Annotated in this window: 41 protein-coding genes, 7 tRNA genes and 1 rRNA gene (2 of these 49 running past the window's edge); 11 read left to right on the top strand and 38 right to left on the bottom strand. The window is 46.9% G+C overall.

The features are described 5' to 3' along the window. The 13 genes from ETP43_RS17525 to ETP43_RS04335 all read right to left on the bottom strand — a co-directional run. Positions 1 to 1,249: the 5' portion of a S1C family serine protease gene (locus tag ETP43_RS17525; protein WP_243114189.1), read on the bottom strand. 878 nt of this gene lie to the left of the window's left edge; 1,249 of the gene's 2,127 nt are visible here — the first part of the coding sequence; the start codon lies at positions 1,247 to 1,249; its stop codon lies beyond the left edge, outside the window. A 102-nt stretch (positions 1,250 to 1,351) separates the two neighbouring features. After that, a complete protein-coding gene (locus ETP43_RS04390) occupies positions 1,352 to 2,299 on the bottom strand; it encodes a glycosyltransferase family 2 protein (RefSeq protein WP_243114188.1) in 948 nt (315 codons plus the stop codon). A gap of 57 nt (positions 2,300 to 2,356) precedes the next feature. Continuing rightward, positions 2,357 to 3,514 carry an LCP family protein gene (locus ETP43_RS04385; protein ID WP_129257155.1) on the bottom strand — a complete coding sequence of 386 codons (1,158 nt, stop codon included), beginning with the start codon at positions 3,512 to 3,514 and terminating at the stop codon, positions 2,357 to 2,359. A 34-nt stretch (positions 3,515 to 3,548) separates the two neighbouring features. Then, positions 3,549 to 4,814: an LCP family protein gene (locus ETP43_RS04380; RefSeq protein WP_129257154.1), complete on the bottom strand. Its 1,266-nt coding sequence runs from the start codon at positions 4,812 to 4,814 to the stop codon at positions 3,549 to 3,551. Between the two features lie 51 nt (positions 4,815 to 4,865). After that, positions 4,866 to 6,272 (bottom strand): undecaprenyl-phosphate glucose phosphotransferase, encoded by a 1,407-nt coding sequence (locus ETP43_RS04375; protein ID WP_129257153.1) that lies wholly within the window; start codon positions 6,270 to 6,272, stop codon positions 4,866 to 4,868. 173 nt (positions 6,273 to 6,445) lie between these two features. Next, a complete protein-coding gene (locus tag ETP43_RS04370) occupies positions 6,446 to 7,399 on the bottom strand; it encodes a glycosyltransferase family 2 protein (protein ID WP_022400308.1) in 954 nt (317 codons plus the stop codon). A gap of 13 nt (positions 7,400 to 7,412) precedes the next feature. Next, positions 7,413 to 9,230 carry a glycosyltransferase family 2 protein gene (locus ETP43_RS04365; protein WP_243114187.1) on the bottom strand — a complete coding sequence of 606 codons (1,818 nt, stop codon included), beginning with the start codon at positions 9,228 to 9,230 and terminating at the stop codon, positions 7,413 to 7,415. A gap of 33 nt (positions 9,231 to 9,263) precedes the next feature. Further along, on the bottom strand, positions 9,264 to 10,418 hold the full coding sequence (rffA, locus tag ETP43_RS04360; RefSeq protein ID WP_243114186.1) for a dTDP-4-amino-4,6-dideoxygalactose transaminase: 1,155 nt from the start codon (positions 10,416 to 10,418) through the stop codon (positions 9,264 to 9,266). 66 nt (positions 10,419 to 10,484) lie between these two features. Then, the gene (locus ETP43_RS04355; RefSeq protein ID WP_022400305.1) at positions 10,485 to 10,823 is read right to left on the bottom strand and encodes an EamA family transporter; all 339 of its coding nucleotides are present in this window, start codon (positions 10,821 to 10,823) and stop codon (positions 10,485 to 10,487) included. Next, positions 10,816 to 11,166, bottom strand: coding sequence for a hypothetical protein (locus tag ETP43_RS04350; protein ID WP_022400304.1), 351 nt, complete (start codon positions 11,164 to 11,166; stop codon positions 10,816 to 10,818). Before ETP43_RS04350 ends, ETP43_RS04355 begins: the two co-directional genes overlap by 8 nt. A 135-nt stretch (positions 11,167 to 11,301) precedes the next feature. Beyond that, positions 11,302 to 12,549 (bottom strand): lipopolysaccharide biosynthesis protein, encoded by a 1,248-nt coding sequence (locus tag ETP43_RS04345; protein WP_022400303.1) that lies wholly within the window; start codon positions 12,547 to 12,549, stop codon positions 11,302 to 11,304. Positions 12,550 to 12,565: 16 nt separating this feature from the next. Further along, a complete protein-coding gene (locus ETP43_RS04340) occupies positions 12,566 to 13,567 on the bottom strand; it encodes a glycosyltransferase family 2 protein (protein WP_129257152.1) in 1,002 nt (333 codons plus the stop codon). Beyond that, positions 13,557 to 14,429, bottom strand: coding sequence for a LicD family protein (locus tag ETP43_RS04335; protein WP_164979594.1), 873 nt, complete (start codon positions 14,427 to 14,429; stop codon positions 13,557 to 13,559). The genes ETP43_RS04340 and ETP43_RS04335 overlap by 11 nt, the downstream gene beginning before the upstream one ends. A gap of 167 nt (positions 14,430 to 14,596) precedes the next feature. Between ETP43_RS04335 and ETP43_RS04330 the strand changes: the two genes are divergently transcribed. From ETP43_RS04330 to ETP43_RS04315, 4 genes are read left to right on the top strand one after another with little or no spacing between them, the layout of a single operon-like run. Continuing rightward, positions 14,597 to 15,526 (top strand): glycosyltransferase family 2 protein, encoded by a 930-nt coding sequence (locus tag ETP43_RS04330; RefSeq protein ID WP_022400300.1) that lies wholly within the window; start codon positions 14,597 to 14,599, stop codon positions 15,524 to 15,526. Between the two features lie 12 nt (positions 15,527 to 15,538). Further along, complete coding sequence (locus ETP43_RS04325; RefSeq protein ID WP_129257150.1) at positions 15,539 to 16,501, top strand: aspartate aminotransferase family protein; 963 nt, start codon at positions 15,539 to 15,541, stop codon at positions 16,499 to 16,501. Between the two features lie 14 nt (positions 16,502 to 16,515). Further along, entirely contained in the window at positions 16,516 to 17,808 is a 1,293-nt protein-coding gene (locus ETP43_RS04320) for an ATP-grasp domain-containing protein (RefSeq protein ID WP_022400298.1), read from the top strand. After that, positions 17,805 to 19,688 carry a DUF6077 domain-containing protein gene (locus ETP43_RS04315; RefSeq protein WP_129257149.1) on the top strand — a complete coding sequence of 628 codons (1,884 nt, stop codon included), beginning with the start codon at positions 17,805 to 17,807 and terminating at the stop codon, positions 19,686 to 19,688. The genes ETP43_RS04320 and ETP43_RS04315 overlap by 4 nt, the downstream gene beginning before the upstream one ends. 93 nt (positions 19,689 to 19,781) lie before the next feature. Here ETP43_RS04315 and ETP43_RS04310 read toward each other — a convergent pair whose 3' ends face one another. The 8 genes from ETP43_RS04310 to ETP43_RS04275 form a co-directional block, all read right to left on the bottom strand. Beyond that, a complete protein-coding gene (locus ETP43_RS04310; RefSeq protein WP_129257148.1) occupies positions 19,782 to 21,212 on the bottom strand; it encodes an ArnT family glycosyltransferase in 1,431 nt (476 codons plus the stop codon). A gap of 4 nt (positions 21,213 to 21,216) precedes the next feature. After that, positions 21,217 to 21,630 carry a GtrA family protein gene (locus ETP43_RS04305; protein ID WP_129257147.1) on the bottom strand — a complete coding sequence of 138 codons (414 nt, stop codon included), beginning with the start codon at positions 21,628 to 21,630 and terminating at the stop codon, positions 21,217 to 21,219. A 70-nt stretch (positions 21,631 to 21,700) separates the two neighbouring features. Further along, the gene (locus ETP43_RS04300) at positions 21,701 to 24,151 is read right to left on the bottom strand and encodes a glycosyltransferase family 2 protein (RefSeq protein WP_129257146.1); all 2,451 of its coding nucleotides are present in this window, start codon (positions 24,149 to 24,151) and stop codon (positions 21,701 to 21,703) included. After that, on the bottom strand, positions 24,130 to 29,802 hold the full coding sequence (locus ETP43_RS04295) for a glycosyltransferase (protein ID WP_129257145.1): 5,673 nt from the start codon (positions 29,800 to 29,802) through the stop codon (positions 24,130 to 24,132). The genes ETP43_RS04300 and ETP43_RS04295 overlap by 22 nt, the downstream gene beginning before the upstream one ends. A 15-nt stretch (positions 29,803 to 29,817) precedes the next feature. Continuing rightward, complete coding sequence (locus ETP43_RS04290; protein ID WP_129257144.1) at positions 29,818 to 31,095, bottom strand: ABC transporter ATP-binding protein; 1,278 nt, start codon at positions 31,093 to 31,095, stop codon at positions 29,818 to 29,820. A 24-nt stretch (positions 31,096 to 31,119) separates the two neighbouring features. Continuing rightward, positions 31,120 to 32,502 (bottom strand): ABC transporter permease, encoded by a 1,383-nt coding sequence (locus ETP43_RS18885; protein ID WP_243114185.1) that lies wholly within the window; start codon positions 32,500 to 32,502, stop codon positions 31,120 to 31,122. Positions 32,503 to 32,514: 12 nt separating this feature from the next. Next, complete coding sequence (gene rfbC / locus ETP43_RS04280; RefSeq protein ID WP_129257143.1) at positions 32,515 to 33,078, bottom strand: dTDP-4-dehydrorhamnose 3,5-epimerase; 564 nt, start codon at positions 33,076 to 33,078, stop codon at positions 32,515 to 32,517. Between the two features lie 261 nt (positions 33,079 to 33,339). After that, positions 33,340 to 35,310 carry a DUF2142 domain-containing protein gene (locus ETP43_RS04275; RefSeq protein ID WP_129257142.1) on the bottom strand — a complete coding sequence of 657 codons (1,971 nt, stop codon included), beginning with the start codon at positions 35,308 to 35,310 and terminating at the stop codon, positions 33,340 to 33,342. 178 nt (positions 35,311 to 35,488) lie between these two features. Here ETP43_RS04275 and ETP43_RS04270 point away from each other — a divergent pair, with 178 nt between their 5' ends. Continuing rightward, positions 35,489 to 38,440 carry a Cna B-type domain-containing protein gene (locus ETP43_RS04270; RefSeq protein ID WP_129257141.1) on the top strand — a complete coding sequence of 984 codons (2,952 nt, stop codon included), beginning with the start codon at positions 35,489 to 35,491 and terminating at the stop codon, positions 38,438 to 38,440. 65 nt (positions 38,441 to 38,505) lie between these two features. Here ETP43_RS04270 and ETP43_RS04265 read toward each other — a convergent pair whose 3' ends face one another. After that, on the bottom strand, positions 38,506 to 39,522 hold the full coding sequence (locus tag ETP43_RS04265; RefSeq protein ID WP_129257140.1) for an acyltransferase family protein: 1,017 nt from the start codon (positions 39,520 to 39,522) through the stop codon (positions 38,506 to 38,508). A gap of 183 nt (positions 39,523 to 39,705) precedes the next feature. Next, a complete protein-coding gene (locus ETP43_RS04260) occupies positions 39,706 to 40,986 on the bottom strand; it encodes a D-alanyl-D-alanine carboxypeptidase family protein (protein ID WP_129257139.1) in 1,281 nt (426 codons plus the stop codon). A 197-nt stretch (positions 40,987 to 41,183) separates the two neighbouring features. Between ETP43_RS04260 and ETP43_RS04255 the strand changes: the two genes are divergently transcribed. The 5 genes from ETP43_RS04255 (at position 41,184) to ETP43_RS04235 (ending at position 46,730) form a co-directional block, all read left to right on the top strand. Then, positions 41,184 to 42,911 (top strand): LTA synthase family protein, encoded by a 1,728-nt coding sequence (locus ETP43_RS04255; protein ID WP_164979593.1) that lies wholly within the window; start codon positions 41,184 to 41,186, stop codon positions 42,909 to 42,911. Positions 42,912 to 43,142: 231 nt separating this feature from the next. Next, on the top strand, positions 43,143 to 44,813 hold the full coding sequence (locus ETP43_RS04250; RefSeq protein ID WP_129257137.1) for an InlB B-repeat-containing protein: 1,671 nt from the start codon (positions 43,143 to 43,145) through the stop codon (positions 44,811 to 44,813). 46 nt (positions 44,814 to 44,859) lie between these two features. Continuing rightward, positions 44,860 to 45,666, top strand: a complete 807-nt coding sequence (locus ETP43_RS04245) for a glycosyltransferase (RefSeq protein ID WP_243114184.1) — start codon at positions 44,860 to 44,862, stop codon at positions 45,664 to 45,666. Next, on the top strand, positions 45,663 to 46,349 hold the full coding sequence (locus ETP43_RS04240) for a glycosyltransferase family 2 protein (protein WP_129257135.1): 687 nt from the start codon (positions 45,663 to 45,665) through the stop codon (positions 46,347 to 46,349). Before ETP43_RS04245 ends, ETP43_RS04240 begins: the two co-directional genes overlap by 4 nt. Before the next feature lie 24 nt (positions 46,350 to 46,373). Next, on the top strand, positions 46,374 to 46,730 hold the full coding sequence (locus ETP43_RS04235) for a DUF2304 domain-containing protein (RefSeq protein WP_022400281.1): 357 nt from the start codon (positions 46,374 to 46,376) through the stop codon (positions 46,728 to 46,730). An 11-nt stretch (positions 46,731 to 46,741) separates the two neighbouring features. Here ETP43_RS04235 and ETP43_RS04230 read toward each other — a convergent pair whose 3' ends face one another. The 7 genes from ETP43_RS04230 to ETP43_RS18025 all read right to left on the bottom strand — a co-directional run bounded on the left by ETP43_RS04230 (position 46,742) and on the right by ETP43_RS18025 (position 54,093). Then, a complete protein-coding gene (locus ETP43_RS04230; protein ID WP_129257133.1) occupies positions 46,742 to 47,986 on the bottom strand; it encodes a CDP-glycerol glycerophosphotransferase family protein in 1,245 nt (414 codons plus the stop codon). A gap of 47 nt (positions 47,987 to 48,033) precedes the next feature. Then, complete coding sequence (locus ETP43_RS04225) at positions 48,034 to 48,765, bottom strand: ABC transporter ATP-binding protein (RefSeq protein ID WP_129257132.1); 732 nt, start codon at positions 48,763 to 48,765, stop codon at positions 48,034 to 48,036. 65 nt (positions 48,766 to 48,830) lie between these two features. Then, positions 48,831 to 49,613 carry an ABC transporter permease gene (locus ETP43_RS04220; protein WP_022400278.1) on the bottom strand — a complete coding sequence of 261 codons (783 nt, stop codon included), beginning with the start codon at positions 49,611 to 49,613 and terminating at the stop codon, positions 48,831 to 48,833. An 8-nt stretch (positions 49,614 to 49,621) separates the two neighbouring features. Next, on the bottom strand, positions 49,622 to 50,935 hold the full coding sequence (locus ETP43_RS04215) for a CDP-glycerol glycerophosphotransferase family protein (RefSeq protein WP_129257131.1): 1,314 nt from the start codon (positions 50,933 to 50,935) through the stop codon (positions 49,622 to 49,624). 10 nt (positions 50,936 to 50,945) lie between these two features. Next, on the bottom strand, positions 50,946 to 51,338 hold the full coding sequence (tagD, locus tag ETP43_RS04210) for a glycerol-3-phosphate cytidylyltransferase (protein ID WP_022171159.1): 393 nt from the start codon (positions 51,336 to 51,338) through the stop codon (positions 50,946 to 50,948). 27 nt (positions 51,339 to 51,365) lie between these two features. After that, complete coding sequence (locus ETP43_RS04205) at positions 51,366 to 52,559, bottom strand: CDP-glycerol glycerophosphotransferase family protein (RefSeq protein ID WP_129257130.1); 1,194 nt, start codon at positions 52,557 to 52,559, stop codon at positions 51,366 to 51,368. A gap of 13 nt (positions 52,560 to 52,572) precedes the next feature. Further along, positions 52,573 to 54,093: a sugar transferase gene (locus ETP43_RS18025; protein ID WP_164979591.1), complete on the bottom strand. Its 1,521-nt coding sequence runs from the start codon at positions 54,091 to 54,093 to the stop codon at positions 52,573 to 52,575. 277 nt (positions 54,094 to 54,370) lie between these two features. Here ETP43_RS18025 and ETP43_RS04195 point away from each other — a divergent pair, with 277 nt between their 5' ends. Continuing rightward, entirely contained in the window at positions 54,371 to 54,724 is a 354-nt protein-coding gene (locus tag ETP43_RS04195; protein WP_129257129.1) for a sporulation initiation factor Spo0A C-terminal domain-containing protein, read from the top strand. A gap of 361 nt (positions 54,725 to 55,085) precedes the next feature. On the opposite strand, the gene ETP43_RS04190 is transcribed toward ETP43_RS04195, so the two are convergent. The 8 genes from ETP43_RS04190 to ETP43_RS04155 form a co-directional block, all read right to left on the bottom strand. After that, positions 55,086 to 55,171 (bottom strand) — tRNA-Leu (locus tag ETP43_RS04190). A gap of 31 nt (positions 55,172 to 55,202) precedes the next feature. Then, positions 55,203 to 55,275 (bottom strand) — tRNA-Val (locus ETP43_RS04185). A 53-nt stretch (positions 55,276 to 55,328) separates the two neighbouring features. Beyond that, positions 55,329 to 55,402: transfer RNA gene (locus ETP43_RS04180), tRNA-Asp, on the bottom strand. Positions 55,403 to 55,428: 26 nt separating this feature from the next. Then, a tRNA-Ile gene (locus tag ETP43_RS04175) sits at positions 55,429 to 55,502 on the bottom strand. Between the two features lie 29 nt (positions 55,503 to 55,531). Continuing rightward, a tRNA-Thr gene (locus ETP43_RS04170) sits at positions 55,532 to 55,604 on the bottom strand. Between the two features lie 32 nt (positions 55,605 to 55,636). Continuing rightward, positions 55,637 to 55,708, bottom strand: a tRNA-Glu gene (locus ETP43_RS04165). Between the two features lie 4 nt (positions 55,709 to 55,712). After that, positions 55,713 to 55,785 (bottom strand) — tRNA-Asn (locus ETP43_RS04160). Between the two features lie 99 nt (positions 55,786 to 55,884). Next, positions 55,885 to 57,671: ribosomal RNA gene (locus ETP43_RS04155) — 23S ribosomal RNA — on the bottom strand; it runs 1,107 nt beyond the window's last position.

The raw sequence follows: 57,671 nt of genomic DNA, 5'->3' as shown, positions 1-57,671 counted from the left end.
TCTGTCCTACAATGATACCGGAACCGGAACTCTCACTCGGGTACTGCTGCACGCCGCCAAAGAAATCCTGTACCATTTTTACAGACGCATTCGTAATAGATACAACAGACGGCATACAACTTTTTGCCACCTGTGCAACGGTGTATTCTCCCGTTGTGCCTGCGCTTACTTCCTCCGTTGCATCACTTCCGCTTCCTGCTGCACTGTTACTGTCCCCGTCAGCATTCTCCTGCTGCGGCAGTTCCGTGGTCGGAAGCTGATACTCTGTTTTCTGCTCATTTTTAATTTCTTTATGCACGATCATACTGGATCCGATGATGATACCGCCTGCAACTACACCAAAAAGTACCGCCAGACCAAGCGTTACTAATACTTTTTTTCCTGTTCCGCCCGGTTTTCTGTGATCCTGTGGTTGATTCGGATCCTGCTGTGGCTGGTAATACGTATAATTTCCATACTTTCTCTGACCGGTCACCGGACCGTTCTGCGTACTCTGTTCCCGGCTCGTCCAGGAATTTCCGTTCTGATATGCTCCGCCATTCTGCGTATTCTGGCTGTTCTGACCGTTTCCCGCACAGCCCCAGTTGCCATTCTGATAGCCCCCGGTTGCCTGTCCGGAAGAATGGTTACTCTCTGTCTCTTTTGTTGTCTGGTTTCCACCTACCGGCTGTCCCCAGCCTCCGTTATTCGGTTCATTGGCTGTTGTCTCTGTCCGGTTCTGCGTATCTGCGGTTCCACTGACATCTTCCCGGTAATTCTGATTCTCATACGTGTTCTGACTGGTACGTTCCTCGCCGTCCGTTCCGTTCTGGCGTTTCTGATACTCCGGATTCACCCAGTGATAGGAACCTGCTGCCTGTGGATCTGTCGTCTGTGCATCACTCTGCGGTGCTGCCTGTTCCTGTGGCTGTACCGGTGTCTCCGGCGCAGACTGTTCTACCTGCTCCTGATCAGCTTCTTTTCTTTCTTCTTTTCCAAGCACCGCTTCCCATGGATACCGTGTTTTCACTTCTCCGGTCTCCCCAGCCTGTGCATCTGCGTCCGGTCTCACTTCTTCCGCCGTTTCTGTCACCTCTGCCTGTTCCGGTGTTACATCCTGCTCTGTAGATTCTGTCGTTTCTGCTGTTTCCTCTGCTGCAGCTTCCTCATTCTCTTTTCCATCTGTCACTTCAGCAGTCTCCGTTTCCTCAACGACTGTCTGCTGATTTTCTTCCGGTTCCGTTCCCGGCACTTTCCATTCATCACTCATCGTTTTTCTCCCTGTCCTTTATCTGTATTTCTATTCTTTTTCGCGTCTTGTGTATCTGTTTATCATATCCGAAAATTGTGTTGAAATTGTGAACTTTCCCGCTTATTCCCAATATTTCGGATTCATCGTGCAGCGATCGATCACCCAGCGTGGAAGCTTTCGGTATTTTTTCCCCAGAAGATAGCCCAGATACTTCCAGCCGCTTTGCCATACCAGCTGGATCACCAGCCACGGTTTTCCCTGGCGGCAGAGCCAGCCCGCCGTCTTTTTCACCAGACGGATCCCCTCTCCTTCCGATCGGATCCCGTCAAAAACTTCCGGGTGATCCGCCTGTGAAACTGCCAGATCAAAGTTCCGGTGAAACTGCTGGATTGCCGAATGATTATGGGAATGTACCACCTTTGCCTCTGCCGCATAAGCCACTCCATATCCCTTCTGGATCAGCCCGCCGGCAAAGATCATATCCTCATTAAAAATCGTTTTCTTCACAAAGCCACCCAGTTGCAAATACAGCTCCCGCTTATACATCGCGCACACATTGGAACAGAAATACGTCTTGATACCGAGTTCCGGCAGGTCTGCCAGCCATTTCACCCGACTTTTTTCCGGATAGTTAAACTGCCTCGTATACTGTTCCATCAGCCGGCAGTCCTCCCGCGGCAGCTGTCTCGCATACGCCGCGCCGATCTTTTCTTCCTGTTCAATCGCCTCCACCAGTTTTTCAATCAGATGGCGGTCTTCCGGCAGCGCATCCTGTGTCATAAACAGCAGATAATCTGCCTGACTCATTCGTGCCGCCTGATCTCTTGTCTTCCCATGATCGAATTCCTCTCTGGTCAGATGATGCACTTCCATCGGAATCGTCGTTTTCTCATAAGCCGCTTCCCAGTTTTCCTCTCCTGTATTCATCACGATCAGGCGGTGTACCGGCCAGGTCTGTCCTTCCAGTCCCCGCAGCAGCAGCTTCCACCCTTCCCCCGGACGGTATGCCGGGATGATCACATCTACCGTTTTCTTTTCCATGCTCTGCTCCATTCCTTTTTTATACATGCGAAAAGAACTGCCGCATGACTTACACGACAGTTCTTTATTATTTTATTTTTTCTCTTACTCCGTACCACCCGTACGATAAGCGGCAAGAGATCCATCCTCTGAATGATCCAGTCGGGACTCATCTCCGAAACCACTCTTATCCACGATTCTCTGACTGTATGCTTTTACCTCATCGGAAGGAGTATAACTGTCTTCCGGATACAGGAACTCATGCAGTTTGATTACATTGGATTCCAGCGTAACCGGGAGTACCACATCCAGACCACCCATCGCATCTTTTACCCGTTCTCCATACAGATGATCAAACGGGAAACCGGTCTGATCTTCGATGTCATATGACATCATGCTCATTCCCATCTGCAGGATTTCTGCTTTTGTAAAGGAAGTATATACCTTTGGAAATACCTTATCCAGAATCTTGCTCAGGGTGGCAATATCCGAGTTCTTTGCTTTCTCTACAATTTTGTAGATTACCTCTCGCTGTCTTGCCGCACGGCGGAAATCATTTCCGGATGTATAACGGATTCGTGCATAAGATACCGTCTGTACACCGTTCAGATGATGGACACCTGCTTTTTCCTCCAGCGGTGTATAATCCATGCCGGTAACTTTTGAGGTCCCCACACAGTAATTGTTCAGATGAACCACTTCTTCTTCTTTCAGTTCCACATCAATTCCACCAAGCAGTTCCACGGCTTCCGCAACTGCCTGGAAGTCTACACTCACAAAATCTGTCACATTCAGATCCAGATTGGTATTCAGCATACTCAGAAACTGTTCCGGACCACCTTCTGCATAGGCAGCATTCGCTTTATTATACTGACCGTTTCCCTCAGAATCTTCCCCGATCCGCAGATAGGTATCACGATATACCGACACCAGTTTCACCTTTTTGGTGTCATTGTTGATACTTGCTATGATCATCGTATCACTGCGGGCGCCCGATTTCAGTTCTCCGTCACGACCATCCAGACCGATCAGTCCGATCGTCGTATATCCCTTCATCACGTTATTGTCACTGACACCGGTATTCACACCAATCTTACTGAAATCAAGATCGGTAAAATTCATCTTGCCCAGTTTTGCATAGATAAATACTCCGCCAATCAGAATCAGCAGAAGAAAAATCTCTATTCCGAACAGGATTCTTCTGCGTCTTCTTCTCTGTAAGATTCTCTTTTGTTTTTTGGTCAGTGGTTTCTTCTTAGCCATAGACTTCCCCTCCCTCTTTTGTATCCCCTAAGGTTTACTGTGCCAGGGAAGACTCATCATATCCCTGTGTGTCACCGGTTGTATCTGCCGTACTCTCTTCCTGTGTATCCGCAGTATTTTCTGTCGTATCAGCGGATTCTGTATCCGTTTCCCGATAAGCTGCCAGCGATCCGTCTTCCGAGTGTTCCAGTCTGGATTCTTCACCAAATCCACTCTTATCGATAATTTCCTGACTGTATGTCTTCACCTCGTTTGACGGTACATAACTGTCTTCCGGGTACAGGAATTCATGAAGTTTGATTACATTCGACTCCAGGGTGATCGGCAGTACGCAGTCCACACCATCCATCGCCTCTTTCACCGTATCGCCATACAGATGATCAAACGGAAAACCGGTCTGATCTTCAATATCATATGACAGCATATTCATTCCCATCGATAAAATCTCTTTTTCCGTTAATGAGGTATAGATCATAGGGAAAATTTTATCCAGTACCGTATTTAACGTGGCAATACTTGAATTCTTCGCTTTTTCTACAATTCTGTAGATCACTTCCCTCTGTCTTGCCGCACGGCGGAAATCGTTTCCGGATGTTTTTCGGATTCGTGCATAAGCTACTGCCTGTACACCGTTCAGATGATGCACACCCTCGATTTCCTCCAGCGGGGTGTAATCCATCCCTGTCACTTCCGAGGTTTCCACACAATAATTGTTCAGATGAACAACCTCTTCTTTTTTCATCTCCACATCAATTCCACCAAGCAGTTCCACCGTCTCTGCCACTGCCTGAAAATTCACGGTAACAAAATCGGAAATGTTCATATCCAGATTTTTGTTCAGCATGTTGATCATTTTCTTGGCACCGCCGGTACAATACGCCGAATTGGCAAGTCCATAGGAATTATTTTCATCTTCATCTTCTCCCAGACACAGATAGGTATCCCGGTATACCGACACCAGTTTTACTTTCTTGGTGTCGTTATTGATGCTTGCTATGATCATCGTATCACTGTTCCAGTCACTCTTCAGCTTGTCATCCCGGCTGTCGATTCCTACCAGTGCGATCGTGGTATATCCTTTCATGACCTGGTTTTCCGTCACGCTCTCATTCACATCAAGTTCTTCTTCATTGATCGTCTCGTGATTCAGCTTTCCAAGTTTCGCATATACAAACAGTCCGCCCATCAGGACTACCAGAACGATAATTTCCAGTGCGAACATCACTCTGCTCAACGTACTTCTCCGACGTCTGCGTCGGACTCTTTTCTGTCTGTCCGTCAGGTTTTTCTTCTTCGCCATGTATCTACTCCTTATGATTCCTTTTCGTTTCCTATCTTGCGGACCTTTTGCCTAATACGCATTCTTGTTGATAAAGCCTTTTAAAAATGTCAGCAAAATAATCTTTATATCCAGTCCGATCGACCAGTTTTCGATGTAATACAGGTCGTATTCGATTCGTTTCCGGATCGAGGTATTGCCCCTGTATCCGTTCACCTGTGCCCAGCCGGTAAGACCCGGACGTACCTGATGTTTCACCATATATCTCGGAATTTCTTCCCTGAATTTTTCCACGAAAAACGGACGCTCCGGTCTTGGTCCCACCAAACTCATATCCCCTTTCAGGATGTTGAACAGCTGTGGCAGTTCATCGATACTCGTCCTTCGCATCAGTTTTCCGATTCCGGTCACTCTTGGATCGTTTTTCACGGTCCATGCCTTCTTTTCACTTTCCTTTGACTGTACTTCCATCGAACGGAACTTGTACATCATAAACGTATGATTGTGAAGTCCCACCCGCTCCTGTTTATAGATCAACGGTCCCGGAGACGTCAGTTTGATCATGATCACGGCAAACAGCATCACCGGAGAAAACAGGATGATTGCAACCAGCGATCCGAAGATATCCATCAGCCGTTTCACCACCGCGTTGAACGTATTGGTCAGTGGCACATACCGGATATTGATGACCGGAAGTCCCAGTAAATCTTCCGTATACGGTTTTGTCGGAATGATATTGTTATAATCAGGAATAAACTTCGTATGAACTCCTGACTTTTCACACATTGCCACAATTTCCTGCAGCCGGTAATACTCACTCAGTCCCAAAGTGATCGCGATCTCATCCAGCCGGTTTTCCGGTAAGATCACCATCAGATTAGCAATTCTTCCAAGTACTTTAATTCCGCGGTACGTAGTTCCCGCTTCCACATTGTCATCGAGGATTCCCCGAATCTGATAACCCCACTGCGGATTTTCCAGGATCCGGTCGATATATCCTTCCGCTGCCTTGCTGTAACCAACCAGTAAGATATGCTTCTGATTCAGTCCTCTCTTGCGGATATCCCGCAACAGATAGCGGATCGCCATACGAACCAGTTCTTCCAGACACATGTTGATAAAATAAAAGTAAAACAACATGTCACGGGAAAAGTTGATCTCTTTGAGCAACACATAGATGCCGCCGATCAACAACAGGAGTCCCACTGTATTCGCTTTTACAATGTTGGAAAATTCCAGCCTGCGTCCCTGTACCCGTTTGGGTGTATACAAATTAAATGCATAATACAGAATCAGATAAACAGGGACAATTCCAAACAGTGCTGTCATATACCACTCAAAAGACAAGCTCCTGACCGCATCGCCGGAAAACGGACCCACGAATTTTAATAACCATGCCGCCAGATAGGAAATGATGATCACAACGGCATCTATCACTACGTGCATACGATTAAAGTACTTCTGATTATCTTTAATCAATATTTTTCACCTTTTAATCGTTTTCGGTATCCCTTTCTGTTTACCATATTACTATAATACGGAACCCCAAAAAGCTCAACCAAACATTTTATTAATTAACTTACACTTTTCTTACATATTATAGTCAGGAAGCATTTTCCTGTCAACAAAACTTACGTTCCCGTATGCCTCCCCTATCCAAATCTCCGGATCACATTGATCCATAATTGCAACTGGATCTTTGCGTAATTTGGCAGATGTTTCCAGGAAAACGGTACTTTTTTTTCTTTCTTGCACAGGGAAAATCCATTCTTGATTCCCGCGGCATATTCCCGTCCGTACTTTTTCGTGGCAAAGAACACCAGTTTCGTGCCAAATCCCAGGATCAGAAACGGCAGGTTCAGAAGGATCTGCAAAAGGGGCATGTTTTTATAAAGCATATAGATATTATTTCTCGAAGAATATCGGATCTTGAATTGATTGTAGCGGGAGCCGGAAGTTCCGCTTCCCACATGGTACACCCCTGCTTTCGGCAGATACCAGTTTTTGTACCCGGCGATCTGCGCCCGGTATCCGAGATCGATGTCTTCGAGATAAGCAAAATGCTCCTCGTCAAATCCGCCGAGTTTCTTTACCAGTTCCGTCCGGTAAATCGCCGCTCCCCCGCAGGAGGCAAATATTTTCCGCTCTTTCAGATAATTTTCTTCCGGTTTTCCTTTTCCCAGAGCAAATGCCCAGCCAAGGCAGTTATAATAATTCCCGGCGTCATCCATCTTTCCCCGGTCATGAAACTGCAGCATCCGCGCTGCCCCGGAAAAAGCGTTCTTTTTTCTTTCAATTCCAAGATACAGCTCTTTCAGAAAATCCGGTTCCGCCTCGGTATCATTGTTTAACAACACCACATACGGTGTCTGTGTCGCCTCGATTCCGAGATTTACCGCCTTACAGAACCCGGTGTTTTCCGCCAGCGCGATCACCTTCACCCATGGGTATTTTTCTTCGGTCAGTTCTCTGCTTCCATCCACGGAACCATTGTCCACAAAAATCACATCAAAATCGGAAAATGTCTGTCTCTCCAGACTGTCCAGACAACGTTCCACATACTGCATCCCGTTAAAGTTGGGAATCACAACGGTTATCTTTTTCATCGTATCTCCTTCCTTACGCCCGCAGGGAATAATTCCATTTGCTCAGAGTAAGGTTTTTATTGTAATAGGGATCTCCCTGTTTTAGCAGATCGATCCATCGGGTCCGCATAAATTCGGTCTCCTGCTGGAACCGGCGCACCTTTTCTTCGCTGTCCTCCGATCCTCTGGATTTGGATTCGTAATGATACAGTTCCACTTTCGGATTGTAAACCACCAGATAGCCGGCTTTCACACAGCGCAAACACAGATCCACATCGTTAAAAGCCACCGCAAGTTTTTCTTCAAATCCACCCAGGCTTTCAAATACAGACCGTTTCATCATCATGCATGCCGCTGTCACCGCACTCAAATCCATCTGCAAAGATGCCTTGTGCAGGTAACCGCTTCGCGAACGCGGCATATTTAAAAAGGCATGACCGGCGATCCCGCCGATTCCGATGATCGTTCCCGCATGCTGGATCGTATCGTCTGGGTAATACAATTTTGCTCCCACGATCCCCACTTCTTTTCGCTGGCAGTTTCCCAGCAGTTCTTCCATCCAATGCGGATTGATCACTTCCACATCATTATTTAAAAACAGCAGATACTCTCCGGAGGCCGATTTTTCTCCGAAATTATTGATCGCCGAATAGTTAAATCCGGATTCCCAGGTCACGATCTTTACGTTGTCCCGCTGCTTCAGTTCTTCATAGTATTCCCAGGTTTCTTTCTCCTGGCTGTTATTCTCTATGATGATCACTTCATAATTGGCATATGCAGTCTTAGAAAATACGGAGTCCAGACACTGTTTCAACGTATCTTTCTGATCTTTGTTCGGAATCAGGATGGACACCAGCGGATTTCCCTGTACCGGATATTCCACCTGATAGAAACCAAGGTCTTTCGTATGGCTCACGGTTCCCTCCACACCCTGTCGTTTCAGATGCGCTTCGATGGCACGTTTTCCCGCGTCAAACGCATACATCTTGCTTGCCGGATTGTCCGCCGTAGATGCCTGATGCGTCCGCCAGTGATACAGCACTTCCGGGATGTGGCAGATGTGTTTCGCCGCCTCCGTACACCGGAAGATGAAATCATAATCCTGCGCACCGTCATACTCTCTGCGGAACCCGCCAACCTGACGGATCAGATTCGTTCTCACCACAAAGAAATGTGTAATATAATTATTGGATCTTAACAGATCGATATTAAAATCCGGTTTGAAATGCGGCTGAAAATGTTCGCTCAGATCCGTTGTCACCTTATCCTCATCCGAATAAAAAACGTCCGGCTCTTCTGAACTTTGATTCAACGCCTCCACGATCCGGTAGAGTGCCTGCGGTGCCAGCAGATCGTCATGATCGAGCAGCCCGGTAAATTCCCCGACTGCCATCTCCATCGCGGCATTCGTATTTTCCGCGATTCCGAGATTTTCTTTCAGATCTTCCACTTTTACTCTGGCATCTTTCCCGGTGTACTCCCGGAGCACTTCCGCCATCGCTGTGTCTTCCGGACTTGCATTGGCGATACACAGTTCCCAGTTTGTGTAGGTCTGCGCCTCCAGAGATTTGATCATTTCCCGCAGGAATTTTTCAGGCGTTTTATATGCCGGGACAACCACACTGATCAGCGGCTGTTTTTTCCACTGTTTCTTTCTCTGTGCTTCCAGTTCTTTTTCCGTTGGTTTATGGCTTTCAAACCATGGTCCGTAAGGCACTTCTTCCGGTTCCATCCGCTCGCACAGGCGCACCCAGAACTCCTTCGGTCCGTAATGTTTCAGATAACGAAACCCCTTTTTGATCGTATACGGTTTTATCTTTTTCAGATAACGCATCCAGTTTCCTGAACTCATCGATACTCCTTTCTGTTGCCGTTTATCTGCCTTTTATCTTCCTTCTATTGTCTCATACTCCGTAAATTCCTTCAGTGCTTTTACCACTTCCGCCGCTTCTTCCAGAGACAGGCTGTAATACATCGGCAGACGGCACAGCCGTTCGCTCTCTTTTGTCGTGTAGACATCCTCGCCGTGGAATCTTCCAAATTTCTTTCCTGCAGTTGCCGTGTGAAGCGGTACATAATGAAAGACGCTCAGGATCCCGCGCTGTTTCAGATATGCCAGAAGTTTTGTCCGCACCTTCAGATCTTTTACTTTGATGTAATACATATGGGCATTGTGTGTTGCATATTCCGGGATATACGGGCGTTCCAGCACTCCTCTGTCTTCCAGTTCTTTCAGTTCTTCGTGATAGAAGTTCCAGATAGACAGTCTCTTGTCATTGATCTTATCTGCCACTTCCAGCTGCGCCCACAGATAGGCGGCATTCATATCGCTTGGCAGGTAAGAAGAACCATAGCCCACCCAGGTATATTTGTCGATCTGTCCACGGAAATACTGGCTGCGGTTCGTTCCCTTTTCCCGTAAAATTTCCGCCGGTTCCAGATATTTGTCATCCTGAAAGAGAATCGCACCACCCTCTCCCATGGAATAATTCTTGGTCTCATGGAAACTGTAGCATCCGAAATCACCGATCGTTCCCAGTGCTTTTCCCTTATAAAAAGCATTCACTCCCTGCGCGGCATCTTCCACCACTTTCAGATTGTATTTTTTCGCGATTGCCATGATCTCATCCATCGCACAGCTGACACCGGCATAATGCACCGGCACGATTGCTTTCGTCTTCTCTGTGATCGCTTCCTCGATTTTTGTCTCATCGATATTCATCGTATCCGGGCGGATATCCACAAACACACAGGTAGCGCCCCGCAAAACGAAAGCATCCGCGGTGGATACAAACGTATACGACGGCATGATCACTTCATCTCCTGGCTGGATATCCGCCAGAAATGCCGCCATCTCCAGTGCATGCGTACAGGAAGTTGTCAGCAATACGTTTTTCGTCTGAAACCTGTCCTTCATCCACTCGGAACATTTTTTTGTAAACGGACCGTCTCCGCAGATCATACCGTTTTTTTCTACGGCTTCTTTAATATACTCTGTTTCTTTTCCCACAAACGGTGGGCGGTTAAAACTGATTCTCACTCTTCTCACTCCTGTTTATTGTTTTTCTTTGATACCGGATTGTTCCGTACTTCTGCCTCTGGTATCTCACATCGTATAAATCAAAATTCCTGCTATGATCAGCAGATTTCCGACAAGTTTTCCTTTTGTGATCTTCTCGTTCAGAATCAATCTTGAAAAGATCAGTACAAATACATACGCCGCAGTATCGATCACCGGCCCGAAACGCATATCCACTTTCGTATAACACCAGGTGTTCAGAAGCAATACGCCGAAAAAGATCCCGTACGCCACGATCACCCGCCAGTTCAGATATTCCAGCAGCGGATTGCTGTATTTTTTATTGGCACTCTGTTTTAAGAGTACCTGGGAGATGGCAGTAAAAAATGTGCCTGCCAGCATCAGTAACATAAACATTCTATTCATAGCGCTGCACCACCCATACGCCGGCGAGTACTACCAGGATTCCGATAATATTCTGCGCCGACAGATTTTCATGAAAGATCACCACTGCCCAGATCTGCGACCATAACAGGTACACACTCTTGTTTGCATACGCTGTGGACAGGGAGAACTTCTTTATCACCTGCTGCCATGCAATGGCATAGATCCCGCAGTTTCCGATCATCAGTGCCAGAAACACATAAAGCCAGATACTTCCCAGCCCGTGCTTATTATACTGAACGGACGCCATCTTGGAAAATACACTGGTCAGCGAAAACAGCAGAATATTCAGGTGAAGCTGTATGTAATTCTTTACTTTTTCCATCGTTTTTTCCTTTTGTTCTTTTTGTATATCCTCTTTACAGACGATACCATATCATCTTATTATACCATTCTTATACTTTCGCTTCAAGAATACTTTTCTTACGATCAAAAAAGTGCCGAAAACAGGCACTTTTTCTTATTTTTCCATATGTTGTTTCTCCCTCTGTCTGACTTTCCGTAACAGCCAGATCCAGAGTGCGACGATCTCGATCAGATAACTCACCGCCAGGGAAATACTTCCTCCCTGCATCCCAAACTGGCGGATCAGCGGATAGGCGCCGAAATAGCTGACCGGAAGTATGATCACATTGCAGATCACCAGTCCTTTGATCTCTCTTACTACCGTAAGCAGCGCACATAAAAACCACACGATGGCGGTCAGAATCGTACAGCCGATGAGAGGAAGCAACAGATCTTCATGCGCTGCCACCTCATCCCCGTACAGAAGTTCCAGCCCCCAGTGTCCGAGGATCTTTCCGCCACCAAGGGCGACAACGCTGATCAGTGCGATCGCTGCCATGCATTTGCGAAAAGTTTTCCAGAAATCCCGGATATTTCCACTGCTGTACTGTTCGGCAAACAGCGTGATAAACGGGTTAAATACATAAGACGCTCCCATCTGGACGATCATCGTCGGTGCGGAAACCGATCCGTAGATACCGAGTGCCGCACCTCCCAGAAGTTTTTCCATCACAAGACGCGGGATCGTCGGAATAACGGATGCCATGGTCTGGTAACATAACAGCGGAAAACATTCCGCCATCAACGTTATATTTTTTTTCTCTTTCAGATGAATCTTTATGGTATCCAGCTTCTTTGCCCGTGGAATATCATAGAAAAAGATCACCAGCCAGGAGACCAGCGCCATGGCAAGAATAGCTGCCAGCAGACTCTGCGTCACTGCCAGTACCACCACAAATCCCGCAAAAGAAAGAAGTCCTTTCACCAGCCAGGATTTTCCGATCCAGTCCATCCGCCATTTTTTCTGACAAATTCCGGCATAGACATCGTAGAACGCCTCCGCCATCTTAAACAGGCAGTAGGCAACGATACACAGACTCGATCCGTAGCTGTATCCGGCGATCAGTGCATAACCCCCACACGCCAGGAACGAGAGGATACAGATAATCAGACGGCTGCTCACATAGATACCGGAAGTGTATTTTTCTTTCATGTCCGATACCTGATAATTGCGGATCCCCTGCATGGCGATGCTGTAAAATACGTTATTGACCGACATGGCAAGGGTCAGGACTCCCGCCGTTTCCACACCGGAGAGCCGGACTACCAGTACACTGATCAGCCACTGCGTGATCAGATATACCATACTTCCCGCCGAGTTCCAGATAATGCTCTTTTGTATTGATACTTTTTTTTCTTCCATATTTTTTCCTTTTTGTTCAGCCTATCAGTTTCGCCAGAAGTTTCAGTCCGTGTACCCGGAGTGCACACACAAAAATCCACGGTCCGATCTTTTGTACCGCCGGAAGTTGGTGAAAATATCCCACTTTTATATAAGGATTTTTATAGCATTTCGGGAAACAGTTCTTCATAATCTCCTGTACTTCCCGGCACATTCCGTCTTTCACCTCTTTGCGGCATCCTCTTCCCGTGTCAAACAACAGGCTTGTCATGATCCGGCAGATAAAAAATTCCAGTTTTAACGGATCCATCGGATGCTCTTTATCTGTACAAAATGTGATGGCATCCCGCAGCTCTCCGAAAGGCAGCTGCCGCATCTCCAGTTTCCGGTTTTTGATCGTCGAGGTTGTCGACTGGGGATTCGCACGGTAATAATATTCTCCGTCCCCGATGGTCTGAATGTTTGCGGCAACAGCTTCCAGTTTTAAGATCAGCGGAATATCTTCGCAGATCACGCCTTCCCGGAAGCGGATCTTCCAGGTGTCAAACAGTTGTCTTCGAACCAGACGGTTACAGCAAAGATACGACGGGATCCGGATCCCGTTTTCCTGATAATTGATCTCATACTTCTGAATGATCTCGCCCTGCTCCGTCACCTTGGTATAATTGCACATCACCATGTCCGACTTCTGTTCTATGGCGGTGTCATACATTTTCTTCAGAAAATCTTTTCCTATGTAATCGTCGCTGTCCACAAACGCCACGAACTCTCCGGACGCCATCGCCAGTGCATGGTTTCGCGCCACTGACTGCCCCTGGTTTTCCTGATAGATCGCATGGATCGTATCCGGATAGTTTTTTTCATATTCTCTCAGTATCTCCGCTGAGTGATCTTTGCTTCCGTCATCTACCGCAAGGATTTCAATATCCTCAAGTGTCTGCTGTAAAATCGAATCCAGGCATGTGCGAAGATAGCTTTCCGCGTTATAGACCGGAACGATCACCGATACTCTGATAGGTGCTTTCTTTTCATTTTCCAAATGTCATTACCTCTTCTCCCGGAAACTGGATCTCTACAGGCATATGGTTTACCCTGTCTTTTTCATCCGGAAGTTTCATATAATCTCCGTAACATCTGGTAAGAATGGCATCGTATCCGCCTGGAATCTTCACGGTGATATCCTCAAACGGCACATCCACCAGCTGTTCGATCTCTTTTTTCTCAATGATCCATTTTTTTGCATCTGCGGCAAAGGTTGTCATCCGGGAACTTCCCTTCTCCGGTTTCTGCATAAATGCCTGGTTGCACTTTTTCCAGACCGTCTTTGCAGAGATCCCGCAAAGATGCATCCCCCCGTGCAGAATATGCCAGATGGAGCGCATCACAAAATCTTTTGCCGGTCCGTACTGACCGATCTGCGGCTCTTTAACCTTATAGATACTCAGGATCATCCCCCAGCGCACCGCCCGGTTCAGCTGTTTTTCCATCTCTGCCTCATCATCCGAGATCTCATCATAAGGAAAGATATCAATATAGAATCCGGTAACGCTTCCCGCCTTTTGCAGACTGTTTTCCACAAAACGGGTGTGATTCATACGCAACTTTGCAAAATACAGATGATACTCCGGATCCGTATCGACAGTCTGAAGAAAATACTCTTCCCCGCATTCTTTCTGTGCGATCTGAAGGAATTTTTCATAATCTTCTCTCGGCATTCCCACATCAATATCATCGTCCCAGGGAATAAATCCCTTATGCCGCACCGTTCCGAGCAGCGTTCCGAACGCCACGAAATAGCGCAGATGATATTTTTCACAGATTTCGATATATTTGCATAAAATCTGTTTTTCCACATCCTTGATTCGATTCAATATTTCCGTATCGTATTCTCTGTACTGCAAAACTGTTCCTCCCCGCCTTTTACGTGCTTTGATCTTGCACCATTATATCTGTTGTAAAATCCCTTGTCAAGGTGAGCCGTTTCCCCGGAAAACCTTGAAATAAGGGATTGAAAATGATATGATGAAGCACAGAAAACAACCCTTTAAGAAAGGAAACACAAGATACTATGAGTTTATATTCTGTTGTTGTTCCGGTGTATAATTCGGAACATACCTTAACGGAACTTTATACACGTCTCGAGAAAGTCTTCCGCGAAACCGTGCAGGAACCGTTTGAACTGATCCTTGTGGATGACGGTTCCAAAGACCGTTCCTACCAGATCATGGAAGAACTGCGGCAGAAGGATTCCCGCGTAAAGATCATCCAGATGGCGAGAAACTTCGGACAGCATCCAGCTCTCCTGTGTGGATTTTCCCATGCGGAGGGAGATTTCATCATCACCATGGATGACGATCTTCAGCATCCGCCGGAAGAGATCCCGAAACTGATCAACACCATCAAAGAACGGGACGATGTGGATGTCATCATCGCAAGTTACGAGGGAAGAAAGCACGGACCGATCCGCCGGCTCGGAACCAAAGTCTCTGTCTGGGCTACCTCCAAGATGCTCGGAAAAGACCCGGATCTGCAGATCACCAGTTTCCGTCTGATCCGCCGGTTCCTCGTGGAAGCCATGTTGCAGACAAACACCTATCTTCCACAGATCGGCAACCTTCTGGTGTTAAGTTCCAACCGGATCATCAATGTACCGGTGCACCATGATGCGAGAGCCTACGGAAAAAGCGGTTATTCTTTCCGCCGCCTGGTCAAAGATCTGCTCTACGATATCACTTCCCACTCAGCCTTCCCGCTGCTTCTGGTTCGTGATTTCGGTATCTGCAGTTTTCTGGTCAGTGTGGGACTCGGAATTTTCTTCCTGATCCGGTATTTCCTCTACGGTGTCTCCGTGGAAGGCTGGACTTCCCTGATGCTCGTACTGCTGGCATTCTTCGGTATCACTCTGCTTTCCATCGGAATCATGGGGATTTATCTGATGAATATTCTGAACGAATCCAAGAAAATGCCGCATTATGTCATCCGAAGAAAAGATGTCTGACAGGAGGATTGTATGAAACAGGAAATTGGTGGATATCTGGAACTGGAAGTTTTCCACGGGAAAGAATATTATCCTGATCTTGTAAAAGTGAATCTTGGCCGTACAGCCCTCTGCTGGCTGCTGGAATCCCGTAAGATTGAGACACTCTATCTTCCGTTTTTCCTCTGTGACTCCGTGATCGATGCCTGTGAAAGACAGGGAACCCATGTGATCTTCTATCCGCTGGATAAAGATCTTGCACCGGTTCTCCCCCCTGACCTTTCCCTGCATACCGGGGAGTACCTCTATCTGGTCAATTATTACGGACAGCTGACGGATGAAAAGATTCTGTATTATAAAAAACACTATGAAAATATCATCGTGGATCACACCCACGCTTTTTACCAGCGTCCGCTTCCCGGTGTGGATACTCTGTATTCCTGCCGGAAATTTTTCGGGCTGAGTGACGGCGCCTATCTTTCCACAGATGCCACGCTCACTGCCGAAAAGGAGCAGGACGTCTCCGCAAAACGTATGGGACATATTCTCGGCCGCTTCGAAAAAGATGCCGGAACGTATTATCAGAAAATGTTAGACAACGCAGCGACCTATCACCAGATGGAGATCCGCACAATGTCCCGCCTGACGCAGAACCTGTTAAAAGCGATCGACTACGAACAGATCCGTCAGAAACGAAATGAAAATTACGCTTTTCTGAAAGAACTGCTCCCCTCCGAGTCACCGTTTACCCGCGTGATACCGGACGGACCTTTCGCCTATCCGTATTATCATAAAAACGGGATTGCGCTGCGAAAAGCGCTGGCGAAAGAAAAAATCTTTGTTCCAACCAACTGGTCCAACGTGATCCGGGACTGTGCGCCCGACTCTTACGAATATCAGTGGGCGGCAGATATTCTCCCGCTCCCCTGTGACCAGCGTTACGGGAAAGAAGAGATGCAGCGGATCGCCGATGTGATCCATGCACTGGAACCTTAGAAGAAAGGATTATTATGAACAAACGCTTACTGATTCTTGGAACCCTCGGGGAATTTGAACAGCTGGTGCAGAAAGCCAGAGCCCGGGGTATCTATACCATCGTCTGCGACGGCTACCCGGACGGTCCGGCACGTGCCTTTGCCGACGAATCTTATGTGATCCCGGTCACCGATACGGACCGGATCGCCGCTCTCTGCAAAGAAAAACAGGTGGATGGCATCCTCACCTCGTTTTCCGATCTTCTGCTGGAATGTATGGTGAAGATTTCCGCGAAAGCCGGTCTTCCCTGCTATCTGAACCCGGAACAGCTTCCCTGGTATCGCGACAAATCCGCCACCCGGGGACTGCTCGAAGAACTCGGTCTTCCCTCTCCCGGTTTTGCGAAGATCCCAACCACTGGATTTGCTCCGGAGCTGATCTCTCACCTGCATTTTCCGCTGGTGACAAAACCACTGGATAAATACGGATCCCGCGGCATCTATGTGGTACACAATCTCGAAGAACTGAAACAGGCGATCACAGAAACCGCTTCCTTTACCGATCTTCCGGAGATTCTTGTGGAAGAGTACAACGACGGGTACGAATTCAATATGATGACCTGGGTACATAAAGGAAACGTCCATGTGATCAGCATCGCAGACCGCGAAAAAACCGACATCGGACCGGGTGAGATCCCGATCAGCACCAGAAATGTCTATCCATCCTGCCTCTACGAGCAGGTGGTTTCTCCGGCAGCCGATCTTTTACAGCGCTACGCCGACCGAACCGGTCAGAAAGAAGGCGCTTTATCCATGCAGTTTTTCTGGAAACCAGAAAGCGGTATCCAGGTCTGTGAGATTGCCGCCCGTTTCTTCGGATACGAACATGAACTCACCGATATGGTATACGGATTCTCCATCGAAGATCTGCTGTTAAATTATCTGTATGATGTTCCTGCGCTGGAACAGATGCTGGCTCAGCACGATCCACGAAAGCCGGTCTGCCACGGCGCAGTCCTGTATTTTCAGGGGCGTCTGTTACCGATTCGTGATCTTTCCGTTCCGCAGAAACTGGCATCTCATCCGGCAGTGAAAAAGCCATGGATTTTTTATCATGAAGGAGAATCTGTCATCGCCCACGGACCGAATCCTTATGTGGCGCTGTACTATATCTCCTGTCCGTCCAGGAAAGAACTGGATCAGGTGACAGAGGAATTTTTTACCACCATGATCATACCGGATGACGATGGAAATGAAGTTCTTTATCGCAACCAGATGCCGGTATATCCGGCGGATACGGATCTTTCCGGGTCCGGGGAGGGCTTATGATCGCTATTGTTGCCATTCCCCTGCTGCTATGGTGCATCTGCCTTGTACTGGGAATTACGTTTCGAAACCTTTCCGGGAAGCCCTCGGATCGTCACCTGTTCGTCACTGGACTCATTGTTTTCTTTGCGTCCTTTTATCTGTTTGCCACCCCGTTTATGCTGTTGGGATGGAATATCCGGTATCTGCTCCTTGCACTGACCGTTTTCTACGGCATCTGCTTTTGTTTTGCTGTTCCGGTCACTCTGAAGTATCTCAGAAAAAACAAAAAACGGATTACCGGACAGTTACGGACCTTCGCAGCTGACCGGTATCATCTTCTACTGTTTCTGCTCTTCCTTGTAATGATTGTCTGGCAGATCAGTTACGTTGTTTTGTTCCAGCATACGGATATTGATGACAGCTATTATCTGGCACAGGCAAATACCTTTGCTTTCACCGGCTCCGTCGGAACCGTGGAACCATCTTCCGGTCTTGCCGGTTTTTCTGCTTCCAATCAGTACGCACTGGTGAGTTTTGAGATCCTTTATGCACTGATCCACAACGTTTTCGGTGTAAATATCGCCTTTCTGGCTCATACGGTCTGGCCGGTCTTTGCCATCGTATGCCACTATGCGGTCATCCGCGCAATTGCCAGAAAAGTCAGCCGTTCGCTCCACCTGGAGTTCTGCCTTCTTTACAGCATCATCAACCTGTATGGCGGATCTACGATCTATGGAAGCGGATCGTTCCTGTTACAGCGGATCTGGCAGGGAAAATCATTTTTCGTAGCCATCTTCCTTCCGATTATGATTCTGGCGTTCCTGGAACTTTCCGAAAAGATATCATTTCGTGAGGTTGTGTTCCTCTGGCTGATTCTCTTAGCCGGTTTTGGCACAACGACAGTTGCCGTATATCTCTACCCGATCCTGTATTTCTGCCTCTGGGCGGGAAAAAGTATTTCGGAACGGAAGTTTCGTTCTTCCGCCATGCTTTGCCTGCCCATTCTGGGCGTTCTCCCATGGGTACTGACGAAACTGGTGCTGATCTACACCGGAAGTGCGGATACCGTTTCGGTACAGGAGCAGGTGACCGAGGGCGTGGATACCCTCTCTTATTTTGATCAGCTGTTTACACGTTTTCTGAACAGCCGGGGGATCTTTCTGATCGGCTTTATAGCCGCTCTGCTCATTGTCCTGCTTTTTTCCATGAAACGGATCCGACAGGTCATTGTCTATCCGACACTGATCCTGTTTCTTACCTTTGCCAATCCCGCTGCCATCACTCCCGTTGCGCAGCTGGTCACCGGAACAGCGGTATACTGGAGAATCTTCTGGTTACTTCACATTCCCCTGACTATGGTGATCGCGATGATCCTCCTGGCAGAAAAATGTGTCAGTAACCGGGAACGGGTCCTTGCCGTATCGGTTGCCGCCACGCTTATTTTCTCCTGTGGCAGTTCTGTTTTTGAAAACGGAACCTGGGAGCTTCGTGAAAATCCATACAAGCTGGATTCCCGGAGCGTACAGATTGCCGATGCCATCCATGCGGATGTCGGCACAGATTCTTCCAAAACATTATTTCTTCCGGAAGAAATTTCCTATGGAATCCGGGAATACTGCGGCGATATCGCCACATTCATCAACCGCTATTCCAGCGGTACGTTTGAAGTAAACAAAAAAGCCGCGGAGTACAGCAGCCTGCAGACACAGCTCTATACGCCACTGTACGAGGACTGTCACTGGGATGCAGCACAGATTGAACAGCAGATGCAATCGTCCGGTATTGACTATCTTGTCTTATATACCCGAACACTTCCGGAGAACACACTGCCGGAAAGCTTTACCTGTATCTGGCAGAATGATGAATTTTCACTGTTTCGGTGCAGTCAGTCCCAGGACTGATTTTTGCTTCAACCAATAGCAAAAAACGGAGGTTACAGAACCAAAAATAATGTTCTGTAACCTCCGTTTTTCAGTAGTTACTTCGAGCGTACATCAGTAAGCAGCCCGATATACCAGAAAGTATGTCAACAATGCGGAGAGCACGGCTATCGCCTGTCCGCCTCTACTGATCCACATTTTGATCTTTTCTTTTCCTGTCAGCTTCTCCAGCCAGTTCTCATAGCCAAGTGTCACAAAATACAAAAACGGAAATACCATCGGCATCATATACCGCCCCTGTGCCTGAAAATCACTGGCATACGCATAATATACCAGCAGACCGGCAGGTATCACCATCGCGACCGCCATACAGATATGCATCCAGTTTCGCACATTCCATTTTTTATTTTTTCTCCAAACCTCTGTGACCGTCACTCCATCCCCATCGGCTTTTTTCGCTTTTCTGATAAATTCGGTTGCCACATCAAAGTCCCAGCGCAGTTTCCAGAGGTTTCCGAGGATTCCCACAGTAAACACAAGCAGATACAGTTTACTCCACAGATACGGCATGAAGATATCCAGATGCCCGAACGTTCCGACAAAACTTACCAGTACCGTAACCAGCCAGTTGTGCTGCCAGCTTCCCGGCACCCAGAGCATCATATCCAGAACACTCATGTCCATATTGACCGGAAGCACCCGGTTCGAAGGTTTTAACTCATCGATCGCGTATTTTTCCGCATAGATCGAGGAAGTTTTCATTCCCAGAAAATCTCCGTCATACAGGATCCCGCTGCGAATAAACCACCATCCTGCCACCAGAAAGACGATTCCCAGCATCAGACAGCCTTTCTTCATCATCTGTTTCCAGTCCCATTTCTGTTCCTGGCATTTCATCATACAGCCGACAAAAAATACCGCACTCATCAGCAGATATCCATAGGCATTGTAATACGACAGCATGCACAGTCCCATCGCAATTCCCATTTGGATACAGACCGAAAGACTCCATCCTTCCTTACACGCCCTGCACCAGCCGTACAGGATCCAAGCTGTGGTAAACAGTGCCAGCCCGTCCGTATTGATATACGAGAACAGAAAGCACGTGCCCGGAAGAAAACATACCAGAACCGCAAAAAATCTTCCCGCTTCTTTCCGCCGAAACATCAGTTCCCCGATTTTCCAGGTAAACCATGCCATTCCGCCTCCCAAAAGAACATTCACCATACGCGCAGCGATCACAGTTGCCCGGAAACTTGCTGTAAACAGCTGTACGATTTTTACCAGGACTGCCCCCGCCATGTACGGAAGGATCGGGTTAAACGCATAGGAGATGCCCCAGTTGGCATTGCGGATTTCCGGATCTCTGCCGTCCGGCAGACTTCCGTGCTTTGCAATAAACTCCACGATCTGGTAACGCATACTCTCATCCGGTGATGCATCAAACGGTGCCGCCAGCGCCCAGGCAAGGTAAAACACAAAAACCGCAAACACAAAGATCCATACCGCATATTCTTTTTTTCCTACATTTCCTGCTTTTTTCATTCATTCACCCTTTATGCCTGAAAATAACCAGTTTACTTGTCACATAATTCAGCACGATCACAAGCACATTTGCCACACACTTGATCAGCACATCATTCCATCCACACAGATCCACAAAGACAAACATGCACACCCAGTCCAGTACCCCGGTAGCCAGCCGGCAGGAGAAGAAAGAAACGATCTCTTTCCCCACTTCTTTTCCTGTCCGCGCCTCACTGTGAAAAACCCATTTCCGGTTGGTCAGATAGGCAAACAGTACCGATGCGATCCATGCCAGAACCGTACTGACCATCACCGAACCTCCCACCGGATGGGCAAAGAACCAGTAGGTTCCAATATTGACAATCGTTGTTAGGACACCGAAGACACCATAGGGAAGAATGTCTCTGTATTTGTCCCATAAATTTTTTATATTCATTTTTCCACCTATTTTGTTTTTTCAAAAAAGCAGGTACATTTCCACCATGCACCCGCTTTTCTTTTGCTCCTTATAACCGTTTCAGTGAGAAATCCTGGCTGTCCAGGGTCAGGTTCGGATTGTAGAACGGATCGCCGTTCTTTAAAATCTCCGGCCAGCGTTTCTCGAAAGTGGCGATCTCCTGATTGAATCTTGCCACTTTTTCCGGTGTATCTTCAAGTCCTCTGGATTTGGATTCGTAATGGTACAGTTCCGCATATGGATTATACACGATCAGATATCCTGCCTGTCGAAGTTTCATACAGAAATCAATATCGTTAAATGCCACCTGCAGTTCTTCGCTCAAACCACCGACTTCCTCAAACGCTTTCCGTTTTACCATCATACACGCCGCCGTTACCGCACTGTAATCCTGTGCACAGATGATCCGGTGACAGTATCCGGTAAATCCACGCTTCTGCTGTACGAAACAGTGTCCGGCGATTCCACCGAAACCGATGACCACACCGGCGTGCTGGATCGTATCATCTTCATAATACAGCCGCGCACCCACAGCACCCACATCTTCTCTGGTACAGTAGCCAAGCAGCTCCTCCAGACAGTCCTCATTGATAATTTCCGTATCGTTATTTAACAGCAGGAAATACTCTCCTTTTGCATACTGCACACCGAAATTGTTGATCGCAGAGTAGTTAAAGTGCCCTTTATAATACACCACATGTACTTTCGAATTGACTGCCTCAAGCTGCTGGTAATACGCAAAGGTTTCTTTCTCTTCACTGTTGTTCTCTACGATAATATACTCGTAGTTTTTATACGTGGACTTCTCCTCGATCGAATCGATACACCGTTTCAGATCATCGATATGATCTTTGTTCGGGATAATGATGGAAATCAGCGGATCATAATCCCGCAGGAATTTTGTCCGGTAGAGTCCCAGGAACTCTCCCTTGCTCACTTCCACTTTCACACCAATCCGGTCGTAGTGCGCCTGCACCGCCCGCTGTCCCGCATCAAACGCATACAGCTTGCTCTCCGGATTCTCTGATGTGGAATCTTCATGGCAGCGCCAGTGATACAGGATCTTCGGAACATGATGGATCTTTTCCGCTCCCGCATGTTCCACACAGCGGAAGATAAAGTCATAATCCTGCGCTCCGTCGAATTCTCTGCGTAACATTCCAACCTCGTCGATCAGTGTTTTCTTTGCCACAAACAGATGGCAGATATAATTGACCGTACACAGCAGATCTACGTTATAATCCGGTTTGAAATGCGGCTGGAAGAACTTGTGTCCGTCCATCGTCATCTTATCTTCATCCGAATACAGCACCTCTGTCTCCGGTTTCTCATTCAGTGCTTTCACACACTCATACAGCGCATGTGCCGTCAGTTCGTCGTCGTGATCGGCAAATACCACAAACTCACCCGTTGCCGCCTCGATCGCAGCATTCGTATTTTCTGAGATCTGTAACTGTTCCTGATGATCGATGACTCTGATTCTGCCCTCTTCCTTCTGTAACTGTTTTAACAGTTCCCGGATCGGAGAATCTGCACCGCTTCCGTCAGACAGGCAGAGTTCCCATTTGCCGTAGGTCTGCGCCTGCAGGGATTCCACCAGTGCACGGAGATATTTTTCCGGTGTTTTATAGAGCGGTACAACCACACTGAAGGTCGGTTCCCAGGAAAAACGTTCCTGCCGCTGGCGTTCGAGTTCTGCTTTGCTCGGCAGATGTTTCGGAAGCCATTTCTGATAGATCACAGCGGCTTTGTTTTTATTTTTCACTTTTCCGACCACTTTTTCCGCAAGTGCCACCGGTCCGTGCAGTTTCAGATAGCGGCTGCCCTTTTTGCAGTATTCATTCATCTTTTCCGCGGCAAGCTGTACCGGCTGCAGATGGATCTGTCTTCTCACCTGTACCGAACCCGCCTCAAAAACAATATAAAATTCTTTCAGCTGCTGGTAATGCAGTTCAAAAAAGAACCCGCATTTTTCTTCTACCTCTGCCTCCGGATACTGATTCTGCACATCGACACGTTTCAGATACTGGATCTCACATGGAATTCTGTTTCCACGGGAATTCTCCAGGTATACTTTCAACGGTTCCGTATAAGCTGCCCATCCACGCACCCGGCAGATACCGAGTTTCCGGTCAACTTCAGAACTCTCAATAAAATACTGCGGCATGCCCTGTCTTCGGATCAGCTGTTTTACCGGAATCGAAAACCAGACATCTTTTTTTCCACCCTGTACCGCATAAACCACCAGCTTCTTATACTGTTCCAGCTTTTCCGGAAACCGAATTTCCATCTGGATGCGGACTGCATCCACCAGATCCAGATCCTGAAAACGCTCCAGGGCACTGATGCGCTCCTGCTGCTTCAGATTTACCTCCAGCGGTTTCCCGTCCAGCTCCGCTGCTGCGGTATGTTCCTTTGGCCAGGTACCCTGCAGATGATAGATTCTATCATCTGCAAGGTCAAATCTTTCCTTTTCTACTACGAATACTTCTCGCTGCATAGTAATTCCTCTCTTGCATCTTTTCCTGTATTCTGAGTTACATACTGACGCATCGCTTTTTCATGAGCCTTTTCGCCCATCTGCACTCTGGCTGTTTTCACTTCGATCAATGTGGTGAGTGCTTTTTTCCACTCTTCTTTGTCGCTACAAAGCCAGCCATCCACACCGTTTTCGATCACGCCTTCCATCTCCCGGTTTCTGCTCATCACAGACGGCACTTTCACCAGTGCGGCTTCCATCCATTTATTCTCGGATTTGCTGCAATGGAAGATACTGTCCTCCAGAGGCATCAGGTTGATATCGATACCTGCCATGACAGCCGGTAACTGTTTCCAGTCCATAAACGGAAGTTTTTCCACTTTATTTCCGAATTTTTCCATTTTTCTGTCTGAAAGCACACCGACCAGCTTCAGGCGTACTTCCGGATGTTCTTTCATCACTTCCAGAAGTGCCTCTTCCGCCACCTCAAAATCCTGATCGTGGGTCTTCGATCCACTGAAGTAACCGATGGAAATATGTTCGGTGTCTTTTTCCACCTGCTCCACTGCATCATGGGACAGGATCTGCATCTCCATGCTTGCACAATTTCGGTTGATCACCACCGGTTTTCCCGAAAATTCGCTCCGGATCTCTCCCGCCAGTGTATGGGTGGAGGTAAAGTAGCCGTCACACAGTTCCATACAGGAATGGATCTGCTCTGTTGTCTTTTTGAAATCTTTATACTCACTTCCGGTCAGGAAATGCAGATAAGAGATTTTTTCGTAATCAAAGATCAGATCGTCAATGTCATAATATACTTTTAATCCAACTTTTTTCGCCTGTTCCACTACCGCGCGTACCACATCTTCCCGGCTGCAGCGGTAACATACGACCGCACGGTACTCGCTCCAGTCAAGGTCTGCGACCTCATCTGCCTGATAAAAATCAGATCCATAGCCCTGATAGTGCAGCTGTTCCCGGAAGTGTTCCACCCGGTAACGGGAAGCAAACGAGATTTCCTCGCCCACAAACAGGATCTTCTTTTCGCGCACCGGCATCTCCTGACAGTGCAGTGTATGTTCTGCAAACTCCTGCAATTCTTTCAGAGCCGATTTTGCATCCGTCTCTTTCAGAACCAGACCTTTTTCGTAATATTTTACACGTTCCACCGGCGCACCGATCGGGAATACGGCAACCGGCATATGCATGGACATGATCTCGGAAGTTGTATACGAGAAGGTCTCCGGCCAGATGGACGGGATAAAGAACAGATCAATATCTTCTTCCATCGTCAATCTCGGAAGTTCATCTCTGGTGTATCTTCCCGTACAGGAGAATACCGGACTGTCGATCTCTTCATCCGATACACCGATCAGCTTCATCCGGATATTCAGATTCTGTGCCTCGATCTCTTTGACCATCTCCTTGACAACATCCAGACCTTTTTTATAACACAGCACACCGAGCAGACCAATGTTCAGTGTCTTTGTCGTCTTCGCCTTTTTATCCAGCGCCGTCACATAATGCGGTTTGTGCGGCAGTACATGTAACTGACACAGATACGGATAAGTCTTTTTAAATAACTGTGCCGTATCATCGGAGAATGCCAGGATCTCGTCACACCGGGATAAAAACTCTCTCCAGTGTGTTCTCCATGCGGTTCCGGACTCATAGTCCAGGCATGCATTGCTTCGGTTTGCCGGGATACACTGGTTACAGGTCTGTGCATCCGCGCCCTGACAGTATTTTCCCTGATCATTCATCAGATTTACTGCCGGACACATGAAGAAAAAGTCGTGAAGCAGCATCTTCAGATGTGCCTGATGTTTTTCTTTCAGTGCAAGGATCTGATCCAGTACCTGATAGATCTCCTGGTAGGTTACCAGCTCATTGATCCAGATCTCATCCACTCTCGGGATCTCATCCAGGATCATATCCAGATCTTTGGCAAAATACTGGATTTTATATTTTTTGTATTCATATTCCAGATAATAACGCATATTATCGATGTCAAACCGGACAGTCAGGAAACGTTTTTCTTCTTTCAGCGCGAGTTTGCGCTTCTCGATCAGATATTCCGTGGCGCCGCCGCCGAGGTTATGATCAAAGGCAACGATCACCGGTACATCCAGCAGCTGATTTAACAGCTGTGTTTCCACATACAGCCGGATCGTTCTTGCCGGATCTCTCCGGCAGAAAGCTGCCGTATCGCTGTTATAATTCGGATGTTTCTTCGCCAATCTCTCCAGATGACTCTTTAACAGCCGTAATTTTTCTTCGGAAGAAAAGCTTCCGCCATGTTTGTGATAGACAAACAGATTCTCCACCTGTACATTGGTATAACCTGCCTGGATCGCACGCTGGCACCAGTCATTTTCTTCTCCGTATCCCTTGTCAAAGTTCTCCTCATCCAGAAGACCTACTTCCCTGATCGCTTCCAGATTCATACCCATGCAGAAACCGATACCGGTCGGCATGGTCGCATACTGCGGACGGATCTGGCGGAAAGCATCGTCGATCTGCCATAATGGCATACCTTCAAAAATGACATTATCCTCACAGAAATTCGGAAAACTGCAGATCGTTCCGCAGGTTGTAAACGGTGTGGAGGATGCCACTTTTTCTTTGGTAAAGATCGGCCACATCAGTCGCTCCAGCCATCCCTCCGGCACTTCCACATCGGTATTGACCAGTGCTACATGATGCTCTGCAATTGCAAGGGCACGGTTTACGGACGGGAGGAATCCCATATTTTTCTCATTTCGAAGCAGAACCGTTCCCTCATGTTCCGCCACGTATCGATCCAGATATTCCCGTACTGCCGGATCCGGACTCTGATCGTCCACCAGGATCAGACGGTACTTCATCTTTGTCTTTTCAATCCCCGCAAACAGCTTGTCAAAATACTGTAAGCCGTTATAAATCGGAATAATAATATCGATCACTTCATCCGAAGGGATCTTCGCATCAAATACCGGTGTTTCTTCCAGATACCGTTCCTTAAAATACCGAATGTTTCCGATGCTCTCCTGTCCCTCCAGGGTATACACCTGAATCTCATTGTAGGTCGGATCTGCCGGGATCTTACATAACGGATATGTCTTTTCTCCGTCTACGGTATCGTAAGCAACTGCCACTTCCGTCTCCACCGGTGACTGCACCACCAGCACACAGGAAAATCCGCAGGATTCTGCCTCCGGAATCTGTAAAACAGCTGCCACATCGCTCCGGTACACTACGGTCAGCGGTTCTTCCGCCACGATTTCCCCATTCTGTAAAAAGGCAAGATGGGTGTTTTCCATCGCATACGCACGGTCAAACGCCCAGCCGATGATCTGCAGCACACTGTTTTCATAGCTGAAGCTGTCGATGCTTCCCACACAGCTTGATGCCGGTTGTTCTGCCGGCTGATCCTCTGTAACCAGCGGGGCAACCGGGCGTCCAAGCATCTTCTTCACCAGCCGTTTTGCTCTCTGCTTCGGCTGCTGCTGGAATTCCAGAACTGCCCGAAGTTCTTCCTGCCTTCTCGCTTCCTCCGCCTTTTTGGCTGCCAGCCGTTCTTCCTTCTGCATCCGCTGCTGCAGTTTTCGTTCCTCTTCCCGGCGCACTGCCTCTCTTCGTTCCTGCTCCAGCTGGATCTCTTCTGCGATCTCTTTCTGTGACAGAAAACGGATCTGACCGGAAATCGTAATCTTCTCCAGTTCGGAAGGTTCCGTCACATGGATAAAATAACCGCCTGCCAGATTCAGAAATACTACCGTATCCGCCGCTTTGTCAATCCGCATGCCAAACGGGATCAGCTCCCCGTGGCATCCGCAGTCGAGAACTTCCACTTTCACCTCACAAAACGTATCGCTTAACAGATTCCACCGGATTCCACGGATATTTTCCACATTGTGCAGATCAAACGTAACCTGAAATCTTCCCCGGTTCAGCTCCACCGTCGTCTCGATGCTGTTCTCTTCCGACAGCCCCGCACCGGTATCATAATACAGTTTGCTGGGGAACTGTTTTTTCTCCCGATATATCCGGACAGTCTCTGACAGATCCACAGGGATTCTGTCTTTCCGGTAAATATCCAGAGAATCGCTTCCTGCATATTCATAGGTAAAATGCATCGTCCACGCCAGAAAGATCTCACTGTCCGACGGCTCTATGCCAAATTCGTGGTTCATGTCATCCTGTGTATACAACGCACCCAGTTTCGGAATCCGGCAATACAGTTCATGGATCATTCTCCACATGATAAAAGCAGCCGGAATCGGGAAATCAAAGGTCCATTCATAGTCGATGATCTCGTAGTCCTCCCCGGACTCAAAGATATTGGCACAGATCAGATCAACATTTGCCGGACTTACACATTCATAATAGTCCTTTCCCGGATGTTCTCCGAATACTTCTCTGAAAGCCTCCGTCTGATACTCCGGTTCTCTTTTCCGCTGTGCGAACACCTGCTCATATACATGTTTCAGGGTTCTCAGAATCTCACCGGTCTGTTCTTTTTCCACCAGATCACAGATCCGGTCTTCGAGTGTCTTCCCGCTCAGTACCGGATACACGATTCCGCCGTTTTCATACCGGCACGGAAGATTGTGAAATCCTTTTCCCGGTTTCTGCGCTCCTGTTTTTTCCAGTCCCGCTACAAAGCTTTCCGCCTCCGGGCACAGTGGTTTTTTCTCTGCCCACACGCCGTCATCTCTTCGTACCAGCTGTGTCAGTGTCCGGAATTCTTTCCTGCGTCCCTGATTCAGTTTGACATATAAAAGTTCTTCTTTTTCTTTGAGTTCCTGCTTTCCTGCAACCAGAAGAAACGAATTCACAAAACGGTCTGCTATCTGTTCTTTCTTCATCGCCTCGATACCGGCAGTCTCTGAAAACAGATCCACGGTTTTGTCCGTATAGATCGGATAATTTTTTCCATAATGATTGGTAGTCAGTGACGCATCCGTGAAGATCTCCGTCGGAAACTTATAATCCGGATACGGGTAATAGAATTTCTGAAAAGGAAATCCGCTTTCTTTCACCAGTTCCTGCAATTCTGTTTTGGAAAATGTTCTGACACTGTGATTTCCCGGATACCCGTTGATGCCAAAGAAGGGAATGTCCGTATGATCTTCCGGCGCACCGGCAAAATACTTCATTCCCAGCTTGTTCTCAATCGCGATCAGCAGTTTTCCCGTATCTTTCAGATAGGAACCCATCTTTCTTAAAAAAGTTTCATATGGCGTGTCACCCTCTGTAAAACTCATGGCATATTCCAGCACTCCGTTGACTACCACATAGTCATACTGCTGTCCCAGATCCATGTCATTGAGATTTCCCACCATGATCGTCAGATTTTCTTTCTTCTCGTTGCGGTAATAATTGATCTGTGCTCTTCTTTTTGAGAGTTCCACAGATGTGACCTGACCTGCCTTTTCACAGAGCGTACCGGTGATCGCACCGCATCCCGCACCGATTTCCAGTACACTGTCCGATTTTGTGATCGGATACCAGTTCAGGATATTTGCACGCAGATCTGAAAAATGATAGATCACAGGAAAGGAAACCTGCTCACTAGAAAGATCCTCGCAGGTTATTCCTTCTTTTGCCATCTTTAACATCTGTTCTTCAATATCACCATCTGAATACAGATCTTTTTGCGTATAATACTCCAAGTTCAGTATCGCCATTCTTTTCCTCCTCAGTTACTTTAACGTGACCTTTGAGAACAGATCAAAGTATCCAACCGCTTTTTTATCGGTAATGACCGTCAGATTACACACATCATACAGCCGGTGGAACACAGTAAAATCACCGTCACGATAGCCGGTACATCCCAGACACAGCATATACTCTCCCGCCTCTAACGGCATCTTCTGCGTGAATCGAATCCGTCTGGTCTCCCCTGCTTTCTGTGTACCCACCGGTGTGTTTTCATACATCGTATTGGTTCCGGTGATCTCCGTTCCCTTCAGGTCTTTGATCGTAAAAGCAAAAATCGGTTCTTGGATCGTCTCATGAAAATGAATCTTCATATCCACGGAAAATTCTTCCCCTTTTTCGATCACATTGGTGATCATTCCGGATTTCTCACGGATGGCAAAATCCTGGATCTCTGCCAGCTTGCTTCCGTACTCCAGCACCTTCGGATTCAGGTTCAGCTGTTCCTTCATACTCTTCTCTTCCTGTACAGCTGTTCCCTTCTCCTGTGTCTCCTTCGTATCGTTGTTCTCGCCCGGTTCGTCATACTGATTCACCAGAACGCGACGATACAGGTTGACCATTTCTTTCGCATCGCCTTCCGCCAGCTTTTCTCCTTTGTTCAGCAGAACAACCCGGTCACAGTATTTTCCGATACTGCTCAGGTCATGGCTTACAAACAGAATGGTTTTTCCCATTTCTTTAAATTCTTCAAACTTCCGGTAACATTTTGCCTGGAAAAAGACATCTCCTACGGAAAGCGCTTCATCTACGATCAGGATTTCCGGTTCGATATTGATCGCCACGGCAAAAGCCAGTCGGACAAACATACCACTCGAATACGTTTTTACCGGCTGATGGATAAATTCTCCGATATCCGCAAAATCCAGGATATCCTGCAATTTCGCATCGATCTCTTCTTTGCTGAATCCGATCATCTGACCATTCAGATATACGTTTTCGATACCGGAATACTCACCGTTAAATCCGGCTCCCAGCTCCAGCAGTGCGGAGATTCTTCCATCCACCACCACTTCTCCCTGTGTGGGATTCAGCACACCGGTGATGATCTTTAAGATCGTGGATTTACCGGAACCATTTGTTCCGATAATTCCCACGGTTTCCCCTTTTTTCACCTGAAAACTTACGTTGTTCAAGGCATAGTGTTCTTTATATCGTTTCTTTCTTGTCAATCCAAGGGATTCTTTCAACCGATCCATCGGATTCTCATACAGTTTATACATCTTACTGATGTTATTCACTGAAATTGCAATCTCTGACATCTGTAATCCTCTCTTTGATTTCTCTTAAAGTACATCTGCAAAATGTGGTTTCAGTCTCTTGAAGATCCAAGAACCCAGCGCAAACAATACGACTGTTACGATCCAGAAGTATACGGTCCATCCCCAGTGATTCCAGAACCATACGTGACCCAGCATGGAATCACGGTATCCGGTGACGATATAGTACATCGGATTTAATTTGAACAGTTTGATCAGCCACGGATAGTTGGACAACATGTTGACATCCCACATGATCGGTGTCAGCCAGACACCTACCTGTAAGAAAATGCTGATGATCTGTGTCAGATCTCTGAAAAATACAACGATCGCACTGGTTGCATATACCAGTCCCAGCGTAAGCATAAACGTACAGAACGAATAATACAGAATCTGCAGTGTTGCCAGAGACGGTGTGTATCCGTACAGGCTGCACAGAACCAGTGAAAACACAACGAAAAATGCATGTACAAACAGTGCCGAGATCATCTTTACGATTGGCAGTACACTGATCTTAAACACTACTTTTTTAACGAGATAATTATATTCCATCAGGGCGTTGGTTCCGCCGTTTAACGCATCCTGGAAGAAGAACCACGGAACGATACCGGATACCAGATAAAGAACAAACGGATAATCCGATATATTTCCCGCCTTCAGTCCGACGGAGAATACGAACCAGTATACCAGGATCGTAACGATCGGCTGTACAAATGCCCATACGATTCCCAGATAGGAACCTGCATATTTGGTCTTGAAGTCATTCTTTGCCAGATTCATGATCAGCTTCCGGTTCTGCAAAAGCTCGATCGGAAGTGTCAGCACTTTTTTCCGGAAAACAAACGCAACCACTGCTCCGCCGTCGATCAGCAGAAGCATCAGGATATTCTTGATCCACAGTTTCTGGGTATAATCTTTTTCCAGAACCGGATACAGCTGGTCTTTGTCAATCGTCAGCCAGATATACGGATCGTTTCCATTGGTCCAGACTTTTAATGTTCCTTTATTGGACTCCATACTCTCAATCTGCTGTCCCTCGATCAGTTTCGGATCATTCATCTCCGGAATCTGTTCTTTTACATCCTTGCATCCAAGGTACACATCCTGGATCGTAAATGTTCCCGGCTGTGTGCCCAGATCCAGGCGTACCATATTACACTGAAATGGAACTGAGAAAACAAGTTCCTGACTTTCTCCCACCTGGTTATACGACTGTACCTGGCTCATCTTTTCTGAAAGTTCTCTGGCTACACTGTAATAAACCTGAATCTCCTGTTCCTTGTCGCTGGTCACAGTAAGATGAAGTTCATAGTTTCCTCCCACGCTTCCTCTGTGACCTACGATCAGCACATTTAAAACCAGTAAAAACAAAACGCAGATACCGGCCAGAATCTTTTTCTTTCTTCCCATTTCATTTCCCTCTTATCGATTTTTGTACTCCGCAAAACTTCCCCACTTCTGGTCTTTCTCAGAGATGGTCAGTTCTTCTTTTGTCATTCCTTCCGGCATCGGCCATTCCACACCGATCTCCGGATCATCCCATTTCAGTCCGCCTTCATCGTTTGGATGATAGAAATCCGTACATTTGTATGCAAATTCTGCGGACTCGGACAGTACGATAAATCCGTGTGCAAAATTCTTCGGAATAAAGAACTGTTTTTTATTTTCTGCGGACAGCACAACGCCAAACCATTTTCCGTATGTCTCAGAACCCGGACGCAGATCTACTGCAACGTCAAACACTTCTCCGCTTACCACGCGCACCAGTTTATCCTGCGGATAATTAATCTGGAAATGCAGACCTCTTAAAACTCCCTTTTTGGAGCTGGACTGATTGTCCTGCACAAATTCCATGTCAATGCCTGCTGCCTTGTAATCGTTGTAGTTATAAGTTTCCATAAAATATCCACGTTCATCCCCGAACACGGTAGGTGTAATCACTTTCAGTCCTTCAATTTCACATGTTTCTACTGTAATTTTTCCCATCTTTTTTTCCTCTCTTTTTTCTGTTTCTCAGTCATCTTCTGTCATGATTGCTATGCAATACAAACGAGCAGTATCCGAAATGGATACTGCCGTTTTGATTTACGCGAGCAACAAGTCAAAGTCCGTGCTTGCACGAGACCTTGACGACTGCCGCGATAACGAGTAAAATTCGCGAAGCGTATTTTAGCTCGTTCTATCCAGCTTTATATTATAACATTGCTGTCCTTATTCTTCAACTCTAACCGTTGATTTGCCAGCTCTTTACTCACTTTGCACCAGAATGGTCAGCCAGACTTCAAAAAATGTCAGAATCTGCAGCGTACACATGCCGATTGCTATCTTATTTTCTATATTTTCATGATATTTTGTCCGTTTGCTCTTGATTGTAAACAACAGCATTGGTAAAAACGGCAAAAAGTATCTTCCCTGCACACCGGCCACATTGCCCCAGTAGGACGGCGTAAAGTCCAGCCACATGCTCAGCACGATTCCGCCTGTCATGATCACGGATAATACGATGGCGAGTGCTTTCTGCCATTTTTTCAGGTACATGACTTTTCCGGCATCCGCATACAGAGCGTAGGCAAGACACAGGATAAAACCGACGATAATGTGCCACGGTATCTCGATCTGGAACCATCCAAGAGATTTTCCTACGATCGTTCCCACATAGTATTCCATCTGCTCAAAATAGGTGTTGAACAGCACCCCGAGGCTGTGTACCGGGTCGCTCAGGATCTGTCCGATGGTCCATCCCACCTCCGATGTACTGCTGCTGTCGGAAGAACCAAGCAGCCCCTGGATCATCGTGCTTCGGATTCCGACCGTCGCGATCAGAAGGATCGACACAAAAGCGACCTTAAACACCAGTGCCGCCTTTTTGTTTTTGAACTTTCTGTACGGAATCGCGAAGGCAAATCCGCAGATAAAGATATAGGCAACTTTACATGGAGCCATCCAGCTTCCTACCACCAGCAGGAACAGGCATTCCTTCCATCCTACCACATTTTTTTCAAAGATCAGATACATCGTATAGGCGATAAACAGAAAACTCAGTGCATTGACCTCACAGTCATACGAATACGATGCCGCAAGTTCCAGACTCATCGGAAACAGCGCGATCACCGCCATGATCATCTTTCCCCAAGGAAGGATCTTAATCGCAAAATAGATACAGATCAAATAAAACAGCAGCGCGGTGATTTTTCCCATATAGAGGGTCCACATTCCATTCATATGGAAGAGATTGCCGATCAGCACACCGACCGTCTGCGGAAGATGTGCGATCATCGGAACCGCGATCGGTGCCCGGTTATAGGAAACCATCGTCGTGTCTGTCACTTTGAAAAGCTGTCCGTAATCATACGCCATGTTATCCAGCGTCAGCTGCATCTTTTCCGTGATATCCGCATCGGTCGCACGCACATACACTTTTCCCTTCTCATCCGTGACATCCCGCATCAGGATCTTATTCACATCCGCATACGTTGCAGCCATATGGGCATGTTCATCCGGTGCCACATTCGGCGGAAACAGGACGATATACATACTTCCCATAAAGATTCCCAGAATCAGGAAATACGCCTCCGGTCTGCGGATCCCCAGAATATAGGCCGCCCCCAGACAGAGTACGCCCAGAAGGAGGATCACCGAAAAGGCCACATAAATCGGTTTTAAAAATGCATTATCTGACTGCACGTTAAACACCATCGTACCAAACAGCTGCTCTCCGTCGACCATCGCATTATAACTGTAGGATTTGTAATTCGTCACAGCCGGAAATGCATGGCAGTCCGCCGAGGCACTCACTCTGATCTGGTAGATTCTTCCTGCCGTATTCTTTAACGGCTGTGCCAGCGGAAAGATCTGATAATCGATTCCCTGGATCTTGCTTTCATGAAAATCCCACTGCTGAACCACCGTATCATTCTGCACATCGTACAGTTCCACATGAAGGATGCCCTCGGCAGGTACTTCCATATTCCTCTGGAACATGATACAGAACTTTGTGATCTTATTTTCTTCCGGACGGATCTGCTGCACGATCTCATGCTCTCCCCAGAAAAAGGAACTGTCCCTGATCTGTTCAGACGATGCCGCAATATTGATATACGACCGTTCCTGATTGGCAACCTCCCTGACCTTGTAATAGTAAAACATCAGAATCATGCTGCCCAGCCCGATCATGAGCAACAACAACACACACCAGTTCTTATATTTTGTTTTTTTCATTTCGTTCTTCCTTTTTATCTGATAATTTCGTTGATTTCATTTTTTCGAATCTTCCTTATAATATCATCTCTGTTTCTTATAATCAAGCGGACATTCCGTGAAGATACTTCTTGATTTTTTTTCGCCGTTCTGACATACTGAATTATATTATATATTAACGATCCACAAAGGAGGTCCTATGACAGTTTCAAAAAAACAGATCCTTGCATGGCTGCTTCTGATATGCTCCATGTGTTTCTTTTTCTCCGCTGTTTCGGTATCCGCCGAAACGCTTTCCACTGCATCCACGGGAGATCCCGGCACGATTCATTTTCTGACCCTCGATGCCAACGGCGATGCGATCTTGCTCGAATGTAACGGAAAGTTCGGTATGGTGGACTCCGGAGAAGACAGCGATTATCCCGATGGTTCCGACAGCAGATATCCTTACCGTCCCGGCATCGTTACTTCTGCCGGTCAGGAAAATACGGTAATTTCCTATCTGCGCTCCCGCGGTGTAAACGAAAGCAATTTTGAGTTCTATATTGCAACCCACCCGCACAGCGATCATATCGGTTCCGGGGATGAGATCATCCGTACCTTTAAACCAAAGCGTGTCTATATTGAGCCTTATTCGGATGAATGGATCAGTAACCCCACGCATCTGTTTGACAATCTTTATGTATACGACCATGTAGTTTCTGCGGCAAAAGATACCGGTGCCCCTCTGATCCAGTATTTTGATCCGGATGCCCCGGTATATCCGCAGACCGTTACCATTCAGGGAACGATCACCTGGCAGGATTCTTCCGAAGAAGATGCAGATGCTTTGGCTTCGCTTCCCCCGGAAGCAGTTTCCGTCGAGCTTACCTGTCAGAGCGATACGGAAGATGTAAAAACTTTCTCCGTCTCCCCTGAATTTTCTTCGGAAAACGGTACATGGACCTACACCTTTACCGGTGTTCCAAAATACGATGATGATAAGAATGAACTCCGTTATCAGATCACACCATCCGCAGACAATGCGGTTTTCACTGTATCCGCAGATTCTCCTTATGATTTTATCTGCACGCCTGCGGGCACGGACACCGATGAGACAGCATCCGCAGTCACAGCGGATGCTCAGACAACTGCACTCTTTTCCGCTTCCGATTTCCCGGATGCGGTGATCGACGAATCCGAACCGGCGGTCACTTCCGCTCTCACCGACGGACTTTCTACCGATGCGATCCCAGAGAGCGATCAGGTGGCAGCTGACAATCCACTCGATCCTGCCAACCTGCAGGAGGGGCAGGAAAGTGCTTCCGCCCGCAGTGGTGTCCATGAAAATGAACAGGGGTATACAGCCTCACCGATCTTCTATCTCGGCGGCAAAGACGGATTACAGATTGAGATTATGAATTACGGTGTCTATCAAACCTGGGGTGCTCTGCCGGATGCCAATTATTTCAGTCTTGGCGTAAAAGTAACTTCCATGCAGACCGGTGCAACCGCTTTCCTCTCCGGTGATATCAACAATTACATTGGTGCGGAAACTGCACTTGCACAGAAGCTTGGACATGTAGATCTTCTGAAACTCGGACATCACGGTTCCTACGGTTCCAACACCAGTTCCTATATCCGCACCCTCAGCCCGAAAATGGCGGTCATGACCGGTACGTTTGCCTATGTAACCTCCCGTACCTTCCGCACGGAAACCAGTACGTTGGACACCCTGCTCGAGATGGGAGCCAATAACATTCCGCTGTACCCGACTGCCTGGTATGCCAAAGACGGCATCGGTGCGCTGCAGATCCAGCTGGACGATTCTCTCTCCAACAACATTCCGGCAAATAAAGAACGCGTTGCGATCGGAGACATCGAAGCACCGCCGGTTGTCGTCTATTATAAGAACGGATTCCCGACCGCAGTATCCGGCTGGAAACAGGATACCGAAGGCAATTATTACTATTTTAACAATTCCTCCCTTCCGCTCAGAGATCAGTTTGTTTTAAGCAAGGGCTTATGGTATTACCTGGGAAGCGATGGAATCATAGAAACCGGATGGCTGTTTCATAAGAATCACTATTATTTCCTGAATCCTTCCACCGGCGCGATGCAGACCGGATGGCTGTACCGTTCCGGCACCTATTACTATCTGGATCCGGATTCCGGCGCCATGACTACCGGTACAAGAGTCATCAATGCTTCGGAATACTTTTTCAATTCCGACGGTTCCATGGCAGTATCCACCTGGGTAAACGGAACCTATTACGGCGCCAGTGGTGCAAAAGATACCTCCAAAGTCAATAACCGCTGGCATCACGACAGTAAGGGCTACCGGTATTCCAACCCGGATGGTTCTTACCTGACCAGTACCTGGTCGCTGATCGATAATTCCTGGTACTATTTTGGTTCCGACGGATATATGGTAACCGGATGGCTTCGTCTGGGTTCCTCTTACTATTATCTGGACAGCTATGGAAAAATGAAGACCGGATGGCTTTCCTACAAAGATAACTGGTATTACCTTTCTTCCGATGGTTCCATGGTCATCGGCTGGTACTACATGCTGAACAACTGGTATCACTTTTCTTCCGATGGTGCTATGACCGGCCCTGGCTGGCACTGGATCGGGGACAAATGCTACTACATGTATTCTTCCGGTGCGATGGCGGCGGATACCTGGATCGATTATGACTACGTGGACAGTTCCGGAGCCTGGGTCAAAGGAAAGACTACCAACACCCCGGAATGGATCCAGAAAGGCTCCCGCTGGTGGTATCGCCATGCAAACGGCACTTACACCACTTCCGACTGGGAATATATCAACGGCCGCTGGTACTACTTTGATGCCGACGGATGGATGATGACCGGCTGGATAGGCCAGAACGGTTCCTGGTATTACCTGAACAGTAACGGCGCAATGGTAACCGGATGGTTCCAGCAGGGCAGTTCCTGGTATTATCTGACTTCGAACGGGTCCATGGCTGTTGGCTGGCTGCATCTGAAAGATAACTGGTATTACCTGAACAGTGACGGTGTCATGCAGACCGGATGGCTCAACCTGAACGGCTCCTGGTACTATCTGGATCCGACCTCCGGCGTCATGGCTTCGGATACTTGGGTGGACGGCTGTTATCTCGACCACTCCGGTGTCTGGAAACGCTAATACCAAAATAAACGAAAAAAAAGAAGTGGAATACATACCGTTTTCTGATATGTATTCCACTTCTTTTATTTTTTCAACGGATTTTCCACACACAGCCAGATCAGCCATCCGGCAAGGATCGCCAGCGGAATGGCGAGTACCGCGTTGACTAACGGCATCATCTGTCCACCGAACTGTGCACAGATCATCTGCTGGATCGGAAATCCTGCCAGATAGATTCCATAGGAGATCTCTCTCTTTTTCCCGAATCCCGCAAACTTTTTCTTTGTCGCATATCCCAGATAAAACAGCAGATACGGCAGGAACACGTAAATCATATATCCCAGAACTCCCACACCGGTGCTGACCACCAGTCCCACTGCTGCCAGAAGCGCTGCTTTCCAAGACATTTTTATTTTATCCTGATACAGATAATACAGCATACCAATGAAAAACATCACCGTCGGACGGATCATGGAGCCGACCATCGGAATCCCCCGTTCTGAAAGGATCTGCACACCCACACATCCCACTGCAAAAATCACGATCGTATACTTCAGATTTTTTCTCTCTAAAAGCCGCAGACGGTACATCACATAACACATAATGTAACATAAGAACTCCACCGGTAAGGTCCACAGTGCCCCGTTGACCACACCTGCATAGATATTATTTTCAAATACCCCCGGCAGATTGTGCTGTAACACCATACATCCGTTCAACAGATACCGGTACGTTCCTGCACTCGTAAAATACTCACCGAGCGGCAGGTTCGTATAAAACGGTCCCAAAAGAAACGCCGAACACACTGCCACGAAGATCAACGGCGGGAAGATCCGGATACATCTTGCTTTAAAATATGTTTTTCCGTCTCTCACGCGAAGCATACTCTTACAAATCAGGAATCCTCCAAAAACAAAGAAAACGCAGACCGCAAGACTTCCAAAACCGATCTGTCCACCTGACACCCGCATCAGCGGTTCCCCGGCATCTGTTCCCGTTCCAATCGGATATGAATGGGAATAGATGACCAGGATTGCCGCAATAAAACGGATCAGATTCAAATTATTATTTCTACCTGCTGTTATATTTTCTAATTTCAATTCTTTTTTCCTTTTAAATAATTCTTTGCCTGTTTCACAATATAAGTTCCACCTTTAAACAACCAGATACGGATCTTTTCAATACAAATGCATACAATAAAAATGCCAGCCGAACATCCGCATATCAGAGCCGGAAAATTCCATAATTGCGTTCAGATACTTTTTTAGCTGCTTCTGCCGACATCACTTTCTTCCTCTCTTTCGTTTTTTCCTCTTTCTTTTCTTTCTGACTACTGAAATAATCATGATGATCACTGTCATCCCGATTAATCCGATCAAAATATCAATTATCAGTTTATAAGTTTCTTTTTCTTCATCTCCACTGTTCTCCGCAGTTTCTTTCACCTGACCTTTCTGAGGTTCTTGCGTTACTTCCGGTGTAAGTGTCTCCGGTTCTTCGGTCTCCTGCTGAATCTCCTCAGATTTTGTTCCTGTTCCCACAAAATAGTTCTGGTTAAAATAATACGTTTCCCGAACTTCTTCACTTTCCGTCGTTGTCAGATCCTCAATCTGTGCATTTTGTGGAATCGTCACAGCCCCTCCCGGAACTTCCACTTTTTGAAAATTGTTGAATCCATAGTCAAACATATTGATATGATCCTGACACACCTGTCCGGCATCTGCACGCATGGCAACAGCAATCAGCGTCATTCCATTCCTGGCAGCTCCGCTCACCAATGTGTTTTTTGATGCTGCTGTCACTCCTGTTTTTCCCCCGAAACATCCATCATAATGTTCCGGTGCAGACGCTGACAGCAGAGCATGATGTGTATTCAACACCCGGCTTTCCGGATTCATATTGGTCGGTTCGATCGTGAAACTCTGTGTTCCTATAATATCCAGAAAATCCTGATTCTTTATCGCCTGCTGAAAGATCAGTGCCATATCGTGTGCTGTCGTATAATGGTTTTCATCCGGCATTCCACTGGCATTTACAAAATGTGTATTCACACAGCCAAGTTCCTGCGCACGCTGATTCATCATATCTGCAAACGCAGAGACCGATCCTGCCACATGAACCGCAATCTGCGTTGCCACATCGTTAGCCGAACGGATCATCAGTGCCATCAGACACTGCCGCATTGTCAGAATTTCACCAACCTTCATTCCCAGATTTCCACTGTCAGAAGTCTGATCGGCAAGACATTCCTCTGTAAATGTAACTTCTTCGTCCAAACTGCTGTGTTCCAGTGCCAGAAGTGCTGTCATGATCTTGGTAATACTTGCCGGGTAGCGTTTCTCATCCATTCCTTTATTATACAAAATCGCTCCCGTATCCGCATCCATCAGTACTGCTGTTTCGGAATATGTATCCGGTCCCTGTGGCCAGTTCGCGATTGCATTTGTCGAAACCGGATACGTTGTCCCGTTATTTACCTCTGCTGCCATTACCGGGATCCCGCTGCACAGCAAAAGAACAGCTGCCAGGATCGCTGTCAGCTTCTTATATCTTTTTTTCTTCATTTTCCAATACCTCTTCTGAAAATTCTTATTTTACTATTCTATCCCATATCCCCATCCACTTCAAGTATTGACTTTCAAAAGAAAGATTTACCTTAAAAAAATTGTAATATTTTCGTAAATTTCTTGTATGTTTTTAGCTTTTCCTTTATAATCTATTGCGCTGTGCATTTTACTATACGATGAAAGGACATTTGTTAATGAAACTAAAAAATATCAGGCATTCCAAAGTATTTCGGGTGATTTTTTGCCTGATCACCCTGCTTCTTATCGCTCTGTTCGCTGTTTCGACGATCCAGGGCCGAACCAACACGGAGCATTCCTTCTTACGGATCGCCAGTTATGTCTCTGCAGGATTGCTCGGACTTCTTCTTTTTCTCAGCCGGATGTTTTCCGCGCCTGAGCAGGAAAATGATTCCCCGCGTTCCCGCAAAAAAACCGTGTTCTTTGTACTGCGCACCATCTTTCTTCCCCTCTTTTTTTCTATTATCAGCGTTCTGATCTTTGTCGCCCGCTATCTTCAGGAAAACTTCCAGGGAGTTCCGTGGGGACAGCTTCTGTATCATCTGCATACACCGCTCGAAGGTACCGGTATTGATTCTATCAAAGAGCCGCTGATCACCGGCATCGTGATTTTTGCCACCTCCTTCCTGATCACGCTGCTTTTTGTTTTGCTTCTTCACAAAAAACAGAAAGATCGTCGTTTCGGGCTGGTCTGGAGTGTGTTTGCTCTCGTTTTACTTGCTCCAAACCTGGTAAATTTCTGGATTGACTTTGAAATCGGTGATTACTTAAAGTTCACCAGCCAGAAATCTACCATCTATGAAGATTATTATGTGGATGCAAGAGATGTCGATCTGACCTTCCCGGAAACCAAACGGAACCTGATCTACATCTTTCTGGAATCCATGGAACTGAGTTACGCAAGCAAAGAAGTCGGCGGCAACATGCCTGAAAATTATATCCCGGAATTTACGGATCTTGCATTAAATAACATCACGTTTTCCGGGGATGACAGCAAGTTAAACGGTCCCTATGCCGTAAACGGCGCCACCTTTACCATGGGAGGACTCGTCGCACAGACCAGCGGTGTTCCGTTAAATGAAAATATTGTCAGCAACAGTACCCTGAACAGCACCTGGAGTTCGGAGAATAATTATCTTCCCGGTGTTTACGCGATCGGTGACATCCTGCATGATCAGGGATATAACCAGACGTTTATGATCGGTTCCGACGGTAACTTTGCCGGACGTTCTTCTTATTTTAACAGTCACGGAAACTATAAAGTCTTCGACTACTATTCTGCTGTCGATGCCGGATATATCGACAGCGACTACTATGTCTGGTGGGGATATGAAGATTCCAAACTGATCGAATATGCAAAGACGGAACTGACGGATCTGGCTTCCAAAGGGGAACCGTTTAATTTTACCATGCTGACCGCAGACTCCCACTTTGTCAATGGTTATTACTGTGACCTGTGCCGGGATGAGTTCAGCCTGCAGTACAGTGACGTGGTTGCCTGCTCAAGCCGTCAGATCACATCGTTCCTCTCCTGGATCCGGGAACAGGATTTTTACGATAACACTACTATCGTTCTGTGTGGAGATCACTGCACGATGGACTCGGTTTATCTGGAAAAAACCAACACCAAAGATTTTGACCGACGGATGTATTTCACCATTGTAAATCCGGATCCGTCCGTTTCCTACACCAATGTCTATCGAAAATTTACTTCCCTGGATATGTATCCGACAACGCTTGCCGCTATGGGTGTAACGATTCCAGGCGATCGCCTCGGACTGGGAGCGAACCTGTTTCCCAGTACTTCCACACTGGCAGAAATCTACGGTATGGACGATCTGAACACCGAGTTACTGAAAGATTCCAAATTATATCGTTCGCAACTGCTCTATTCTTCCCGATAGTCTCTTGCCCTGTTTTTTTTATCATGCTATACTGAAATTCCAGCCAACAGTTGCAGATCCTGCCGTTGTTGGCTGAAATCTGAAAAATGGGGGCATCTTATGAAACACTTCAAATACAGGTCACACATTTTCCTTATGTTCTGTTTTCTGTTTTTCACTGTGCTGTTGATCTTTCCGGAGACCGTATCAGCCGCTTTGAAAACCTCAGAGTTAGAAACTGTACCCTGGAATATGGTGACAGAATCTTCCATTATCAATGAAAAAGGCTGGCTTCAGTCCATGTGTGCCACCGATCAGTATATCGTATGCCTGGTAAATGCTTCGAAAAAGACAACCGAACCGGATACCCTGATCGCCTTCTACCGCAATACCACAGACGCTGATGGCAACCCGGTAGAACAGTACAGTTATGCCTTCAGTGTCACCGAGACCGACTACGAACACGGAAACGGCATGACCTACAATCCAAACACACAGGAAATCGCTATTGCCGGTCTTTTTACCAACGATCCGTCCAATGCCGGTGCTGTCTTTATCGTGGACGCCAATACACTCCACTTTAAAAGAAAAGTTCAGGTGGGAAACGGAAGTATCAACTTTTTCGGCATCGATTATGTTCCGGAAAAAGATCAGTATGTACTGATGGCAAACCGAATCGCTGATTATGCTTTTTATTTTACCGACAGTAATTTTGAGATCGTGAATAAATTAAATCTTCACCTTTCCTACAGCCGGAGTTCGTTTCAGGACTTCTGCGTCTCCGGGGATTCTATCATCAGCATCCCTTACATGCAGCGGGAAGGCTATATGAATGTTCTGGATGTCTACTCGATCTCTCAGCAGAAACGTGTCGGAAGTTATTATCTGACCCTTCCTGGTCATGATGCTTTCGAGGTGGAACCGGAAGGCATCTGTCAGTTAGAGCCGGGGCACCTTCTTATGGCTTCCGCCATCATCGGAACGACACGCTTCCGTCTGTACGAAGCAACCCTTCCGCTGGTGCACAGTGTGACCACCAGCGCGGAAAACGGAAAAATCTCCGACAGTAATCTGGAAATTGATGAGGGCGATTCCTGCACCGTCTCCTACGCATGTGATGACGATCACCGACTCCAGTCTCTTATCGTGGACGGAGAGGAAGTGGATATCAGCCAGTACCCGCTCTCCTATACCTTTACAGATGTCCAGGAAGACCATACGATTCAGGCTATCTTTGAAGAGATCCCGGTATACACCGTCTCTGCTTCCGCTTCCCACGGTCAGGTCGAAGCCTCCTCCTCCGGGAAAGAGCACCACGCCCTGACAGTTTCTTTCACGCCGGAAGAACATTATGTGGTGGATACCCTTACGGTAGACGGGCAGACTGTCCCGGTGACCAGCGATACTTCCGGCTATACCTTCGATGACCTGGCCTCCGATCACACCATCGAAGTGACATTTAAACCGGTTCCTTCCTACACCATCACCGTGAACGTAAAAAATGGTACGGTCGATAATTCACCGGTCACTGTTTACCGCGGGGATTCCTACACCACCACAGTCACACCGGACGCATCCTGTATCCTGCGTTCCTGCACTGTTGATGGAAAAGAATATCCGTTCCGGAAAGGAGAGCAGAACATTACCCTGACATCCATTCAGGCCGATCACACGATTGAACTGGTATACAGCCAGGTAGACTGGATCCTGGTTTTCCTCATTGGAATTCTGGTTCTGATCGTAATTTTACTGCTGATCCTCTTTTACCTGAAACTACGCAGATGGCGCCGCAAAAAGAGAAGAAAACAGGAACTTCGCCAGATGCGCCAGAAAGATATTGCCTTCTTTGAAACGCTTGAACAGATCGATCTGAAAGGTTCGCAGGATTCTTACGATTCCTCCTCACGCCTTGACAAGCATTAAAAAATAGGCTAAAGTTTGTATGATATTTTTTTAAAGGATGAAATCAATGAAATATACAGGAAAAAACCATACATTTGCCATTTGTGCATACAAAGAAAGTCCGTTTCTTGAGGAGTGTATTTTATCACTCCTCGATCAGACGGTTCCTTCTACGATCATCATTGTCACCGCCACCGATAACGCCTACATCCGCAATCTTGCCGACAAATACCACCTCGAATTACACATCAACCACGGGGAAACCGGTATTACCCAGGACTGGATGTTTGCCTACCGAAGTGCAAAGACAGAACTGATGACCATCGCTCATCAGGATGATACCTACGACCGTTTCTATACCGAAACTGTTTTGCAGAAACTCTCCGAGGCAAAAAAACCTCTGATCGCTTTCACCGATTACGGCGAACTTCGAAACGGAAAGACCGTAACACGCAACCCCCTTTTAAATGTAAAACGCACCATGCTGCTTCCTTTGCGTCCAAAGCTTTTTCAGAACAGCAAATTTGTCCGCCGCCGGATTCTTTCCTTCGGCTGTCCGATCTGCTGTCCTTCTGTGACCTTCGTCAAAGAAAATCTTCCGGAACAGATCTTTTTCCCCGGTTTTCGAAGTGATGAAGACTGGCAGGCATGGGAACTTCTTTCCCGGAGAAAGGGCGCTTTCGTATACTGCAACCGGATTCTGATGTATCATCGGATCCATGACGGCTCCGAAACTTCCGCCATCCTTGGCGATTCCGCCCGCAGCAGTGAGGATTTTCAGATGTTTTGCAGGTTCTGGCCAAAACCGATTGCCCGCCTGCTCACACGTGCCTATTCCTCAAGTGAAAAATCAAACGAATTGGAGAACAAATGAAAAGTTTAATTATCATTCCTGCTTACAATGAAGAAGCATGTATCGAACAGACGGTACGCGATATCACCGAGCATGCTCCTGATTTTGATTATATTGTAATTAATGACTGTTCCAAAGATCATACCCGAGGGATCTGCGAAAAAAATCATTTCCATTATATTGATCTTCCGGTAAACCTTGGTATCGGCGGTGCCGTACAGACCGGTTACAAATACGCCCTGGATCACGGATACGATTTTGCCGTACAGGTAGACGGTGACGGTCAGCACGATCCCCGCTTTCTCGAAGAGATGCTGCAGGTAATTCAGGAAAAAGATCTGGATATGCTGATTGGATCCCGTTTTATTAACAAAGAAGGCTTCCAGTCTTCCGGACTTCGCCGTACCGGTATCCGTTACTTTACCTGGCTGATCCATCTGCTGACCGGTAAGACCATTACCGATCCTACTTCCGGACTCCGTATGATCAACAAAGATGTAATTGCATACTTTGCCAAAGAATATCCCAGGGATTATCCGGAACCGGAAAGCATTGTAGCAATCCTGAAACGGAAGAAAAAGGTGGCTGAGATTCCTGTCATCATGCGTGCGCGTGCCGGTGGTGTCTCTTCGATCTCTCCGCTCAAATCCGTCTACTATATGATCAAAGTAACCATCGCCATTCTTCTGGAACGAATCCGGTAACTTATGAAATGAGGTATGTTACATATGCATGAATATCGTTTACAAATCATCCTGGCAGTCCTGTTACTTCTTATTCTGTGCCGGCTGCTGCGCGCTGTATTAAAAAAGACACTGGAGATCAAATATGTTCTCTCCTGGATCATCATCGACATCTGTCTACTGATCATTGATCTGTTTCCACCGATTCTTTCGTTTCTGTCAGAACTCCTTGGTGTCCAGCTGCCTTCTAACATGATCTTCCTGGTTGCCATTATTCTGCTGTTTCTGCTTGTTTTCTCTCACACCGTACTTCTTTCCCGGCTGATGGAAACAAACAAGACACTGACCCAGGAAATTGCTCTTCTGAAAAAAGAACTGGATGAAATAAAAAAGCAGCACTAAGTGCTGCTTTTTTATTTCATCCATTCTCTCAGATACTTCTCACTGCATTGTTCCCGGTGTGGATTAAATACATTATTGAATTCTACATATTTTTTTTCATACTTATCCACCACATCCGGCAGATTTTTCAACGTTTTCAACACTTCTTCCTGATCCATCAACACCGGACCCGGAAGCATGTGGATATCGAAGTAAAAATCACGCATCTCGTGTTTATACTGTTCATAATCATACATAAAAAACAGGATCGGGCGTCTCAGATTGGCGTAATCAAAGAAAACACTCGAATAATCCGTGATCAGCACATCGGCTACCAGATACAGCGGATTGATATCATCCATCTGCGACACATCATAGACAAATCCGGAAAATGCCACGAAATCAAAGGAATTGCTGATAAAATAGTGTGCCCGGAACAGGATCACATACTCATCTCCCAGCACTTCCCGCCACCGTTTAAAGTCCACCGGCAGCTGAAACTGATATCCTTCCCCCGGAAGATGCTGATTCTCCCGCCAGGTCGGTGCGTACAGGATCACTTTCTTTCCCTCCGGGATTCCCAGTGTCCGGCGCATATTTTTGCACGCTGCATCCGTAACCGCAACCAGTTCATCATTTCTCGGATACCCCAGTTCCAGAAGCACCTGCTCCTTTCCTTCCTCCTTCAGATGAAACGCAGAAGCGATCTTTTCCGAATAAAAACCGGACGGAGACGGCATGTGTGTCACCCGTTTCGTCTCCTCCAGATAATTTTCTCTCACTTCCCGCAGGCTGCCGTTTTTCTCCGCATAATGCTCCAGATCATAGCCCAGCCGTTTTAACGGTGTCCCATGCCAGCACTGGATATATTCCTGTCCGTCTTTCGGCTGCAATTCCCTTGGGAGCCGTGAATTGGTCACCCAGAACTTCGCCGAGGCATATGCGCGGTAATATTCCCCACTTCGATAGCGAACCACCTTCGTATGCGGCTCTTTTTCCATCTCACGGTATCTCTCCGGTTCCCGAAACGCCCAGATCAGCTCCCAGTCCCGATACTGCGGATCCCGGCACATCGCCTGATACAGCGCTTTCGGGCTACACGCATACTTCTTCCCCATATACGCCTCAAAAACCACCTTTTTCGGATTGATTTCTTCTTTCTCCACATATCCCTTCCGGTACTGCAGTTTTTTCCACCAGTAATACACACGAAGACTCCATGTTTTTGTCCATGGAGTCTTACTGCAGATCCTCGCCATCCATTTCCAGGCACTCATCTTTTTCCCCTGTCTTTCTACATACAATCACATCTCACATCATCCGGTTACGCCATAAATTCATTATAAGCATCCAGCACGGTTTTTGTATCCCCCTGCATCTTGATCTCCCCTTCATGGAGCCATAGCAGGCTGGTACACAGCTTCTCAAGCGTCTCCGTACTGTGCGATACGATCACTACGGTACGGTTCTCGTCCATGATCAGTTCCTGCATCTTCTTATAACTCTTTTTCTTAAACTTGGCATCTCCCACGCTCAGGACCTCATCGATCAGCATGATATCCGTCTCAAGAACCGCCGTGATCGAAAATGCCAGTTTCGAATACATACCGCTCGAATACGTCTTCACCGGCATGTCGATAAATTTTCCCAGATTGGCAAACTTTATGATCTCATCCATCTTATCCCGCACTTCCTGCTCGGAAAATCCCAGCAGCATGCCCGATAAGATAATGTTTTCTCGTCCGCTTAATTTTTTCTGAAATCCCACACCGATCGAAAGAAGGGAAACCGAATCCGTCTCCAGTTCAATACTTCCCGAATCCGCCGAGAAAATTCCGGCAATCGCACGAAGCAGTGTGGATTTACCGCTTCCGTTCTTTCCGACGATTCCCATGATTTCTCCCTTTTTCACTTCGAAAGAGATCCCTTTCAGAGCCTCATATACTTCCAGCTTACTCTTTCTCAGATGAAAAAAACTTTTTCTCATGGAAAGAGATTTGACACACTTGTAGGTAATCTTCAGATCCTTTACCTCAATTGCATTTCCTGGTTTCATAGATTAATCCTTTCGTAACTTTTGCATACCGACCGTACCTTCCGTTCGGCTGACCGGTAATACTTTTATATTACCTTTACATAATTATTTTCATTTTTATAGATGATCGCTACTCCGATCGCAGACAGTGCAGCACCGATCACAAACCACAGCAGGATCAGTTTTCTGTGCGGTGTCTCACAGTATACCAGTGCCGACCGGCACGCATCGATCAGAAATCCGACCGGATTCACCTTTAAAAGCAGGGTTGCGATCGCCTCGTTTACCCTGTCCGTGATCACATAAAAGATTCCGGACATGTAAAAAAGGATTCGCAGACCCACGTTGGTAATATTCTTAAGGTCATCGAAGAAAACCCCGAAATGAGCCAGTATCGCGCTCACACCGAAGGTTATCAGGATCAGATCCACAAAGATCGGAATCACATAGATCACATTATACGAAACCGGTACATGGGACCACATCATCATCACAATGACAATCCCGAAAGAGATCGCCATTTTAAACAGATTCTGAAACAGCAGAATAATGATCAGAAAATATTTGGGGATGTATACCTTCGTCACTACCGCCCGGTTCGCCGCCACGATCCGCACGCTGCCGGATACGGTCTTGTTAAACAGGTTCCACATGGACAGACCTACAAAAACAAAGATATGAAAATACTCTTTCTTCTGTCCGAAGATCACCATAAAGATAAACCAGTACACCAGCATAAATAAAATAGGATCTAAAATCCACCATAGCCAGCTCAAATGTGAGCTGGCCACTTCTGACTTCAATCCCGATTTTGTGGCATATTTCGCATAAGGCATGTAGCGCTTTATGTCTTTCCAAAATCGTTTCATTCGTTTTCTTATCCTTTCTTGCCCCGGAATACCCAGTCCACAAACCGCCGGCTTGCCTGACCGTCTTCCCTGTTGCTGAAGGTCTCATTGAATTCCCGGTATTTTTCGTCGTAAACGAAGTTGTCGATACTGTCACGGATCGCATCCGGCAGTTCCTTCTCTTCTGTAATGATTCTTCCCGGAAGCTTGTCAATGCCAAAGTAGAATCCGCGGATACTGTCTTTGTAATCCTCCAGATCATACATGTAAAACAGCATCGGTTTTTTCAGGATTCCATAGTCAAAGAATACACTCGAATAATCCGTGATCAGCAGATCCGCGATCAGATACAGATGATTGATATCATCATAACTGGATACATTATAGATAAATCCTTCGTAATCATCAAACGAGAATTTGCTTGCCACCAGATAGTGTACACGGAACAGGATCACATATTCATCGCCCAGTTCTTCCCGCAGTGCATCAAAATCAACATTCAGATCATAGGTAAATCCGGTTCCCGCTTCATGCTGGTTATCTCTCCAGGTCGGTGCATACAGAATCACCTTTTTATCTTCCGGAATCTCGAGTCTTTCTTTGATCATCCGGATATCTTCCGGTGTATGGTTGATCAGGAAATCATTTCTCGGATAGCCGATCTCCATCACTTTGTCTTCCATACCGGTTTCTTTCAGGTTCCAGGCGGAAATAAATTTCTCACTGGCAAATCCGGACGGGGACAGAATATAATTAAATTTCGCCGCATCTATCGCATATTTTTTGCGGATATCCGCAATGGAATCGATTGCATTCTCAGAATTCTCCAGATCATATCCCAGACGCTTTAACGGAGTTCCGTGCCAGCACTGTACATAGACCTGATCTTTCCGCGGCCAGATGTGATCCGGCACACGATAGTTTGTCACCCAGTATTTTGCCCGGGCAAGCTTTTTCTCGTACACTCTCGCAGTCTGTTTTACTACGATCGTATTCGGATTTTCTTCCAGAAAACGGTGTTTTGTCGCATTTTTAAATGCCCAGATAAACGTCCAGTCCTTAAACTCATCCTGTCTGAGCATATACTCATAGACCGCCTTCGGACTGCATCCATACGTTTTTCCGTTAAAAGAGTTAAATACTACGGTTTTCTCATCCGGTGTTACGCCGAGACAGCGCCACCAGTAATAGACTCTCCGTTTTGTATACAGTACCTTTTTCCAGCACTTGCGAAAACGGGGATGGGTTTTGGAATACTGAGCCAGACGTTTCTTGATCGGACTTTTAAAGAATCTCCGAATCAGTTTCCTTCTCTTTTTTCGAATTTTCTTTACAATCTTCATCTCTTAACTCCTACTTCTTTCCCAGATCCTTTTTAATCTGTGTTGTGGAAATCTCCGGTGTACGCGGAAGATATACCACATCACAGTATTCTTTCAGAAAGTCAAATTTGCCTTCCCAGTCATCTCCGATTACAAACGTATCCACCTTGAATTCTTTGACATCCGAGATCTTCTGCTCCCAGGATTCCTCCGGGATCACCAGATCCACATAGCGGATCGCTTCGAGAAGACTCTTTCTCTCCTCATAAGAGAAATAACATTTCTTCTGTTTTTCATTCCAGTTAAATTCGTCTGTAGACAGAGCAACGATCAGATAATCTCCTAATGCCTTGGCTCTCTGCAGTAATTTCACATGTCCATAATGAAGAAGATCATATGTTCCATATGTGATCACTTTTCTCATTTTTTCTCCCTTTCGCACCTTTCATCCTTATTCTTTTACCATTCTGCAGATATATTCACTGCAGGGTTCCTGTATTTTATTAAATTTTCTTTCGATTTTCTTTCGATTTTCGACATAATTCATTTCATTATACAACAAACCCTCTATAGAATTCAAGAACTCTGCGTAACTTTTCGGTTTCGGACCCGGTGTTACCTCGTCATAGTCAAAATTAAACCCTCTTGTTTTCAGATAGTCTTCTCTGTCATAAGGCAAAAACAACATCGGACGTTCCAGCAACAGATAATCGATATAGATACTCGAATAATCCGTGATCAGCAGATCAAACATCGCCAGCACTTCCATAATATCTTCCACCCTGTCTTCATTCAGAAAACGGATTCTGCTTCCCGGATGATCCAGCGCTCTCAGCCATTCATATCCTTCTTTTTCATACAGATGCATACGGATACACAACATACTCTGATGCTTTTCGAGAAACTCCTGCAGCCGTTTCAGCGCCGCTTCCCGTCCCACTCCTTCAAATTCCGGAAATGGAAATACTTTCGTCTCTCCATGATCACGAAATGTCGGTGCATACAAAAGCAGGCGCGTAAACTCGGGCAGACGCTCTCCCCGGAAAATATTTTTCATCTGCTCTCCGGCATCCATTTTTTGAAAGAGCATATCATTCCGCGGCTGCCCCCACACTTTCACTCTCTCCGGTTCCACCAGAAAACTTCTACTCATCACAGGGATCAGTTCCTCCGAGGTGGTGACAACGGCTTCATAATTATCCGCAAACAGGTATTTGTAGTACAGCTTTGTCAGCCGTCCAAGATTTTCCTGTTCCATCCCGATCTTTTTTAACGGTACTCCGTGCCACAGGTTGATGATCCGGTATTTTTTCCGGAACCCCACACCGTACAGAGGCGGTGCCGTGGAAGTAAACCATACTTTACATGCCAGCACCTTACGGATTCCTTCTATTGTAGAAGTGTCAATTACCGATTCTTTCCCGAAACGTTCCTGCAGTCTTTCCCGCTCTCCGGGATCCTCCATCACATAAAACGCCTGAATCTCCGGATGATACTCCTTTACATACTGAAACAACGCACTGGAATTATAGTTAAATGCACGGTTGTGAACCGAAGAAAACACCCATTTTTTCGGATCCGGCTGCTCATGACAGGTTGCTCTGGCATAACACGTTTTCAGTAAATTTGCTATTTTTTCCCACATACTGCACGATCCTTTATTTTCTTTTCAGCACCATCTCCGCACACGTCCACGGAGCATAGAAAAATGCCTGTACACCCTCTTTGATAAATGCCGGATACTGCCGGTTTCTCAGATACGTATATCCCAGCACCATATGGTGTCTCATGCAGATCTGTCTTCGTTCTTTGCGGCTCATATCCATCCAGCGCTTCTTTTTATGCGCAAACAGCTGATTTTCCCCACGGATCTTTCCCTCCCGGCTCGACAGCCCGGAAGTCTCCCGGTGTACCAGTGCTTTCACATCACAACGTGGAAGATAACTGATTCTTCCATGATGCAGGATCGCTTTTTCCATCAGATAGAACTCGTCTCCCAGATCGATCGGCGGAAAACCGCCGATTTTACGCAAAAAGGCACTCTGGAACATAAAGGTATCCGTTCCCGTCATATGATGCAGAAAATGTTTTGCCAGAAGATGTTCCTCTTCCTGCACAGCTTCCGGCTTCAGATACGTTCTCTTGCGGATCTCTTCCAGTTTTCCGTCCTCCCGGTAAAGTGCCATATCCATCAACGAAACCTCCGCATCCAGTCTCTTCATATGCCTTACCTGACATTCCACTTTATCTTTTTCGTACCTGTCATCGTCATCCAGAAAGGTAATATAAGCGCCGGAAGCTTCCGCAATTCCCCGGTTTCTCGATGCTGCGGAACCCAGATTTTTCTCATTTACCAGATATCGGAACGGAATCTCATATTTTTTCTGAAATTTTTCCGCAATCGCTGCAACCTTTTCGGCCCAGTTCGCATCTGCATTATCATCCACCAGAATAATTTCCATTCGTTTCCAGGTCTGCTCTGCCAGACTCTCCAGCGCCTGTTCCAGTTCCCGGGTTCTGCGATATGTGGACATCACAACAGAAACCAGCGGCATACTCTCACCGGCATCTCCGTCGTTTTGTTCTGTTTTTTCCTTTTCCGGAGCACCCTCCTGCACGCCATCCCGACTCAGAACAACCAGCGCCGTTAAGATCAGGCACTTCAGATCCATCCACGTACTCTGATTCTCCACATAATATCCATCCAGTTTCGCTTTCTCCTGAATACTGATGGTATCCCGTCCATGGATCTGCGCCCAGCCGGTAAGCCCCGGCAGCACATCATTCGCGCCGTATTTTTCTCTTTCACGCAACAGATCGTACTGATTCCACAAAGCCGGTCTTGGTCCTACCAGACTCATATCACCCTTTAATATATTAAAGAGCTGCGGCAGTTCGTCCAGACTCGTCGCACGCAAAAACTTCCCTGATTTTGTAATATACTGTTCCGGATGTTCCAGCAGATGTGTCGGCACATTTTCCGGCGTATCCGTACGCATCGTCCGGAATTTTAAAATCTCAAAATAGTTCTGATGAATACCTACTCTTTTCTGACGGAAAAATACCGGTCCCGGCGAATCCAGTTTCACCCATATGGCAATTCCCACCAGAACCGGCGCACAGAGCACCGTAGCCGGCACGGTAATAATATAATCCAACCACTTTCTCTTATCTCTCATAACTCTTCTCATTCCTGTTATGTTTCTGATACTACTATTGCTTTACAAGCTTCTGTTTATCTAATTAATTATACCCTTTTCCTCTCTACTCCGCAATCCCCAGTCTTTTTTCTCCTGTTTTCCCTGTATTTTTATGGAAAAAGCGACATCCGGCAGCCTTTTTTAACTTTTTTCATATTTTTTAAAATTTTTTTGACATAAATGGCGATTTCTCCGTGTTATTAGTATAAGAGTAAATTTTTTAGACCAACACACCACTTTAAGAAAGGAGATTCCTATGGTAAATACGAAAATAATTGCAGATCTTCCGATGGAACTTGGAATCAAAAGAACTTACAAAGGCTACTTTTTCCTGATTGCAGCTCTGGAGCTTGCGATCACCGATCAGAAAAATCTACTCTATATGAGTAAATCTATTTTCCCGGTCATCGCTTCCCGTTATGACACTACATACAGCTGCATCGAGCGCAACATCCGAACGGCGATCAACGCCTATTGGAATTCACCGGATCATCGTGAAAAACTGTTGGCAATGTCACCTTATCCTCTACAGAAGGCTCCTTCTGTAACTGCTTTTATCGATATTCTGTACTGGCATCTGAAAAATCAGGAAGGCGGTAGTTTATATTAATCTGTTTTGGTGATAATGAACTTTTTTCAGTTTATTCATCATATTTCAAGAGAAGACTGCACGTCCTACTCGATACCTGTGGATTGGTGCAGGTTGTGATCTACAGGTCTTTCCCGTCTTACCTGCTTTCAGCAATAAAGGCATTTCTGTAACTCTCTAAACTATATAGGCATTTAACCGAAAAGGCATTGTATCTTTTAGGATCAGTTATCTTTTTGAAAACCGGAGAGCCATCCGGGTACTTCACAGTATCCGGTATGGCTTTCCCATGTTTTACGCGAGCATGGACTTTGACTCGTTGTTCATGTAAAAAAAATGCCCCAACCCTTTACCATTAAAAGAGTCGAAGCACTTTATAAGCTGCCGCAGACCGGAATCGAACCGGTACGGGTATCACTACCCACGGGATTTTAAGTCCCGGGCGTCTGCCAGTTCCGCCACTGCGGCATGTTATTTTAATAATTTTTCAAATAAAAAATGGGACCTACAGGGCTCGAACCTGTGACCCTCTGCTTGTAAGGCAGATGCTCTCCCAGCTGAGCTAAGATCCCATAATTTATACATAAGTTACACAATAGCCTTTCGACTGCCGTTCACTTATGAACGACCCAGACGGGACTCGAACCCGTGACCTCCGCCGTGACAGGGCGGCGCTCTAACCAACTGAGCCACTGGGCCATGTGTAATGATGAATAGCAACAAAATGGACCTTCGGGGACTCGAACCCAGGACCGACCGGTTATGAGCCGGTTGCTCTAACCAACTGAGCTAAAGGTCCATAACCATCTTTCCAAGATAATTGATGGAAGCCGATGATCGGACTCGAACCGATAACCTGCTGATTACAAATCAGCTGCTCTGCCAATTGAGCCACATCGGCATGATGAACTCAAAAAGTAGGTTGCTATCAAGTGACTCCGACGGGAATCGAACCCGTGTTACCGCCGTGAAAGGGCGATGTCTTAACCGCTTGACCACGGAGCCAGAACTCCCCCAGTTGGACTCGAACCAACGACACTGCGGTTAACAGCCGCATGCTCTACCGACTGAGCTATGGAGGATCATTTCTCTCTTCCACATGTACCTTCAAAACTGCATATACACAACATCCTTACTTCCTACTGCTTTGCGATCGACCACTCTGCTTATCTCTAAGCCCTCAGGTCAAACCCTCGACCGATTAGTAACAGTCAGCTCCATACATTACTGCACTTCCACCTCTGCCCTATCTACCTCGTCGTCTTCAAGGGGTCTTACTTCTTTTATAGAATGGGATATCTCATCTTGAGGGGGGCTTCACGCTTAGATGCCTTCAGCGTTTATCCCTTCCGGACTTGGCTACCCTGCCATGCAGCTGGCACTGCAACAGGTACACCAGCGGTCCGTCCATCCCGGTCCTCTCGTACTAAGGACAGCTCCTCTCAGATATCCTACGCCCACGCCGGATAGGGACCGAACTGTCTCACGACGTTCTGAACCCAGCTCGCGTACCGCTTTAATGGGCGAACAGCCCAACCCTTGGGACCTACTACAGCCCCAGGATGCGATGAGCCGACATCGAGGTGCCAAACCACTCCGTCGATGTGAACTCTTGGGAGTGATAAGCCTGTTATCCCCAGGGTAGCTTTTATCCGTTGAGCGATGGCATTCCCACTTAATACCACCGGATCACTAAGTCCTACTTTCGTACCTGCTCCACCCGTCGGTGTCGCAGTCAAGCTCCCTTCTGCCTTTGCACTCTTCGAATGGTTTCCAACCATTCTGAGGGAACCTTTGAGCGCCTCCGATACCCTTTCGGAGGCGACCGCCCCAGTCAAACTCCCCACCTGACATTGTCCCCCAGCCGGGTCACGGCTGCTGGTTAGAAACCCAGTACTGCAAGGGTGGTATCCCAACAGCGGCTCCATGGCAACTGGCGTTACCATTTCTCAGCCTCCCACCTATCCTGTACATGCAATACCGAATCCCAGTATCAAGCTGGAGTAAAGCTCCATGGGGTCTTTCCGTCCTGGCGCAGGTAACCAGCATCTTCACTGGTACTTCAATTTCACCGGATGCATTGTCGAGACAGCGCTCAAATCATTACGCCTTTCGTGCGGGTCGGAACTTACCCGACAAGGAATTTCGCTACCTTAGGACCGTTATAGTTACGGCCGCCGTTTACTGGGGCTTAAATTCAAAGCTTCGCTTGCGCTAACCTCTCCTCTTAACCTTCCAGCACCGGGCAGGCGTCAGCCCATATACCTCACCTTTCGGTTTTGCATAGACCTGTGTTTTTGCTAAACAGTTGCTTGAGCCTATTCTCTGCGGCCCGCTGTTACACGGGCACCCCTTCTCCCGAAGTTACGGGGTCATTTTGCCGAGTTCCTTAACAATGCTTCTTCCGTCGGCCTTAGGATTCTCTCCTCATCCACCTGTGTCGGTTTACGGTACGGGTACAATAAGAACAATAGCGGCTTTTCTTGACGCATGGCTCACATACTTCCCTACTAAATTTCGGTCCGCATCACGTCTTCAGATTGCCCCGCGGATTTTCCTACGGGACTCCTACCTCGCTTGCACGCGGCTTTCCATTCCGCGCCTATGCTCTCCACACGTGTCCCCACAGTTCTGTCTTACTGCAGTACAGGAATCTCAACCTGTTGTCCATCGGCTACGGCTCTCGCCCTCGCCTTAGGCCCCGACTTACCCAGGGCAGATCAGCTTTACCCTGGAAACCTTAGATATTCGGCCGAAAGGATTCTCACCTTTCTCTCGCTACTCATTCCGGCATTCTCTCTTCGATACACTCCACAGCTCCTTCCGGTACTGCTTCGTCGCGTATCCAATGCTCCTCTACCAATGTCTTCAGACATTCCTCAGCTTCGGTGTCGTGTTTCAGCCCCGGACATTTTCGGCGCAGGACCTCTCGACCAGTGAGCTATTACGCACTCTTTGAATGTGTGGC

Origin of the sequence: Blautia faecicola (assembly GCF_004123145.1) — a bacterium.
Classification (GTDB): domain Bacteria; phylum Bacillota; class Clostridia; order Lachnospirales; family Lachnospiraceae; genus Oliverpabstia; species Oliverpabstia faecicola.
The sequence above is the reverse complement of the archived record's forward strand: the minus strand, read 5'-3'. Positions and strand labels throughout refer to the sequence as shown.

What these genes read in the sequence shown, in the direction of transcription:
- ETP43_RS04390 (WP_243114188.1), bottom strand. Translation starts at nt 2,299, where the DNA reads ATGTATAAAAAAGGAATGGAGCAGAGCATGGAAAAGAAAACGGTAGAT.
- ETP43_RS04385 (WP_129257155.1), bottom strand. Translation starts at nt 3,514, where the DNA reads ATGGCTAAGAAGAAACCACTGACCAAAAAACAAAAGAGAATCTTACAG.
- ETP43_RS04380 (WP_129257154.1), bottom strand. Translation starts at nt 4,814, where the DNA reads ATGGCGAAGAAGAAAAACCTGACGGACAGACAGAAAAGAGTCCGACGC.
- ETP43_RS04370 (WP_022400308.1), bottom strand. Translation starts at nt 7,399, where the DNA reads ATGAAAAAGATAACCGTTGTGATTCCCAACTTTAACGGGATGCAGTAT.
- ETP43_RS04365 (WP_243114187.1), bottom strand. Translation starts at nt 9,230, where the DNA reads ATGAGTTCAGGAAACTGGATGCGTTATCTGAAAAAGATAAAACCGTAT.
- ETP43_RS04355 (WP_022400305.1), bottom strand. Translation starts at nt 10,823, where the DNA reads ATGAATAGAATGTTTATGTTACTGATGCTGGCAGGCACATTTTTTACT.
- ETP43_RS04350 (WP_022400304.1), bottom strand. Translation starts at nt 11,166, where the DNA reads ATGGAAAAAGTAAAGAATTACATACAGCTTCACCTGAATATTCTGCTG.
- ETP43_RS04345 (WP_022400303.1), bottom strand. Translation starts at nt 12,549, where the DNA reads ATGGAAGAAAAAAAAGTATCAATACAAAAGAGCATTATCTGGAACTCG.
- ETP43_RS04330 (WP_022400300.1), top strand. Translation starts at nt 14,597, where the DNA reads ATGAGTTTATATTCTGTTGTTGTTCCGGTGTATAATTCGGAACATACC.
- ETP43_RS04325 (WP_129257150.1), top strand. Translation starts at nt 15,539, where the DNA reads ATGAAACAGGAAATTGGTGGATATCTGGAACTGGAAGTTTTCCACGGG.
- ETP43_RS04320 (WP_022400298.1), top strand. Translation starts at nt 16,516, where the DNA reads ATGAACAAACGCTTACTGATTCTTGGAACCCTCGGGGAATTTGAACAG.
- ETP43_RS04315 (WP_129257149.1), top strand. Translation starts at nt 17,805, where the DNA reads ATGATCGCTATTGTTGCCATTCCCCTGCTGCTATGGTGCATCTGCCTT.
- ETP43_RS04310 (WP_129257148.1), bottom strand. Translation starts at nt 21,212, where the DNA reads ATGAAAAAAGCAGGAAATGTAGGAAAAAAAGAATATGCGGTATGGATC.
- ETP43_RS04305 (WP_129257147.1), bottom strand. Translation starts at nt 21,630, where the DNA reads ATGAATATAAAAAATTTATGGGACAAATACAGAGACATTCTTCCCTAT.
- ETP43_RS04300 (WP_129257146.1), bottom strand. Translation starts at nt 24,151, where the DNA reads ATGCAGCGAGAAGTATTCGTAGTAGAAAAGGAAAGATTTGACCTTGCA.
- ETP43_RS04295 (WP_129257145.1), bottom strand. Translation starts at nt 29,802, where the DNA reads ATGGCGATACTGAACTTGGAGTATTATACGCAAAAAGATCTGTATTCA.
- ETP43_RS04290 (WP_129257144.1), bottom strand. Translation starts at nt 31,095, where the DNA reads ATGTCAGAGATTGCAATTTCAGTGAATAACATCAGTAAGATGTATAAA.
- ETP43_RS18885 (WP_243114185.1), bottom strand. Translation starts at nt 32,502, where the DNA reads ATGGGAAGAAAGAAAAAGATTCTGGCCGGTATCTGCGTTTTGTTTTTA.
- rfbC (WP_129257143.1), bottom strand. Translation starts at nt 33,078, where the DNA reads ATGGGAAAAATTACAGTAGAAACATGTGAAATTGAAGGACTGAAAGTG.
- ETP43_RS04275 (WP_129257142.1), bottom strand. Translation starts at nt 35,310, where the DNA reads ATGAAAAAAACAAAATATAAGAACTGGTGTGTGTTGTTGTTGCTCATG.
- ETP43_RS04270 (WP_129257141.1), top strand. Translation starts at nt 35,489, where the DNA reads ATGACAGTTTCAAAAAAACAGATCCTTGCATGGCTGCTTCTGATATGC.
- ETP43_RS04260 (WP_129257139.1), bottom strand. Translation starts at nt 40,986, where the DNA reads ATGAAGAAAAAAAGATATAAGAAGCTGACAGCGATCCTGGCAGCTGTT.
- ETP43_RS04255 (WP_164979593.1), top strand. Translation starts at nt 41,184, where the DNA reads ATGAAACTAAAAAATATCAGGCATTCCAAAGTATTTCGGGTGATTTTT.
- ETP43_RS04250 (WP_129257137.1), top strand. Translation starts at nt 43,143, where the DNA reads ATGGTGACAGAATCTTCCATTATCAATGAAAAAGGCTGGCTTCAGTCC.
- ETP43_RS04245 (WP_243114184.1), top strand. Translation starts at nt 44,860, where the DNA reads ATGAAATATACAGGAAAAAACCATACATTTGCCATTTGTGCATACAAA.
- ETP43_RS04240 (WP_129257135.1), top strand. Translation starts at nt 45,663, where the DNA reads ATGAAAAGTTTAATTATCATTCCTGCTTACAATGAAGAAGCATGTATC.
- ETP43_RS04235 (WP_022400281.1), top strand. Translation starts at nt 46,374, where the DNA reads ATGCATGAATATCGTTTACAAATCATCCTGGCAGTCCTGTTACTTCTT.
- ETP43_RS04230 (WP_129257133.1), bottom strand. Translation starts at nt 47,986, where the DNA reads ATGAGTGCCTGGAAATGGATGGCGAGGATCTGCAGTAAGACTCCATGG.
- ETP43_RS04225 (WP_129257132.1), bottom strand. Translation starts at nt 48,765, where the DNA reads ATGAAACCAGGAAATGCAATTGAGGTAAAGGATCTGAAGATTACCTAC.
- ETP43_RS04220 (WP_022400278.1), bottom strand. Translation starts at nt 49,613, where the DNA reads ATGAAACGATTTTGGAAAGACATAAAGCGCTACATGCCTTATGCGAAA.
- ETP43_RS04215 (WP_129257131.1), bottom strand. Translation starts at nt 50,935, where the DNA reads ATGAAGATTGTAAAGAAAATTCGAAAAAAGAGAAGGAAACTGATTCGG.
- tagD (WP_022171159.1), bottom strand. Translation starts at nt 51,338, where the DNA reads ATGAGAAAAGTGATCACATATGGAACATATGATCTTCTTCATTATGGA.
- ETP43_RS04205 (WP_129257130.1), bottom strand. Translation starts at nt 52,559, where the DNA reads ATGTGGGAAAAAATAGCAAATTTACTGAAAACGTGTTATGCCAGAGCA.
- ETP43_RS18025 (WP_164979591.1), bottom strand. Translation starts at nt 54,093, where the DNA reads ATGAGAGATAAGAGAAAGTGGTTGGATTATATTATTACCGTGCCGGCT.
- ETP43_RS04195 (WP_129257129.1), top strand. Translation starts at nt 54,371, where the DNA reads ATGGTAAATACGAAAATAATTGCAGATCTTCCGATGGAACTTGGAATC.